We start from the raw sequence: 46,854 nt of genomic DNA on the forward strand, positions 1-46,854 counted from the left end.
GGGCGACCGGCGTCCGCCCCCTGGGCGGGGCCGTGCTGGCCGCCGCGGGGGCGGCGGCCGCCCACTCGTGGTGGCACCGCGGCGGCCCGGCGGCCACGGCCGCGCTCGGTGGGCTCTACGTCCTGGGCTTCGGGCTCTCGCACCCGCTGGCCAAGCGGATCGGCGCCTGGCCCTCGGTGCTGGCCGTCACCGCCGTCAACGCCGCCGCCAACGCCGTGCTGGTGGACCGTCCCGGCCGCTGAGCCGCGCCGACCCGCGACGCCGCCCGTCCCCTCCCCGGGGGACGGGCGGCGTCGTCGTCGGCCGGGCCGGGGCTCAGTCGCCCACGGCGTCGCGGCCGCGCCGGACGATCAGCGGGTCGGGCGGATAGACCACCGCCGGGTCCTTGTCCTCGTAGTCGAACTGGTCCAGGAAGAAGCGCATCGCGTTGAGCCGGGCCCGCTTCTTGTCGTTGGACTTCACCGTGATCCACGGGGCGTGGTCGGTGTCGGTGCGCAGGAACATCTCCTCCTTGGCCTCGGTGTAGTCCTCCCACCGGTCCAGGGAGGCCAGGTCCATCGGGGAGAGCTTCCAGCGGCGCACCGGGTCGATCTGGCGGATCGCGAAGCGGGTGCGCTGCTCGTGCTGGGTGACCGAGAACCAGAACTTGGTCAGGTGGATGCCCGACTCCACCAGCATCTTCTCGAACACCGGGGCCTGGACCATGAACCGGTGGTACTCGTCCTCGCTGCAGAAACCCATGACGCGCTCGACCACCGCCCGGTTGTACCAGGAGCGGTCGAAGAGCACCATCTCGCCGGCGGTGGGCAGGTGGGCGATGTAGCGCTGGAAGTACCACTGCCCGGCTTCACGATCCGAGGGCTTCGTCAACGCCACCACCCGCGCCGCCCGGGGGTTCAGGTGCTCGGTGAAGCGCTTGATCGTCCCGCCCTTGCCGGCCGCGTCGCGGCCCTCGAACACGACGACGTGCTTGAGGTCGTGGTCCTGGCCCCAGTACTGGAACTTCAGCAGCTCGATCTGCAGCCGGTACTTCTCCAGCTCGTACTCCTGGCGGCTCATGAGCTGGTCGTAGGGGTGATCCTCCCGCCAGGTCTGCACCGCCGAGCCCCCCGGGTCGATCAGCTCCGCGTCCTCGCCCTGGGGATCGCCCACGGTGTAGCCGCGCTCGGTCAACAGATCGATGAACTGTCGCAGCGCCAGCCGCGCCGGATCCCACTCATGCAGCATCACAGAACTCCCCTCGGTAGGTCACCTGTGCCCGAGAGTAGGGCAGAGGAGTGACCGAGCGGTGAACACCGACGACCTGCACCCTGCGGCGCGCCCTCCTGGCCGGCGACCGGGGCGAGCGGAAGGGCGCGGGAGAGGAACGAGGAAGAACACGCGCAGGTGGGCCGCCCGGCGCCGCCGCGCAGCGGGACCCTCCAAAAGGTCCACTTATTCTGGGAGGCGTGCTCTCACCTGAATTCCTGCTCCTGCTCAGCACGGCCTTGCTGGCGGTGGCGGTGCTGTGGCCGGTGGTGGTCAAGGCCGGTCGTCGCCGGGATCTGGCCACCTCCGGGAAACGCCGGGCCCAGCTCGCGCCGGTGCACTACGCCGGGCCGGCGGTCCTGATCACCGCGAGCGTGGCGCTGCAGTTGAGCGCCAACTTCCTCTGAGGCCCCCGAAATCTACCCTCCCGCACACGTCCCAGGGGGTCCTGAGCGCCGGAGCGGCAAGGGCGCCCGCCGGGGCACGGTGAACAGCCGGCGAACTCCTCGCCGACACGATCGCCGATCGGGGTGACCCGGGCTCTAATGAACCCATGAACTTTCCGGTGTCGGCTCCGACCGCTTCACGGCGACGGTGGACGGCCGCGTGCGGTCGGGCGCGCGCGGCACGCACCGGGTGCCTCCTCGCCGCGCCCACGGTGGCCCTTCCCGCTGCGGTGCCGCCGGTGCCGGGACGCCGGCGACCGTGACGGGCCCGGCAGACGCCGACGGTCCGCACCGCGCCAGCATTCCCGCACCCAGGGCGCTGGCGGTCGCGCCGCGGCTGCGGCCGGTGACCGCCCAGGACCGGGCGCTGATCGAGGACCTCGTGCTGGACGACCCGGCCTACACCCGTACCAGCTTCGACCAGCTGCCCTCGATCCGGGACGTGGACGCCATCCTGGACGGGGGCCCGGGCAACGCCGGTTCCGGCGCCCACCAGGTGCTGGGGGCCTTCAGCGAGGACGGAGTCCTGCTGGGCGTGGCGCAGGCGGTCCACCGGTGGCCCAGCACGGTGTCCTGCTACCTCGGCCTGCTCCAGGTCCGCCCGGCACACCGGGGGCGGGGACTCGGGGCCACGCTGCTGGCCGCCACCGAGGACACCGCCCGAGCTCGGGGATGCCGGCAGGTGCTGCTGTCGGTCATCGCCCGCAACCGCTCCGGGCGCGCGTTCTGGCACCACCACGGCTTCCTGCTCCTGCATCCTCAGGCAGCCCGCGCCGCCGCCCCGCTGTCACCACTGCTCATGCACAAGCCCCTGTGAGCGTCCCGCAGGCCCCACCCGGGACCGGTGGATGGCCGTCGTCGTCCGGGTGTGCTCTACTCGGGCCCATGACCGGAACGTCCCTGCCGACTGCTCCTGACGCCGCCGACTTCCGTGCCTTGGCCGCCGGCTCGCCGTGGCGGTTCACCACGGTGCATCTCACCCACCGGCGGCAGGGCAGCGGTGGGGCCACCGCCGAGGGCGGGCCGGTGGAGGCCTGGCTCGACCGGGCCCGGCACCGGGTGGTCGTGCGCACTGCCGAGGGGGTCGAGGTCGCCGAGGGGGCGCCCTACGGCGGGGTCGTGAGCGGGGCCGACGCCGGGCAGTCCCGGTCCGGGGCGGGGGTGGTGCTGCGCCCGGACGGGCTGGTCGCCCGCCGGCCGGAGGACTGGCACCTGGACCACGGCGACCCGATGTGGCGGGACTACCGGTGGACGGCGATGCTGGACCCGGTGGAGCTGTGCCACGGCGTGCAGCTCAGCGACGTCACCGCGACCGTGTTGCGGGGCCGGGCGACCTGGGCGGCCACCTGCCGTCCCCTGGTCGGCGACGGCGAGGACTGGGCCGGCGGCTACGTCCCACGGTGCGGGTGCTGCCCGTTGCTGGACAGCCCGGCCGCCCGGATCTACGAGTACGGGCCCGAGGACCCGACCCTGACCGACAGCCTGGCCACGGTGTACCGGGTGCACCTGGACGTGGCCACCGGGATCGTCGTGGACCTCACCCCGCTGGACGGCACCGAGGGCGTCAGTCTCACCAACGAGCTCCACGACGTCGACGACCTCCTCGTCCCGCCGCAGTGACCGAAGGGCGCTGCCGGCGTGCCCCGAGGCATCTGTCCTGAGCGGGAACGGCCCGAGGGTACAGCTGCAGGGCGGCGCCGTCAGGGACGTTCTCGGCACGAGGCAACTCCCGCGTGGCACGGCGGTTCGCGAGGGGTGCCAAGCCGAGGACGCGGTCGCGGCCGGGCGGTGGTGGAGGCGGAAGCACGGGAGACAGCAGCACGGGAGGCGGTCACGTGCTCGCGGTGCTGCCGGTCGCCGGCGCGCGCAGTCCTCCGGGTCGCTGCCGGGCCGGGCGTAGTCTGGCGGGATGGGAGTTCCTGAGCTCGTTGACCTGCCGGTGGGATTCGAGGCGTTCCACCGCCGCGGCTTCATCAACTACCAGCTGAACCGGGCCCATGCCCTGGGCTTCGCCGAGCGCCGGGAGCTGTTCGACGCCGCAGCACGCATCCGGTCGATGGACGACGGCGGCCCGGTGTTCGAGGCGTTGGCGTCCCGGGCCGCGGCGGAGGGACGGTACCGGCCTGCCACGGGATACGCGCGGCTGGCGGAGTTCTTCACGCCGCCGCGCTCGCAGCGCAAGCCGGAGCGCTACCGCCGGTACCTGGAACTCTTCGACACCGCGTTCGCCGATGCCGCCCTCGTCCGCCACGAGGTGCCCTACGCCGGTGCGGCGCTGCCGGCCTACTCGCTGCCGGCGGCCGGGCCCCCGACGGGCGGCACGGTGCTGCTGCACGGGGGATTCGACTCCGTGATCGAGGAGTTCTTCCCCGTCGCCCAGCGGATCGCTGCGGCCGGCTTCGCCGTGATCGCCTTCGAGGGCCCGGGACAGGGCGGCGCGCGGACGGTGCACGGGCTCACCTCGGACCACGACTGGGAGAAGCCGGTCGCGGCCGTGCTGGACCATTTCCAGCTCGACCGGGCCGCGCTGGTCGGCATCTCGATGGGTGGCTACTGGGCGCTGCGCGCGGCGGGGCGCGAACCCCGCATCGCGCAGGTGGTGGCCTGGCCGCCGATCTACGACTGGTTGCACCGGGTCCACCCGCTGCTGCGGGCCCCGGTCCGCTCGATGGTGCAGCACCGGGGCTTCATGGGGTGGAGCGTGCGGACCCGTGCCCGGCTGTCGCCGACCCTGCGTGTGGTGGTCGATCAGGTCCTGTACCTGCTCGACAGCGACGACCCGGCCGATGTCCCGGCGTGGTTCCTGGGCATGAACGCCGCCCACCTGGGCAGCGAGCGGGTGCGCCAGGACGTCCTGCTGATGTGCGGGGAGCACGACGCCTTCCAGCCCCCGGCGCTGACGCGAGCGCAGGCCCAGGCGCTCACGGCCGCCCACAGCGTCACCACGCGCCTGTTCACCCGGGCGGAGCGAGCCGATCAGCACTGCCAGATGGGCAACCTCGACCTCGCCTCTCGAGTGCTCACGAGCTGGTTGCGCAGCGTCGCGGCGAGCGCCGGAGGATCCGCGCCCCGGCCCGATCCGTCCTCGTAGGAGACCGGCACCCCACCGGAAGCGGCCGGCCGCTCCGTGGTCCGCCGGTCGTGGGCCGGCCTCACCTCTCGGCCCCGTGTCCCGTCACGGGCTCCGTGGGGTGCAGCCGGATCACCCCCGAGGCGCCGTCGATGGTGACCGTCTGGCCCTCGACCAGCCGGGTCGTGGCGTCGGGCACGCAGATGACGGCCGGGATCCCGTACTCGCGGGCCACGGTCGGGCCGTGGGCGATCGTGGAGCCGGTCTCCGTGATGAGCCCGCCGAGGGTCAGGAACAGCGGCGTCCAGCCGGGATCGGTGGTCGGGGCGACGAGGATGTCCCCGGGCCGCAGCCTCGCCTCGGACGGGTGCTGGACGATCCGCGCCGGGCCGGTCGCGACCCCGGTGGCCGCCGGCTGGCCGACCAGGACGTGGGGCCCGTGCTCGGCGGCGGTGTCGTCGGGCAGCGCCTGCGGGTTCGTGCCGTCGGACAGCAGCAGGCCGGGGACCTGCCTTCGCCGGACCTCACGGTCGTGCTCCCGACGCCGGCGCGTCACGAGGGCGCGGAAGTCCGTGCCGTGCGCGGCGTCGAGGGCCTCGTCCAGGGTCAGGAACATGATGTCCTCCGCCTGCTCCAGCAGACCGCGCTCGGTGAGCTCGGCTCCCGCGGTGAGCAGCTGCCCGCGCACCTGGGCCAGCGGGGTCAGCCACAGGAACTTGGGCAGCTCGCGCAGTCCGGCGAGCTCCCGGCTGCGGCGCAGCAGGGCGCCGGCGAGCCGGGCCCGCAGCGGCCGGGTCCGCCGCGCCCGGCCGACGAGGCCCGCCAGGGCGGCCTCCGCCTCGTCGGCGGCGCGCGCGAACCGGGCCGGCGGGGCCTGGCCCGGATCCGTCACCTGCAGGTACCCGGACAGGGCGGCGAAGACGGGGGTGGGGTCGTCGGCCCACCGGGGGGAGCCGACGTCGACCTCGGCGCTGCCGCGCAGCCCGTACTCCTCCAGGAACGCCGTCAGACCGAACTCGGGCAGCTCACCGCGCAGGAAGCGCGCGGCGAGCTCGTCCGGAGCGGTGCCCAGCAGCAGATCGCGGTGCGCACGGGCCGACCCGGCCACGGACCACAGCTGCAGGTCCATCTGGGTGGTGACGTTGTGGGGCATGCCGCGCAGGGTCGCGTTCAGCTCGCCCGGCCGCAGGATCCCGTGCAGCAGCCGCCCGGCCACTCCCTGCGCGAGGAGCGCGGCCCACAGCGGGGGCAGGGAGCGCAGCATGGGCCCGGTCATCGTCGCGTCCTGCAGGTCTGCCGCGGACCGGATCCGGCTCGCCGTGTCCGCCGGTGCGGCCCAGCGCTGCCGACGGACCTGCTCGAGTTCGCGGAAGGCGCGCTCGCGGGCGGCGGCGGGCCGGGCCAGGGCCCGGAGGGCGCCGAGGAGCGAGGCGGGCACGACGGCCAGCACCAGCCGCGCCGTCGCCTCCGGGGAGAACACGCGCTGACCGCGACGAGGAGGGCGCGGCCCGTAGCGGGGGTCCTCCAGGACGCGCCGCAGACCCCGCGCCACGGCCGGACCGTAGACCTGCGCCATCGAGGGGACGCCGGAGCGCAGGCGCGGACTGCGGACCACGCCGGTGAGGTCCAGGAAGAGCCGGCCGCCGATGTCGACGAGGACCGTGTCGACCACGGCGTCGTCGACGCCGAAGAGATGCAGCCAGCGGCGGGTCGTGGCCCGCAGCACCGACACGCCCATGGGGGTGACCGGGCGCCGCAGGCCCTGCATGTGGCCGACCTCCAGGTAGACGCGCGGGTCGTCCTGCACCGCATCGTCCTGCACCGGGTCGGTCCCGGGCGGGAGCGGGAAGAGGGTCGTGATCGCGCGGGACTGCAGCAGCCACAGGGTGCCCTCGGCGTCGTAGGCGAACTCGATGTCCTGCGGGCCGCCGAGGGCGCGCTGCACCCGTCGGGCGGTTGCCCTGAGTTCGTGCAGCTGGTCGGGGGAGAGGCACCCGTGATCCCGGCGCCCGGGGAGCGGGCCGCGCCCCGGCAGGACGTAGTGGTCGGTGTCCATGGTGCCGTCCACGACTCCGGTGCCCAGGCCCGGGACGGCGTCGACGACGGTCTCCGTGCGAGTGCCGGTCAGCGGGTTGGCGGTGAACATCACCCCGGCGGCCGTCGGGACGATCATGCGCTGCACGACGACGGCCATCGCCTCGTCGCCGGTCTCCTGCCCCTGCCCGGCCCGGTAGGCGACGGCGCGCTCGCTGTCCAGGGAGGCCCAGCACTGCCGGATCGACGCGAGCAGCGCGTTCCGGCCCCGGACGTCCAGGACGGTGTCCTGCTGGCCGGCGAAGCTGGCACCCGGCGAGTCCTCGGCCGTGGCGCTGGAGCGGACGGCGACGGGACCACCGCCGAGGCGCTCGTAGGCCGCCAGGACCGCCCGCTCGGGGACGGCGCCCGAGCGGTAGGCCCCGGTGGTCAGGCAGAATCCGGCCGGCACGCGCTCACCCGCGGCGATGAGGGCGGCCAGCCCGGCGGCCTTGCCCCCGACGAGCTCGGTCGTTCCCGGGGTGATGTCGGCGAGGTAGAGCACGTCCATGGGCTGCCTCCCGGGTGTCCAGGGGCTGACGGACAGGCCGCCGCGGCAGGGCCGAGGGGTGTCCGCCGCCCTCGTTCACAGCCGATGATCCAGCCCGGCCGCCGCCAGGTCAACGGCCCCGTGGCCGAGGGCGGTGCCGCTCGGCGTGGCGGCGGCGGTGCCGGTGCACCGGGGCGGCTCGCGTCAGGGCGTCCTCCGGTCGAAGGTCAGGTGGGTGACCCCGCTGGGTGCGGAGACGGCCTCGATCTCGTAGTGCTCCTCCAGGGCCTCCAGCCCGTCCCACACCCGCACGCCGCGGCCGAGCACGATCGGCACCTGGACCAGGTGCATGTGGTCGACCAGGCCCGCGGCGAGGAAGTCGCGCACCACGGTGGGGCCGCCTCCGATGCGGACGTCCCGTCCGCCGGCTGCCTCACGGGCGGCCCGGAGCGCCTCCTCCGGTGCGGCGTCGAGGAAGTGGAAGGTGGTGCCGCCGTCCATCTCGATCGAGGGTCGCGGGCGGTGGGTCAGCACGAGGACCGGCGTGTGGAACGGAGGGTTCGGCCCCCACCACCCTGTCCAGTCCGCGTCGTCCTGCCAGCCCGGCGGGCCGAACTTGCCCGCGCCCATGATCTCTACCCCGATGCCCGGCTCGTGCTGCTGGGCGAACGCGTCGTCGATGCCGGCGGTGCCGCCCTGGTGCCCCAGGATGGGGGCGCCGAAGCGGGTGGCGATCAACCACTCGTGCAGCCGCCGGCCGGCGTGACCCATGGGTGCCTCGGGGGTCTGACCCGCGCCGGTCGCGAAACCGTCCAGCGAGAGGGAGAAGTTGTGGATGCGGGTCCGTGTCATCTGCTCGCTCCGTCTGCTCGGCGGCGGGTGCACCGGGGTCGGTGGTTCACCGGTTCGTGTTCACGAGGACGTCCGCGGTGTCCGCCCCGAAGCAGGTCCAGGTGGCCGGCAGGGGCCCGTTCTCGTTGACGTTCCAATTGTTGGTGATGGTCAGGCACTCGAGCACGAGATTCTCGGCGGTGACGTTCTTGTTGCGCTCACGGTCGGCCTCGGCGTCGATCCGGGCCTGCTCGAGGCGGGACTGGGCGCGGTCCACGTTCGCCTCGGCCTCCACCACCCGGTTCAGCGCGTCCTGGGCGGTCTGGTCCAGCGCCGCCGGCGGCAGCGCCACGGAGTCCAGCTGCACCCCGTACGGGGACAGCCGCTCGGTCAGGGCCGCCTCCACTGCCTCGCGCACCTCCTCGACCTTGCCCTCCGCGCGGGCCTCCGCAGGGGTGTAGGAGGCCAGGACGGTGGCGACCGCCTCCCGGGCCGCGGGCTGGACGAGCATCCCGTCCACGTTCTCGAACCGGCGGTACCGGGACCACAGCTCCTGGGCCTGCTCGCCGGTGATGGTCCACTGCACGGTCATGTGCTGCGTGCCGGAGCCACCGCCGGCGAAGGCGATCGGGGCGTCCATCTCCGAGCGCTGCAGCTGGGTGGAGAAGGTCTCGACCTCCGCCCAGGGCGCCTTGACCTGCCACCCGGCCTGCAGGGTGCGGGAGTACCGGCCCAGGCTGGTCTCGATCCCCACCTCCCGGGCCCCGACCCGGGCCAGGGTGGTCCCCGCGGTGACGAGCAGCAGGAGCACCAGCGCGCTGACGGCCGTGACGCCGGCCGCCTTGCGCGTGGCGCTGGGGCGGACGTGCTCCCCGGCGGCGTCCTTCGGCCCCGTTTTCCTCGGCACCATCGCCCAGGCGACGACCGAGAGAACGAGCACGAGGGCCAGGACGGCGGCCGTGACGATGTAGAACATGTTCCCCTGTCCCCGTTTCTCCGGACTTCCGGTGTCCCGCCCGCGAGCGCGGTGATTCACTTCTGTAAACGTACCCACATCGTGGGGCCGCGGGCAGCCGATCACCGGAGGACCCGGCGCCACACTTCGGGGGACCGCCGGTTCCCGCGGCGGTCCGGGCATCCGGTCCGCAGAGGCGTCGTCGACAAACGCCGGGCCATCGCGGCGCGTCGACCCCACAGCCTGCCGTGCGGGGTCAGCGTCCGGGGGAGTCGGTGATCCTGGTCCGGGTCCGGCACCTCCGCCGGGCCCCGGGGCTCGGGGCAGGCCGGCCGCCGCTCACCGCGTCGTCCCGGTCGTCCCGCACGGGCGGTGCACGCCAGAGAGGGGCGACGGCGGGTCAGGTGTCCGGGGGGCATCGGACGCGTGAACGGCTGTTGAACGGGTAACGTATCGGTACTACGTTGTGATGGGCCCGAGAACGGGTCCGAGGTCAAGGATGTTCGGTGCCCATGCGCGCATCTGGAACGCGAGGTGTTGCGATGTCTGCCCGGATTTCTCCCGTGATCCGACGGGGCGGCGTCGTCGCGGGACGCCTTCTGGTCTACGTCCTGATCTGGACGGGGCTGGCGCTGCTCATCGCCGCCGCTGGGATCCGGTACTTCTGGGGCGAGATCACCGTGGGCCAGATGCTCCTGAACCTGGTCTCCGTGGAGCTCGACGGCGGGGGCGGCCCCATCGTCTGGATGGGCATCCTGGGGGTCGGTGTCCTGCCCCTGCTTCTCACCGCCGGGATCGCCCTGGGGCAGTACGCCCGGCGCCGCAGGCGCCGCCGCCAGGGCGGGCCCGTGCGGCCCCACCGCCCGCGGTGGCTCGTGCGCGTGCTCCCCACCGTCCTGGTCGCAGGCGTGGTCGTCGGCGGCAGCACCGCCTTCGCCACCACGGTGGGCGTGGGGGACTACCTCAGGGCGGGGAACTCCGCGTACGACCTCGGCGACTACTACGTGGAGCCGACGGTCACCGGCGACGAGCACAAGCGCAACCTGGTGCTGATCTACCTCGAGTCCGGGGAGGCCACCCTGGCGAACGACGAGCTCTTCGAGAAGAACGCGTTCGCCCCGCTGCAGGAGGTCACCCGGGCCTCGGACGGATGGCAGAGCGTGGAGGACCTCCGGCAGTACGAGGGCGGAGGCTGGACGATGGCCGGTCTCACGGCGACGCAGTGCGGCGTGCCGCTCAAGGGCCTCGGCTCCGCCGCGGACAGCGGCGCCCTCAACGAGCTCGGCGGCGACGTCGGCACCTACCTGGGCGGGACCACCTGCCTGGGCGACGTCCTCCGCGAGCACGGCTACACCAGTGTCTTCCTGGGCGGGGCCAACGCCTCCTTCGCCGCCAAGGACGCCTTCCTGGGCACCCACGGCTACTCCGAGGTGAAGGACCTCTCCGACTGGCGCGCCGCCGGGGAGCCGGAGAAGAACTTCCGCGGTGACTGGGGTCTGAGCGACGGACGCCTCATGGCGCACGCCAAGGACGAAGTCGACGCGCTGCACGCCGAGGCGCAGCGGACCGGCCGGCCGTTCAACCTCTCCGTCCTCACGCTGGACACGCACGAGCCGGTGCACATCTTCGACTACTGCACCGTGGACACGGAGAACGTGGTCACCTCCGCGTTCTTCTGCTCCATGACCCAGGTGGCCGGTTTCGTGGCCCACCTGGAGCAGAAGGGCTACCTCGAGGACACCGCCGTGGTGATCATGGGCGACCACCTCAAGCACATGAGCGCCGGTGACGCCTTCCACGAGCAGCTGGACCACCACGACAACCGCACCATCTTCAACCGCGTCTGGGTGCCCGGCGAGGACCTGGACGGCCGGCTGCGCCCCCGCGTGGACCAGCTGAGCATGTACCCCACGATCCTGGAGGCCGCCGGCCTGGAGCTGAGCGACCGCGCGGCCGGGCTGGGCGTGTCCGCATTCACCACGGAGCTCCCGCAGGGCTCGGCGCAGGCCATGGAGCCGCAGCTGTACACCGAGCTGCTGGGATCACGGTCCTCGCAGTTCTACGCGGAGGCCTGGTCCGGCGGGGACGTCGCCCGGTAGCCCGGTCCGTGTCCGGTGCGCCGGGGGCGGTCGACGACATAGGTGATCTGCACCATGCCGTTGTCGAACCGGCGCTCCCGCACGAGCCGCAGGTCCAGGGACAGCCCGTCCGGGAAGACCGGAGTGCCGCCTCCGAGGGTGACCGGGCACAGCAGGAGCTCGACCACGTCGACCACACCCAGCAGCAGGGCGCTCCCGGCCAGGGTCGGGCCCTCGATCGTGAGGTCCCCGGGCGCCTCGGACCTCGCGCGCTCGACCGCCTCGGCGGTGAACTCGCGCTCCAGCCGGGTGCGCTCGGTCCAGGTCCGTTCGAGGGAGGAGGAGAAGACCACCTTGTCGGCCCGCTTCCACGTGTCGGCGAAGCGCGCCGACTCGGGGGACCACGTCGGGGCGGTGGGATCGGTCTCCCACACGGCCATCGTCTCGTACATGCGGCGCCCGTAGAGGTAGGTGCTCACCGAGGCCAGGTCGTCGGTCAGCGCCGCGACGACGGCTTCGTCGGGCACCGCCCAGGAGAAGTCGCCCTCGGTGTCGGAGTTGTAGCCGTCCAGCGAGGAGGCCACGGAGTAGATCACCGTCCCCATGGCTGCACTCAACTCGACCGTGGCGCTCCGGCGCAAGAGGACGGTGTGCGTCCGAGGTCCTAAGCGGGCGGTGATCCCGGGCCCGCGGTTCGCACGGGACGGCGCGCGAGGAGCCCGGGGATCGGTGCGGCCGGGGCTCAGCCCGTCTCCGTCGTCGGCCACGGTCCGGTGCCGGTGTGGCGCAGCGCGGGGCGCTGGGCCCGGGGGAGGCCCTCGACGACGAGCTCGTAGGCGTTCAGCACCAGTTCGGCCACGAGGTCACGGGTGATCCCGGGACCGGCCGCGAGGGAGATCCAGTGCTGCTTGTTCATGTGGTAGCCGGGCGTGATGGTGGGGAACTCCTGGCGCAGTGCCGCCGCGTGCGGGGGCTCGCACTTGAGCGTCACGATCGGTGCGCCGGGCGCGTCGGTGGCCATCAGGAAGATCTTGCCCACCACTTTGAAGACGTCGTGCTCGGGGCCGAAGGGATGCGTGCGGGACACCGCCGGCAACCCGGCGGCGACCTGCATGGCGAGCTGCTGGAGCTGCCTTCCGTCCACGGTCCGTCTCCTTCCGAGGCCACCGGCTCCCGGTGACCGCCTGCGCCACCGGATCCCGTGACCAGTATCCTCCGGCCCGGAGCGGTGTCCTCGGGGGCGCCGTCGAGCGCGGGGGAGGCGATCGGGCGGACCGGGGAGGGGAGCGCGAACGGGCCGGAGCGTCGTCAGACCAGCAGCTGGTGACGGGCGAGCTCGCGGTAGAGCTCCGAGGCGCCCAGCAGCTCCTCGTGGGTGCCGGTGGCGGTCAGCCGGCCGCGGTCGAGCACGATGATCTGCTCGGCCCCCACGACGGTCGACAGGCGGTGGGCCACGATGAGGACCGTGCGCCCGGCCGCGGCGGAGCGGATGGCGGCGTGGAGGGCCTGCTCGTTGCGGGAGTCCAGGCTGGCGGTGGGCTCGTCGAGCAGCAGCAGCGGCGTGTCCGCCAGCAGGGACCGGGCGATGGCCAGGCGCTGGCGCTCACCGCCGGACAGCCCGGCGCCGTCGTCGCCGACGGGTGCGTCCAGGCCCTCGGGGTGCTCCTGGAGGCGCGCCAGGAGATTGACCGCGTCCAGCACCTCCCGGCAGGAGGCCTCGTCGGCCTCGGGCGCGGCGAGCAGCAGGTTCTCCCGCACGGTCCCGGCCAGCACGGGGGCGTCCTGCTCGACGTAGCCGATCCGGGCCCGCAGATCGGCCCGGGACATGGCGCGCAGATCGGTCCCGTCGAGACGGATGGAGCCGTGGTCGGGATCGTGGAAGCGCTCGATGAGGGCGAGCAGCGTGGACTTCCCGCCCCCCGACGGTCCGACGATCGCGGTGGTCGACCCGGCCGGGACCGTGAAGCTGAGCTGGTCGAGCACCGGCCGGCCCGGCCGGTAGGCGAACGTGACCCGGTCGAAGGACACCTCGACCGGGCGCCCTCGCTGTCCCGTGCGTGGCGCGGCAGCGCCGGCCTCGGGGGTGCCGCCCGACCCTTCGCCGGCCCTGTCATGCGCGTCCTCGCGCGGCAGCTCCAGGATCTCCTGGATGCGGCCCAGGGCACCCAGGGCGGCGCGGACGGTGGTGACGGCGGAGAAGAACTGCCCCAGCGGCATGACCATCATGAAGAGGAAGAGGATGAAGGTCACCAGATCGGCGACGGCGAGCGCGCCGGAGGCCACCCGGTAGCCGCCCACGCCCAGGACGGCGAGGAAGGAGCCCTGGACGGCGAGCCCGCTGATCGGCCAGAGCACCGCGCCGACCCCGGCGACGCGCACCCCGTAGTCGTAGGCCGCGACCGCCTCGGTCTCGAGCCGGGCCACCTCCCGGTCGGTGGCCCCGCTGGCGCGGATGGTGCGCACCGCCGACAGGGCGCGTTCCACGCCGGCGGCCAGGCGGCCCACGGCTTCCTGGGCCGCGCGGGTGAGGACCTGGATCCGTGCCGAGGCGATCACCACGGCCAGCACGGCGACCAGGACGACGCTGAGGGTGATGCCGAGCAGCAGCGGGTCCAGCAGGGCCATCCCGATCAGCGCACCGGCGAACACCAGCGACCCGCCCAGGGCGTCCACGAGGCCACCGGTCAGCGCGGCCCGCACCATGGTGGTGTCCGAGCCCACCCGGGAGACCAGGTCGCCGGTCCGGCGGGCGTCGTGCTCGCGCACCGGCAGGCGCAGGAGCTGGCCCACCAGGCGCCGCCGGGCGGTGAGCACCACGCCCTCGGCGGTGCGTTCGAGCAGGTACTGCTGCGCCGCGCCCACCAGGCCGGCGCCGAGCACCAGCAGGACGAGCACCAGCACCACCGGCGCCGCCGACCGGTCGGTGCTGATGGATCTGATGACCTGGTTGACGGCCACCGGCTGCGCGAGGCTCAGCCCCGCCCCCAGGACCGACAGCACGAGCACCACGCCCAGGACGCCACGGTGCTCCGTGAGGTAGCCGAGCAGGTCCCGCAGGCGGCCGTGCGGGACCGGTGCGTCGGCGGCGGTCGGGTCAGTCACGCTCGAACCTCGAGCCGCCGTACTTGCGGTGCACCGCCTGGCGGCTCACCCCCAGAGCGGCGGCGATCTGCGCCCACGACGCGCCCCGTGCGCGGGCCCGGCGCACCGCCACCGCCTCCTGCTGCGAGAGCTGGCGGTGCAGCGCCGCCGTGGCCCGCAGCGCCCGCAGCGGGTCGTCGTCCTCGGCCTGGGCCACCAGCGCGCTCATCGGCACCTCGTCCATCGTCGTCGCACCTCCTGGGTGTCAACCTACGATGACAGCACACCCGTGTCAACGTCCGTTGACACGGGACTCCCGGCGCCGGGCACGGTGCGCGCACCCCGGCCGAGGTCTTCTCCGGAGGTCCACGGTGGCCCGGGAAGGCGGCCGGGCTGCCGCTCCGTCTCGGGGCGCCGGGCTCAGGACCGGTCCCGGCGGGCGGCGCGGCGGCGGGCCAGGGCCCGCAGCACGGCGATCGCGGCCCGTGCCGGACGGGTGTCGAGGCGGGTCTGTGCGTGGTCGATCGCGGCGTTCCAGATCCCGTCGTTGTACGTGGGGTAGGGATGGGTGACCGCGGCCAGGTCCGTGGTGGACAGACCGCGGTGCACGGCCAGGGTGAGCTCGCCGATGGACTCCCCGGCCCGGGGTCCCACGACGGTGCCGCCGAGGACCCGGCCTCTGCGGTCCAGGACCAGGCGGGTGAATCCGGTGGTGCTGCCCTCGGTGATGGCCCGGTCCTGGGTGGCGTGCTCGACGGTGTGGGCCGTGCTGCCCGGGCGGGTGGCCGTGGTGACTCCCACGGCGGCCAGCTCCGGATCGGTGAACGTGACCCGGGGGACGATCTCGCCGGCGCGGCGGGTCAGCCCCAGCACCGCGTTCGAGGCGGCCACGGAGGCCTGGACACCGGCGAGGTGGGTGTACTTCGCCCCGTGGGTGACGTCCCCGGCGGCCCAGATGCCGGGGACGCTGGTGCGCAGCGCCCCGTCGACGACGACGCCCCCGGACGGGTCGCAGGCGACCCCGGCCTCGACCAGGCCCAGGTCCCCGGTGCGCGGGGTGCGTCCGGTGGCGACGAGCACGACGTCGGCGGGGACCGGTGGGCGCCCGCTCAGGTGGACGGTGCTGGTGCCGGCGTGGGTCTCCACGCCGGTGACGGTCGCGTGCTCGACGACGGCGGCCCCGTCCTGGGTCATCGCCGCCTGCACGAGCGCGGCGGCCTGCCGGTCCTCCCGGGGCAGCAGCCGGGAGCGGGCCAGGACGGTGACCGTGGAGCCCAGACGGGCGTAGGCCTGGCCGAGCTCGCAGCCGACCGGCCCGCCGCCGATGACGACCAGCCGGCCAGGGAGCTCCTCGAGATCCCACACGGTCTCGGAGCTCACGGTGCGCGCGCTCTCCAGGCCCGGGATCGACGGTCTGGCCGGGGTCGCTCCGGTGGCGATCAGCGCCGCCCGGAACCGGTAGGTGCGCCCGCCGAGCACGGCGGTCCGGGGACCGGTGAACCGGGCGGGGCCGTGCACCACCTCGACCCCGGCCGCGCGCAGGGTCTCCGGGGCGTCGTGCGGTTCGATCGTGCGGACGGCGGACCGGACGCGGGCGCGCACCGCGGCGTAGTCGGCGGCGCCCTCCGCGTCCCGCTGGGCGCGGGCGGCGGCCAGCAGGGTCTTGGACGGCACGCAACCGGTCCACAGGCAGTCCCCGCCGGTACGAGCCGACTCGGCCAGCACCACCGTGGCGCCCAGGCGGGCCGCGGTGAGGGACCCGACGATCCCGGCGGTCCCACCACCGATCACGAGCAGATCGATCGGGCCGGTGGTCGGGAGCATGTGCGTCCTCCAGGTGTCTCGGGCGGGGGCGGGCCGGTACAGTGATGGCCCCGGAACGGGCCGCAGCGGTCCCGGTCGTCGCCCGGAGGAAGGGGTGCAGGTCGTGTCCAGGCGCTACGAGCTGATCGCTCCCGTCTACGACGTGGTCTCCGGAGAGTATCCGGTCTACCGCACCGGCAGAACCCTCGGGATCGACCTGCTGGGTCCTCGGCCCGGGGACCAGGTGCTGGACGTGGGCTGCGGCACCGGGCTGAACTTCCCGGCCCTGCAGCAGCGGATCGGGCCGGGCGGGGTGATCGTGGGGGTCGACCGCAGCCCGGCCATGCTCGCCGCGGCCGCCCGCCGGGCGCGCCGGCACGGATGGACGAACGTGGTGCTCGTGGCCGCCGACGCGGTGGAGACCGGCGCCGACCGGCTCGCGGAGCGCATCTCGGCCGCGGGCGGGCGCGCCGAAACCGATGCCGCGCTCGCGTCCTATGCCCTGTCGCTGATGCCGGAGTGGGACCGTGCCTGGGCCGCGACCCTCGCCCTGGTCCGGCCCGGTGGACGGGTGGCGGTGGTGGACATGCGGGAGCCGACCGCCGCGGCGTGGCGACCTCTGGCCCGGTGGGCGTGCCGGTTGGGCGGGGCCGACATCACCGCGCACCCCTGGTCGGCCGTGGAGAGGGACGGCCTGCAGGTGGTCGCCGCCCAGGCATGGGCCGGGCATCTGCAGGCGCGGGCCGCGACGGTGCCCGCCCGCGGCGGGTCCTGAGCGGTGCGGTCGAGCACCGGCACGGCCGGGTTACGGGCGTGGTCGACAGGACATCGGTCCGCGCTCACACCGCACGCCACCCGTCCAGCGTCCGGCGGCGGCTGAGCACCAGGTCACGTGCCTCCCCGTGAACGCTGTTCGGTCCGACCTGTCGTCCGGGGCGCGACGATCAGCCCGATGTGGGAGCACCCCTGCGGGAAACTGCCGAGCAGGGGGCCGCCGCGCAGGCCGATCTCCTCGGCTCTTCCGGATCCCGGCGCCGGACTCGTTCCGGATGGCCGCGGCCCGGTCGGCGGTGGCGGCGAATCACCCGACCGCCCCCGGGGAGGAGTCACCGGTCTGTTCGCTGCCAGCAGCCCGGCCCGTTGCTCGGGTACCGCACCCGGCCCGGCCACCCCGGCAGGGCCTCTTCCGCCGGAGGTGCTCCGGATCCGGGCGCCGGCGACCGCTCCACCCCGATGGCGGCCGGAGGCTCGGACGGGCAGCGTGCACGCCGGCACGGCCGATCCGGGCGCCCCTGACTGTTCCCACGCCGGAGCTGTCTCGATAGGGTGAGCGCGGGTCGATGCTGAGGAATCGTCCCGCGTGGCGATCGGGCGCCGGCACCGGAACCCGATCCTGTTCATCCGACTCTGGGAGGAAGCATGACTGATTCACAGCAGGATCCGAACCAGCAGGAAGGCCCGGCCGACGGCGGCGCGGCCGGCGCCCCGGGCGTCCACGACGGCGGTGCCGACGGAGGCGCCGAAGGTCCCGCCGACGGCGGCGCGGCGGGCACCCCGGGCGTCCACGACGGCGGTGCCGACGGGGGAGCTGACGGGGGCGCGGAAGGCCCGGCCGACGGCGGTGCGGCGGGCACCCCGGGCGTCCACGACGGCGGTGCCGACGGCGGTGCTGACGGAGGAGCCGAAGCACGAGGCGTGTGAGCATGAGCGGCATCCGCGACCACTCGCAGGACCCCGGCGCCCCGGACGGCGCCGGGGTCCTGGAGACACGGCTGATCGACATCGGGCGGGAGATGTTCGCCCGCGAGGTCTGGGGGCGCACAGCCCTGCTCACCCGCAGCGCCGGAGACTTCTCCGATCTGTTCTCCGCCGCAGCCGTCGACGAACTCATCGCGCGCCGCGGGCTGCGCACGCCCTTCCTGCGCGTCGCCAAGGACGGTTCCACGTTCCCCGACTCCTCGTTCACCTCGCCCGCCGGTGTCGGCGCCACCGTGCCCGACCAGCTCGACGACACCGCGCTCTGGCGCAGCTTCGCCGACGGGGCCACGCTCGTCCTGCAGGCCCTGCACCGCACGTGGGAGCCGGTCGCCGAGTTCAGCACCAGGCTGGGCACCGAGCTCGGGCACCCGGTGCAGGCCAACGCCTACGTCACCCCGCCGCAGAACCGCGGGTTCGACGCTCACTACGACGTCCACGACGTCTTCGTGCTGCAGATCGCCGGCACCAAGCGCTGGATCATCCACGAGCCCGTCCACCCCGACCCCCTGCGGGACCAGCCCTGGACCGCCCACCGGGCCGCAGTCGCCGAGGCCGCGCAGGGCACGGCCCGGATCGACACCGTGCTCGAGCCCGGCGACGCCCTCTATCTGCCGCGGGGCTGGCTGCACGCGGCCCAGGCGCAGCACGAGGTCTCCGTCCACCTTACGCTCGGGATCCACAGCTGGACCCGCCACGCCCTGGCCGAGCAACTGGCCCAGGCGGCCCTGGCCCTGCTGGCCGACGAGCCCGAGATGCGCGCCACGCTGCCGCTGGGTGTCGACGGCCCCGGTGAGGAGCTCGAGGCCGTCCGTGAGCGGCTGGCCGCGGCCGTCGCCGCGGCGGACTCCACGGCCCTGTTCCACCGCGCCCGGAGGAGCCAGGGGCGTCCGGCCCCGCTGGGCCCGCTGGCCCAGCTGGCGGCCGTCGAGGACCTGCGCCCCGACTCCCCGGTGCGGCTCCGGGAGGCCCTGGCGGCCCGGATGGAGGGGTCCCGCCTGACCACGCGGGTGGGGTGGCTCGACTTCCCGGAGGCCGATCTGCCCGCCGTCGCTCGTCTGCTCGACGGGGAGGTGCACACCGCGGACGACCTCGGCGCCGAGCTCGTCGCGCGGCTGCTGCGCGCGGGCGTCCTCGTCCCCGCCGACCGGTGACGTCGCCGCAGTGACCGCCACGGAACGGTTCTCCTGCGCCGAGGCGGCCCGGGACCGAGGGGACCCGATGGCGGGCACGGCGCCGCGCGGCTTCGTGTGGGTCCTCGTCGAGCACCGGGGCGGGTGGCCGGCCGACGGCTTCGACGGACTCGACCTGGAGCCGGGGACCAAGGCGCTCGTGTTCGCCGCCGCGCAGGCGGTGCGGGCCCGGGTGCTGCTGGTCAGGCGGCACGGCCGCCGCAGCGTCGAGGGGCCCCGTCGCTGGGCCGTGCTGCACCACGGGCCCGACGGCGCGGGTCGTCAGCAGTGGGGCACGTGGGACCGGGACGAGGACCTGGCGGAGATCGCCACGGCCCTGGGCACCCCCGGGGAGCTGGGACACCCGCCGGTCGTGCTGGTCTGCGCCCACGGTCAGCACGACCCGTGCTGTGCCGTGCACGGGCGGCCCGTGGCGCGGATCCTGAGCGAGCACTGGCCGGAGCTGGTGTGGGAGTGCGCGCACGTCGGCGGGGACAGGTTCGCCGGCAACGTCGTGATCGCGCCCGACGGCGTCTACTACGGCGGCCTCGACGCCGAGTCCTCCGTCCACGTGGTCGGTGAGCACCTGGCCGGGCGGGTGCACCCGGAGCACCTGCGCGGCTACACGGATCTCACGCCGCCCCAGCAGGCCGCTGTCGCGGCCGCCCTCGGACGCTTCGGTCCGGCGGGCCGCACGGACTACACGGTGGCCGAGACGTCCCGTCACGGAGACCACTGGCGGATCAGCCTCGTCGGCCGCCCGCCGCACCCGGGCCGGGTCGACGTCGAGCTGCAGGCCCACCGTGCTCCGCCGTGCCGGCTGACGTGTCGCGGGCCGGCGACCAGCTCGGCCGTCGTCTACGAGCTCACCGCGATCCGCGGCGCCTGAGAGAGGGGCGCACCGGGAACGTCATGCGCAGCGGATCACTGGTCGACCTCGCTGACCTGGCGGTCGTTCAGGGGCTGCACCGGACGGTTGTTCCCGGCGTGCGCGGAGCGCAGCGCAGCGATCTGGGCGGCGCCCAGCTCGATGGGGCTCTGCAGCAGGAGCCAGCGCACGTCCTCGCTGCACGGGGGCGTGGTGAGGCTGCCGCCGTACACGTAGTGGTCCAGGGACTCGGGGAGCAAGGAGGTGAGCGTCAGCCCTGTCACGGCCGGTGAGTCCTCGCCCGCCGTGGCGGGGATCGCGTCGGAGACGGACGACCACGCGGCGTTGTGCCGTCCCTCGGCGGCCAGCACGCCGACGACGGCGAGGTCGCCGTTGTCGGACCGGTGCACGAAGTGGAACTCCGCGGCGTAGGCGGCGCCGTCGACCGTGTGCTCCGAGGGTGCGTGGTAGTGCATGTGCTGAAAGGCGTACTCGGTCCCGCCGACCGTGATGCTCTGCGGCGAGAGCGCGTGGAGCTCGACCGTGTGCCCGGTGTCGCGGGCCTGGAAGTCGGCGGGCGTGTAGCCCAGTTCGATCGGCGCGGAGGACAGGGCCGGGTCGCTCGGGACGTCGATGGGTGACTGAGCCGTTCCGCTGCTGCAGGCCGTGAACTCGTCGGCGAGCTCCCCCCAGTGCTGCGGTCCGGTGGCCCCCTCGTAGGACCACTGCGCGGGGGTCTGCTCCGGCGCGCTCGGCGCGGCGGTGACCGTGGCGGTGGCGGTGGGCGTGGCCGGAGCGTCGGGAGCGGCAGCGTCGGCGCAGCCGGTGAGGGTCGCCAGCAGCACGACGCTCGAGCCGACGACGGACATCTTGGTGGGCCATGAGGTGCTGCGCATCCCAGCCTTTCGGGTCGGTGGCGGGCGGAGCGTCCGCTCGGCCCGGAGAGCGGTGCGGCGCGGCCCGTGGTGTCTGGCGGCCGGTGGCCGGTCCCGCACGCCGTGGGGACGCGGCGGTCCGGCACCACCGCATGCAAATGCATGTTGCGTCGCGTCCACACTACCCTGCGCGCGGGAGGAGTCCGGCGCGGGCCGGTCCGCAACGACCCCTGCGGTGACGGGCGGAGACCAGGTGCGCCCCGCCCGGGCTCCTGTCCGTTCGGCGCCGGCGGCGGCACCACGGCGGGTCAGCGGCGGATGGCCCCCCACAGCGCCCGGACCTTCTCGTCGACCTCGACCACCAGTGCCTCCAGGCCCTCCGGATTGCCGGAGACGGTGCGGTCCGCTCCCCAGTCCTGGTGCTCCGTGCCCGGGTAGACGGGCACCGCGTCGGCCGTGCCGAAGGTGATGACGTGGTCGGCCGCACGCACCACGTCGTCGGTCAGCGGTTTCGGATAGGCCTGGCCGAGCTCGAGCCCGCGCGCGGCCAGGATCCGCAGGGCCTGCGGGTCCACGGCCGCACCCGGCGCGATGCCGGCCGAGCGCACCACCGCGGCGTCCCCGGCGTAGTGGGCCAGCAGGGCCGCGGCGATCTGCGCCCGGCCGGTGTCATGACGGCCGACGAAGAGCACCTGCGGGGACCCCTGGCGGCCCTGGGAATGGGCGAGGGCGGCCAGCCGGTCCGCGGCGAAGTGCCCGGCCAGCGCCGCCAGGTGCGTGCGCACCCGGGCGGTGCGGGACAGGGCGGTGTAGGACTCGAAGACCACCCGCTCCACCACCCTCGGGGAGAGCACCCCGGCGTACCGGGCCGCCAGCCGCTCCGCCGTGCGTTCCAGCACGCGGACGTCCAAGGGCTGCACCTCGTCGGCCCGGTCGTTCACCGGTGCTCCGGACGCTCGGTGCGGCAGGGGTGCAGGACGACCTCGTCGCGGCTGAGCATCCTCCGGATCCCGGTGCCGGCGTCCCGGATCCAGACCACTCCCAGGTGCGGAGCCGCCTCGTCCACGATCCCGAGGTGGTGCACCACCGCGTCCCGGTGCACCTCGACCCGCTCACCGGGACGCAGCTGTCCCCGGTCCGCTGCGGGTCAGTCGTCCTGCGGCATGCTGGTGTTCCGGCCCATGCCAGTTCCCCCCCGGCTGTGAAGCTAGTGCTGACGGTCACATCCTGCGCCGCCCGCACGGCGCGCAGATGACCATCGGGTGAACACCAGGGGTCGTTCCGGCCGTCCGCGCGTCCTGAGCGGGTGGCTGGATCCGGTCCCGCCCCGGCGGTCGCCTACCGGGTGTCGTCCGCCCCGCAGGCCACGCTGACGTCGTGGCTGACGGGCGCACCGTGCTCGACCGTCCGCGAGACCGTGCAGTACTTGTCGTGGGAGAGGGCCACCAGGCGCCCGACCATGCCGGCGGCCTTGCGCCCGGCGGCGTCGTCCGGGAACGCGAGGTGGAAGGACAGGTGCAGGTCCTCCAGGCGGTTCCCGCCCAGCTCATCCACGATCTGCCGCCCCGAGGCCTCGACCCGGAACTCCGAGGGCTCCGCGCTGCGGGCGGTGGCCGTGTCCACCGCCACGGCCGAGCACCCGGCGAGGGCGGCCAGGAGCAGTTCCACGGGGGACAGCAGATCCTCGCCCTGGCCGAAGGCGACCTGCGCGCCCTCGGCGTTGCGGGCTGTGTAGCGGCCGGTGGAGGTCCGGAGCAGCTCGACGGTGCGGGGAGTGGGGTCCTGGGATGCGCTCATGGACCCATGATGCCGATCCCGGACGGAATCCTCTGGGCCGGTCGCCTGCTGCCGGGGCGCGCCGCCGCGGGCAGTGCGAAGCTGTGCCGGACGGAAGCAGGTGAGACCCGCGCCTGACCAGGAGGGAACGCGACATCTTGTGTGCGGACCGCGACGGAGTCCCGGAGCTCAGCAGGCGATACCGGTGGAGTGCTGGACGAGGTCGACGCGGAAGGACTGCTCGACCGGGTCGTGGACGACTCCGGGCAGGGGCGCGAGGTAGCACCCGCGCAGATTGCCGATCATCTGGGCGGTGCTGCGGTCGTCGAGCAGCGGCCCGCTCATGGGCAGGGCCCTGCCGCTGCCGTCGGTGATGTCGGCCAGGTAGAGGCCGTCCTCGACGTCGTCGCAGAGCAGCACCAGCTCCCGGGCCTGCGGGTACCGGGTCCGGACCCGGATCGTCAGCTCCTGCAGGGCGGCGCAGGTGAGCTCGAAGCGGGCCAGCTGGAAGTTGCGTCGGGCGGTCTCGAACCGCGGGGTCGAGGTGGTCGGGCCCTGCAGGTCCGGGGGAGAGGTGGGGGCGTTCCTCATGATTCCGAGGCTATCGCCGGGCTCCGACAAGGCCTCGCGGCCTGCCGCGACGACGACGGCGCGGCGGCAGCGACCGCCGGCGGGCGCGGGCCCAGGTGGTCACGGGAGCGTGCGTCCTCACGGCGTCACCCCGGGCGGGTGATCATCGGTGGAACCGAAGGGGTTCATGATGGGGTGGGATGCGCCCCCGAGGACACCCCCGGTGGTCAGGAGGTGGCCGTGCCGGCAGCAACACTGGCGAGCCTGCCGATCGCGGTGGGCCTGCTCGCCGCGTCCATGCCCGTCGCCGTGCTCGTGCTGATGCTCGTCACCGGCGGGCGGCGGGGCGCGGTCACCGGGTTCCTGCTCGGATGGGTCGCCGGGATCGGGGCGGTCGCCGCCCTCACCCTCGCGGTCATCGACACGAGCCTGCCCCGTGACGACCCCGCGCCGTGGGCCGGGGTCCTGCGCGTCGTGCTCGGCGCAGCCCTGCTCCTGCTGGGCCTCAAGCAGTGGCGCAGTCGCACCCGGGCGGACGCGGAGCCGGGGCGGTGGATGACGGCCGTCGACACCATGACCCCCGCACGCGCCCTGCTCGTGGCCTTCCTGCTGGTCGCGGTGAACCCGAAGAACGCCGTGCTGGTCGTCTCGGGGGCGGCCGCGATCGGGACCGCCACGTCCGTGGTGGTCCACCAGGTGGCCGCACTGGCGCTGTTCACGCTGGTGGCCAGTCTGGGGGTGGCCGCACCGCTGCTGCTCCGCGTGGCGCTGGGAGACCGTGCCGACCCGGTGCTGGCGGCCGCGAAGGCGTGGATGACCGCCAACAGCGCCCTGGTGATGACCGTCGTGCTGGTGGTCATCGGGGCCGTCCTGCTCGGCAACGGCCTCAGCGGGCTGCGCTCCGGCTGACCGGCTCGCCCGGGGGAGCGTCCGTGCCGCCGCACGGACCGAGGGGCTGCGGGCGGCGTGCGCTCGCCGGCCCGTGCCCCGCTGCGCCGGAGCAGCCGTGGGCCGGTCGTCAAGGGGTGACGATGGCGAACCCCGGATCAGGGGTGTCGAGAGCCGCCAGCAGCCGCTCGACCGCGCCGGCGTCGCCGTCGACCACGACACCCGCAGCGGTGAGCGCGGCCGGGTCCGCGGCGGCGAGGCGCGGCAGGACCGCGGCGGGCAGGCGCAGGACGGCATCGGCGCGGGCGCCCGGCGGGGAGACCGTGTGGGTGAGCACACCGTTGCGCAGCTCCAGCCGGTAGCGGGCGCCGGTGTCGGTGAGCTCGAGCGCCAGGACGAGGTGCTCGTGCCAGCAGCGGGGGCCGTCGACCCGCACGGCGAGCGCGTCGAAGAGCTGCTCGGGGGTGAGCTGGGCCAGCACGTCGGCGCCGGCGGCGCTCGCCGGGGTGCCGCCGGTGCCGTGGCGCAACTCGTGCGCGCCGGAGAGATAGGCGCAGCGCCAGGTGCCGTTCTCCGCGCCGTAGCCGAGCTGCTCGTACGTGTCGGCGAGCAGCTCCCGGGCGGCCTCGTGGTCGGGGCGGGCGAAGACCACGTGGTTCAGCACCTCCGCCGCCCACCGGAGGTCACCGGCGGCGAAGGAGGTCCGGGCCTTCTCGACGACGGCGTCCGCCCCGCCCATGAACTTCACGTAGCGGCCGGCGGCCTCGACCGGTGGGTGCGGCCACAGATGCGCTGGATTGCCGTCGTACCAGCCCATGTAGCGCTGATAGACGGCCTTCACGTTGTGGCTGACGGACCCGTAGTAGCCGCGGGCGTGCCAGGCGTTCGCCAGGGCCGGGGGCAGGACCATGACCTCGGCGATCTCCGGGCCGGTCAGGCCCTGGTTGAGCATCCGCAGGGTCTGGTCGTGCAGATAGGCGTAGAGGTCGCGCTGCAGGGCGAGGAAGGAGACCGCCCGCTCCCGGCCCCAGGTCGGCCAGTGGTGGGAGGCGAATACGACCTCGAGGTCGTCGCCGAACAGTCCGATCGCCTCGGTAAGGTAGCCGGCCCAGCCGTGCGCGTCGCGGACCTGTGCGCCGCGGATGGTGAGGATGTTGTGCAGCACGTGCGTGGCGTTCTCCGCGGTGCACAGCGCGTGCAGGTCCGGCAGGTAGAGGTGCATCTCCGCCGGTGCCTCGCTGTCCGGGGCCATCTGGAACGCCATGCGCACGCCGTCGAGGACCTCTTCCTGGCCGGTCGTCGTGATCTCCCGGGTCGGCGGGAGGAGCCCGACGCCGCCCGTCGACGTGGTCTGCCCGAGGCCCGCGCCGACCTGTCCCCGGGGCCCGCGCGGCAGTGCGGCACCGTACATGTACGCGGCCCGGCGGGCCATGGCGGCACCGGCGTAGACGTTCTCGCTCACGGCGTGCCGGGTGAACCCCTGCGGCCCCAGCACCGGCACGGCGCCGGAGTCGACGTCGTCCGGGGGCACCACGCCGCGGACGCCGCCGAAGTGGTCGACGTGGCTGTGCGTGTAGACCACCCCCGTGACCGGCCGGTCCCCGCGGTGGGCCCGGTACAGGCCCAGGGCGGCCGCAGCCGTCTCCGCGGAGATCAGCGGGTCGAGCACGACCACCCCGCGCGTGCCCTCGATGAAGCTGACGTTGGACAGGTCCAGCCCGCGGACCTGGTAGAGCCCGGGGACCACCTCGAACAGCCCCTGCATCGCGTTCAGCCGCGACTGCCGCCACAGGCTCGGGTTAACCGTGGGCGGGGCGTCGCCGCCCAGGAACGCGTACGAGTCGTTGTCCCACACCACCCGGCCCTCGGCGTCGCGGACCACCCCCGGCGCCACCGCCCCCAGGAAGCCCCGGGCGGCGTCGGCGACGTCCTGGTCGTCGTGCCACGGCAGCGACGCCATCAGCTCCTGGTGCGCCGCGACGATCGATGCGCCGGCCGGCTTCTGCGTCGGGTCCACAGCTGGTCCTTCCCCCGTTGTGCCGGTGTCCGCCGTCGACCGGGGCGGCTCCGGCGGCTCTCCGGGTCCAGGATCGCCCGCCGGGCCCGTTGTCCGCCTCACCCGGAACGGATGAACCGGTGGTGCGGCCTCCGCCGGCCCCGGGGTCGGCGCCGGTTCCGCGGCGCCGTCACGCCGTGGCGGGGCCGCCCGGCTACGGCCCGCCCGCATGCCGGTCGAGCGCCCGGCGCCGTCCCAGTTCGTGGGCGGACACCGCCACCAGGGTCAGCACCAGCAGCGGCAGCACGAACGACACCAGCACGGCGGTGAAGCCCACCAGGGCATCGTGCTCGGCGGCCTCCAGCACCACGTACCCGGTGTAGAGCAGGTACAGGAGCAGGAACAGGCCGCCCTCCCACCGGGCCACGGCGAATCCGGTGAACGCGATGGGCAGCAGCGCCACCGCGGCCGCGAGCATCACCGGGATGTCCAGGGCCACCGCCGCCGCCGGCACGGGCAGTCCGCCGGCGAACAGCATCGCCGGCACCCCGAGCACCAGCCCGAGGTTCAGCAGGCAGCTGCCCACCACGTTGCCCACGGCGAGGTCCCGCTGCCCGCGGCGCACCGCGATGACCGAGGTGGCCAGCTCGGGCAGGGACGTCCCCACCGCGACGACCGTGAGCCCGATCACGAGACCGCTGACCCCCAGGGCCCCGGCGATGCTGACCGCTCCGTCGACGAGGACCGTGGCTCCGACCACCAGCAGCCCGACCCCCACCGCGACGAGGGCCAGCGAGAGCACGACGGAGGCCCCCGGCGTCGGCCCGGGCCCGGATCCGGCGGGCGACCGACCCGTCGGCGGGCCGTGCGGGGTGGCCGGAGACCTGGCATCGCGGCGACCGATCAGCACGGTCAGCACACCGTGGACGACCACCGCCGCGAACAGGAGTGCGCCGTCCACGCGGTCGACCCGGCCGTCCAGGGCGACGAGCAGCAGCGTCGTGGACACCAGCACCAGCAGGGGCAGATCGAAGCGCAGCAGCTGGTGGCTGACCGCCGCCGGTGCCAGCAGCGCGGTCAGCCCGAGCACGAGGAGCACGTTGGCGATGTTGCTGCCCACCACGTTGCCCAGCGCCAGTCCCGGTTCCCCGCCCAGGACGGAGCTGACGGTGACCGTCAGCTCCGGGGCCGAGGTGGCGAACGAGACCACGGTCAGCCCGATGACCAGGCCCGAGAGCCCCACGCGCGCGGCCAGCGCGGAGGCTCCGCGCACCAGCAGCTCCCCGCCCGAGACCAGCAGCGCCATCCCCACCACGATGCGACCCACGTCCAGGACCGTCATGGGCGCCAGTCTAGATCCGGGGCAGATGGAGGCCCCGGTCGTCACCGGACAATGACTGCGGTCTCCGGGACGAGCCGAACCGGCGGCAGAGGCCTGACCCGGCGAGGTCGACGACCGGCCGGCCGGTCACGGCACGAGCTTCCCGAGCCCGGGCGAGGACGTCCTCCCGGGCGCCCCTGACCGCCCCGCGGCGCAGCGCTCAGCCGCGGACCCCCGGGGTGGACCAGGCGATCGTCCCCGCGACCGTGCCGGTGTGCTCGACGAGCTCAAGCTCGCGCACCGGCAACAGAGCGCCGGGGGCGTGACCGTCGGACTCGCAGCGCACCAGCACCACCATGCCCAGGGACGCCGGTTCGTAGACGGCGCACAGCACGATCTCACCGGCCCGCAAGTTCAGTCCCGGCCGGTCGGTGCGCACCCGGTAGCGCGAGAGGGGCGTGACCGGGGCGGTGGGCCGGACCTGCGGGTCCGTGCCGACGCCGATGCCGGGCAGCGCGGGCCGGGCCGTGCGGCGGTGCTCGGGGCGGGCGGCCCGGCGGGAGCCGGTGGGAACAGGGGTCGGTGCGGGGGCGCTCATGGTCCTCCGGGGGTGCTGTGCGTCACGATCTGCGGCGCATCCCGATCGTGGCATTCCCCCCTGGCCGGTGCCTCGGGCGCGGCTGGGTGTTCACCGGCACCCCGGCCGCCCTACCCTGGACCCACGCCGGAGAGGAGAGCGGCCATGCGGATTCTCGTAGGACACGCCAGCGCGCACGGATTGACGGCGGAGATCGCCCGGCGGATCGCCGAGGTGCTGCGCGGCCAGGGGGCATCGGTCGACGTCGAACGGATGGGGCGGATCACGGACCCCGGTGGCTACGACGCCGTGGTGCTCGGCAGCGCCGTCCACCACCAGGCCTGGCTGCCCGAAGCCACCGGATTCGTCCGCCGCCACCGGGGCGACCTGCTCGCCCGGCCCGTCTGGCTGTTCAGCGTGGGGATGTCGGCCGGGCTGCCGCGGTTGCTCCGCAGGCCCGCGCACCGGGCCCAGGACCGGCGCCTGGCGGCGGCCCTGCGCGACGTCGTGCGTCCGCGCGGGCACCTGCTCCTTTCGGGAGTGACCGGGCCCGACCTGCTGCCGGGCGCGGCCGGGCTGCTCTTCCGGGGGATCGGCGGCCACTTCGGCGACCACCGGGACTGGGCAGAGATCGAGGCCTGGGCCCGGCGGATCGCCCGGGAACTGAGCGATGACCCCGCGATCACCTCCGCGGGATCCTGAGCCCGCCGCTGCCATCGCGCCCACGACGCACGCGTGCTCCGGCGCTCGCCGGGCCGAAGGGCTCCGTGGCGGCCCGGCCGCAGGGCGGGGCCGCCACGGGCGACGCGCGCCGCTGGACGGGCGCTGCGCTGCGGCAGGCCCACGCCCCCCGACGTGACCTGCCTCGTCGGGCCGCTCCGCGTGGACTCCGTCCACGCTGCGCGAGCGGCTCGCCGACACGGCCGAGCCTACGCGGGCGTCCGACGCCGCGGCAGCCCCCACTTGTGGGCACAGGCGCCCGCACCCGGTGACCCGGTGTGCGCGGCGCAGGGTCGCCGTGTGACCCGGTGAACACCAGGTGAAAGGTTCCACAGCCTGCTTCCTGTTCGCGGCGCGGGCTCCTATCCTGAGAGGGACAGCGTCGTCGAGCACCCCGCCCGGCGCCGGGACCTGTTGTGTGTCCCGGTGCGTTCGACGATCTGGAGGTCCACCTGATGAGTGTTGCCGATCCGGAGTTCGTGCCCTCCGGCACCGAGTCCGTGCGGATCTCCCCGGGCATCGGCGTCGGGGTGTCGGTCGAGCCCACGCCGGCGGTCGACGTGTCCGGTCTGTCCCGGTGCCGGGTGCTCGCCGACCGGCCGGGTCTGGGCCTGCGCGCGGGGGAGATCGTGCTCTGCGCCCCCTACGCGCCGGCCGAGCTGGGCATGGTGGTGCTGGTGCGCTGCGAGGCCGACGGGCACAGCCCCGGCGCCCTGATCTCGGCCGGTGAGGTGGAGGTCCTCGAGCCCGCCCTCGAGCTCGTGGCCCCCCGCACATGGCACCGCCCCGGTCACCGCGCCTGACCGGTCCGGGGCGCTCGGGCCCCACGGCGTCCGCGGCTCCGCACGGCGGGGCGCGACATCCCATCCAGTGCGGGCACAGGAGCGGTCCTTGGCGTGGTGCCACGCGCTCGGCCAGCGCGGGATCGTGCGCAGCGACCTCCGTTCCCGTTTCGGGACCTCCAGCGGCACCGCGCAGGGGGCGCCCATGGCCCTGGAGCTGACCGTCGCCGACCTCGCCAACGGCGGGGCGCCGTCCGCGGGCGTCGCCGTCCCCGGCGGCCCGGCCCGCGGCTGTCCCGATACCGCACGGGCATGCCGGCAACCCGTGCCGGTTCCGTAGGGTGGACCCGGACGGGCGACGCCGTGCCCGTCAGGAGCCGGGAAAGAGGAACCATGACCCCAGAGCTGCCCCCTGCCGTCGACGTGCTGGTGGTCGGCGGCGGACCTGCCGGCCTGTCGGCGGCCACCTGGCTGGGCCGCTACCGCCGCTCCACCCTGGTCGTCGACGCCGGTCAGCAGCGCAACCTGCCCGCCGACCACGCCCACGGCCTGCTGGGCCGGGACCCGGCCACCCCGCAGCAGCTGCTGGCCGAGGCGCGGGCCGGCCTGGCGCAGTACCCCGAGGTGGTCCTCCACCACGGAACGGTCAGTTCCGTGCGGAAGGACGAGAGCGGACGGTTCTGCGCCGTCGTGGACGGTACGGAGGTCTCCGCGCTGCGGGTCGTGCTGGCCACCGGGGTCCGTGACCGGGTCCCGGAGCTCGCCGGCATCCAGGACCACTACGGCACGGACGTGCACCACTGCCCGGCGTGCGACGGGCCCGCCGCGCAGGACCAGGTGGTGATCGTGCTCGGCTCCGGCGACCAGGTCCCCGCCTACGCCGCGGAGCTGCTCGACTGGGCCGACACCGTCCGGATCGTCACCGACTCCGCCGACCCGTGCTTCGCGGAGGACCAGCGGGCGGCACTGGCCGACCACGGTGCCCAGGTGGTGGACGGGGTGGCCGAGGCGCTGGTCGGGGAGCCCGGGGCCCTGGTGGGGGTGCAGCTGGCCGGCGGCGAGCTGGTGGAGGGGGACAAGGTGTTCTTCTCCTACGCCCACCACCCGACCCACGAGCTCGCGCTCGAGCTGGGCTGCGAGCTCGACCACGAGGGCGGGGTCGTCGTCAACGGGTTCCAGCTCACCAGCGTCGAAGGGGTCTACGCCGCGGGGGACATCACCGCGGGACTGCAGCTGGTGCCGATCGCCCTGGGCAAGGGAACGGCCGCGGGCGTGGCCTGCGCAACCTCCCTTCGGGGCCACCCCACGCACGGGGCGAGCCCGGCCCCGCCGACGCGCCGGTTCCGCTCCGGGTGACCGCCCGGCCCCGGCGGAGCTCGGCGCGGCTCAGGCCGCGGTCGCCGGACGGGGGCTCAGCAGCTGCGACTTCTCGGCGGCGAACTCCTCCGGGGTGAGGACGCCGCGGTCGCGCAGGTCCGCGAGCATCGTCAGCTGCTGGGCGCTGGTGGGCGGCGCCGGCTCGGCGCGGGACCGTTGGGTCGCGACGCGCGCCTCCTCGGTGCTGCCGGCCGAGCGCGTCATCAGGTAGATCAGCGTGCCCAGCAGGGGCAGCAGGAGGACGAGGATCGTCCACAGCACCTTGGCCCCGCCGGAGACGTCGTCGCGCCGGAAGATGTCCGCCAGCGCCACGCCCCAGAGCACCGCCAGCGGTGTCCAGATCAGCAGCAGCCACAGGAAGTCCCAGAAGCTCATCGAACCCTCCACGTCGTCCGGCGGCCCACGGCCGCCGCGGGTCCGTTCCAGGCTCCGCGGACGGGGCCGGGCGTGCATCACCCCGTGCGGGTGACCCGGGCCCGCCTCCGCCGCCGCACACTGGAGGTGTCCTGACCGGACCGACCGGGGAGTGCGCCATGATCACGTCCGTTCTCATCCGCTGGGTCGTCCTGGCCGGTGCCGTGGAGCTGGCGGCCTGGATCCTGCCCGGGGTGACCCTGACCGGCGGCGTGCTCGCGCACCTGCTGGTGGCCCTGCTGCTCGGGCTGGTCAACGCCCTCGTCCCCCTGATCACCGCGCGGCTGCCGCAGCCGGGCTCGGTGCTGCTCCTCGGGCTGCTCACCCTGGCGGTGAACGCCGTGCTCGTGTGGGTAGTGGCCGCCGTGACGCCGTGGCTGGCCATCAGCGGGCTGCTCGCCGCGGCGGGCGCCGTGGTGCTGGTCTCCGTGTTCGCCGCCGTGCTCTCCCTGCTCGTGGACCGGTTCATGGCGTCGCGGGACGACCGTTCCGGTCAGGGAGCCCGCGCGACGACGTGAGCGCGGGGCGGCCGCGCCGCCGAGCACGGGACGGTCGGGGCTGCCCGCCGCACCGGTCACCGCGCGGCGACCCGGCGGGTCGCGCGGTGGCCGGTCCGGGCGGTCACGGCCGGGCCTGCGGGTCCAGCTCGACCACCAGGAGGGGCAGCGGCAGCCGGGCGGCGGTGAAGGACACGACCCGGGCGTGCGGGATGCCCTTCTCGCGCACGAACCGGCAGGCCACCAGGCCGTGGTCCCGGTTCTGCCCGACCATCAGGAGCCAGTGCGTGCCCGCGGCGTCGACCGCGTGGGCCTGCCGGTCGAGGTCCTTCCCCGCCGGGTCGCGCGGCGTGCTGCGCTGGGCGAAGCGGGCGGCGTAGGCGGCCATGTCCTCCTCGGTGCGCAGCATCCCGGCGGAGATCCTGCACAGGTCCTGGTGCTGCAGCGCCGGGGCGATGTCCTCCTCGCGCACCTCGAGGATCCGGTCCTCGGTCCCGCCGTCGGCGGCGGGGCGGCCGGTGTAGGTGCGACGGCCGATGCGGCGCACCCGCTCGTCGTTCTTGTGCAGCTCCTGGTAGCCGGCGATCAGAGCCCTGATCTCCTCGTCCAGGTCTCGTCCTCCGGGCTCGTCCCGGCCTCGGGCGGAGGATGACTGCGACACGGATGCCTCCTGGGACTGGGCTCGTGGGCGCTCAGCGCGACGGCGGTGCTCCGGCGGTCGCAGGCGCCGCGGTCACTGGTTGTCGGCCGGGGACCCGGTCCGTGCCTGGACGTCCTCGGCCGGGACGGGTCCGCCCTTGGCCGGATCGGTGTCCAGGCGCCGGTTGTCGGCGGTGGTCGAGTCGGTCAGCGTGTCGTCGTCCACGACCTGCAGGTCCTCCTGCTGCTGCTCGGCGAAGGCCTCGCCGCGGTCCTCGGGCTGCTGGGCGGTCATCGTGACGTTCCTCTCCTCGACGGTGGTGCTCCCGATCCTAGGCGTCTCCTCCGGGTTCCGGGGCGCGCACCCGGGATCGTCCGCCGCCAGCAGACGGAGCAGCCGCTCCAGCTCGGCACGGTCCTCCGCGGCGAGCCGGGAGAAGTACTCGTCGGACTCCCGGCGCCGCGCCTCGCGGACCCGGCCGCGCAGGGCGGCGCCGCGCGGCGTCACGCAGACGAGGGTGGCGCGCCGGTCGGAGCGGTCCGCGAACCGCTCCACCAGCCCCTTCTCCTGGAGCAGGTCCACGACCTCGGTGGCCGAGCGCGGGGCGATGCGCAGCGCCTCGGCCAGGTCCTTCACGCGCCGCCCCGCGGCCCCGCCGCCGCACGTCCCGGCGTCTGCGGCGTCTGCGGCGTCTCCGGAGGCGCGGGAGCCGGAGGGCCCGGCGAGCGCGTCGAGCGCCCGGAACTGGTGCGGGGTGAGGCCGAACGGAGCCAGCTGGGACGCCCACCGGCGGCGCAGCCGGCGGAAGGCGCCGAGCAGGAGCTCGTCCAGGGAGTCCGGGTCGTGGTGGGGCATGGCCCCATCCTAGCGGCCTTGCCGGTTACCTCATAGAGAGGTAACCTCCACAATATTGGCGGAGGAGGATCCCATGACCATCACCCATGCTCCCACGCGCGGGCGTGCCGCCGGTGACGGCTCCGGTCACACCGCCGCCCGCGGTCCCGGGGGCGGCTCCGGTGCGGCCGGTCCGCACGGTGCAGCGCCCCTCGGCGGCGGTGGCGCGGGTCGTGCCGCCCGGCCCGATCCCGCCGATCGGGCGCAGCTGGCCCGCCGTCCCGTGAGCCGGCGACGCATCGCGGCCCTGTTCACCCCGCACCGGGGCACGATCGGCGTGGTCGTGGTCCTCATCACCGCGGCCTCGGTGATCAATCTGGCCCAGCCGTTCCTGGTCCGCGGCGTCATCGACGAGGCCCTGCCCCGGGGGGACACGCGCCTGCTCCTGCTGCTGACCGCCGCGATGGTCGGGGTGGCCGCCCTGACCGCCGTGCTCGGCGTGGTGCAGACCTGGCTGGCCACCGCCATGGGCCAGCAGGTGATGCACGCCCTGCGCGTGGACCTGTTCACCCACCTCCAGGCGCAGTCGCTCGGCTTCTTCACCCGGACCCGGGGCGGGGAGGTGCAGTCCCGGCTCACGCACGACATCTCCGGCATGCAGTCGGTGGTCACCACCTCGGCCACCGGGGTGGCCTCGAACCTCACGACCACCGTGGCCACGGCCGCGGCGATGGTCGCGCTGTCCCCGGCGATGAGCCTGATCTCACTGGTGGTCCTGCCGCCGGCCGTCTGGCTGGCCCGGCGCGTGGCGCTGATCCGCCGCGAGGTGACCGACGAACGCCAGCGCGAGCTCGCCCTGCTGCACACCCAGGTCGAGGAGGGCCTGTCCGTCTCCGGGGTCCGGCTCGCCAAGACCCTCGGCACCACCGGCCGGGACGCGGCCCGCTTCGCCGCCCGCTCCGACCGGCTCGTGCACCTGGAGCTGCGCAGTCAGCTGGCCGGCCGCTGGCGGATGGCCACCATGCAGATCGTCTTCGCGGCGATCCCGGCCGTCGTCTACCTCGCCGCCGGGTTCCCGGCCACCGGTGCGGGCATGAGCATCGGCACCCTGGTGGCGTTCACCGCCCTGCAGGGGGCGGTCTTCCGGCCCCTGATGGGGCTGCTGAACATCGGCGTGCAGTGGGTGGCCGCCCTGGCCTTCTTCAGCCGGATCTTCGAGTACCTCGATCTCGTGCCGCAGATCTCGACCCCGGGCGCCCCTGTCCCGCTGGACCCGAGCACGGTGCGGGGAGAGGTCCGGCTCGAGGGCGTCCGCTTCGCCTACGACGACGGGGTCGAGGTGCTGCACGACGTCGACCTGGTGCTGGCCGCGGGCACCACCACCGCCGTGGTCGGGGCCACCGGTTCGGGCAAGAGCACGCTGGGCTCCCTGCTGCCGCGGCTCAACGACGTCACGCACGGGCGCGTGAGCATCGACGGCACCGACGTGCGGGACGTGGATCCGGCGGAGCTCGCGCGCGTCGTCGGGGTCGTGTCCCAGGAGACCTATCTGCTCCACGCCACGGTGCGCGAGAACCTGCTGCTGGCCGAGCCGGACGCCTCCGACGCCGACCTGTGGCGGGCCCTCGGCGCCGCGCGCATCGCCGACACCGTGGCCGGGCTGCCGGACGGGCTGGACACCCTGGTGGGCGCCCGGGGCCACCGCTTCTCCGGCGGGGAGCAGCAGCGCCTGGCGATCGCCCGCACCGTGCTGCGCGATCCGCCGGTGCTCGTCCTCGACGAGGCCACCAGCGCGCTGGACAACACCACCGAGGCGCAGGTGCAGGCCGCCCTGGACCGCTTGGCGGCCGGCCGGACCACCCTGACCATCGCCCATCGTCTCTCCACCGTGGAGCACGCCGACCAGGTGGTCGTGCTCGACGCCGGCCGCGTGGTCGAGCGCGGCACGCCCGCGCAGCTTCGGGCCGCGGGCGGGCCGTACGCGCGCCTCGCGGCACGGGCCGGCCGGAGCGAGGGTCTCGAGGAGCGGCCCGCACCGCCGGTCCTGCGGTCCTGACGCCGGCGGCGAGACCGTCCGCTGCGCCGGCCGCCGGGGCACCCGGCCCGGCGGATCAGCCGGTCACGGGCACGGGCGCTCGGCGAGCTGGTGCGCCAGGGCCGCGGCGGAGCTCTCCGAGGAGCTGATCCGCCAGTCGACCTCCTTGTCGTAGTGGAACCACACCAGGCCGGTCACGTCCGGCTGGTCGGCCAGGTAGTACACCAGGTGCGCGTTCCACTCCGCCTTGGAGCCCCCCCGCCTCCGCGGAGGCGGTCTCGGCGACGATGATCTCCTTGCCCGGGGCCAGCCGGCGCATCTCCGCCAGGCCCCAGCCGAAGAGCTCCCAGGGCTGCTGCCAGCTCGACCAGCTCTGCGAGGTGCCCCAGTTGTAGCCGTCCAGGGCGACGGTGTCGACGTAGTCGGCGCCGGGGTAGAGGCCGTCCAGCGGGGTGGAGCCCCAGTAGGGGACGTTCGGGTTCCACACCCACTCCACGTTGTCGGCGCCGGCGGCCGTGAAGATGTCGTGGACGTGGCGGTAGGCCGCCACGTAGTCGCCGGCCCCGTTGCCGTTGACGCCCTCCGCCCACGGGTACCAGTTGCCGTTCATCTCGTGGCCGAAGCGCAGCATCACGGGCCCGCCCCAGTCCGCCAGGCGCGTGGCCCAGTCGGTGATGTAGGCGTCGTGGTCGCCGGCGGCGATCCGGTCCAGGGCGTAGGCGGGCTGGTCGAGCCCCCCGCCCCAGACCCACGGCTCCCAGGTCAGCAGCGTCGTGGCCCCGGCGGAGCGGGCCTGCTCCAGCTCCCAGTAGGGGACGGGCTGCCGGAAGTCCTTGTAGCCCAGCACGATCGAGGGCTTCTCCCCGGTGAGCGAGGCGACCTCGGCCAGTTCGCCGCCGGCGGCCGGGCCGCCGGGGGTGCCCACGCCGAAACGCAGGGGGCAGGTCCGGACCTGTGGTCCGGAGGCCGGGGCGAGGGCGGCGGTCGTCATGGACGGCGCCACGGTCGTCGTGGTGGCGGCCAGGTCCGCCGAGGGCGACACGGGGGACTCCGCGGACGCCTCGGGGACGGGATCGGAGGTCGGCTCGGTGAGACGGTCGGTCTTCTTCGACTGGCCGGCGACCGTGGTCGTCCGGTCCTTGGCCGCCTCGGCGGCCGGGGTGAGGACCAGCGAGACGACGGAGGCCACGGCGGCGGCGGACAGCAGGACACGACGGGGCATGGGGGGCTCCTGGATTCGCGGCACGCTGGGGGAGGCACGCCGGCAACGGTGTTTGCAAAAGCATATACCGGAGCGGCGGCGGCCGCGTCACAAAGGACATCGAGGCGGGGGCGTCCGGTCCCGCAGCGCCGTGCGGGGACCGCTGCCGGCCCGGCGCCCCGTCACGGCGTGAGGTCCCGGCCCTCGTCCCGGGTGTGCTTGTCGACGACGGCCCAGAACAGGTCCTCGGGGACGGCCTCGAGGTCCGGGTGGATGGCGGCCAGCTCGTCGATGATGGCGGCGACGTCGTAGTGGTCGTGGACGCCCCCGCGGCGGGCGAGCCGGTTGGCCGCGATCCGGCCCTCGACGTAGGCCGCGTGGTCGCTGTCGGTGAACGCGCTCAGCCCGGCGTCGGCCCACAGCTGCTCGAACTCCGGGTGGCCCTCGGTCACCACGCGCGCGGGGGCGGCCTCCAGATCGGCGGTGTCCAGGGTCGCGGGGCTCCACGCGAGGCCGGTGGCCTTCGAGAAACGGGTGCCGTCGTCGACGGTGACGGTGCGCTCGGACTCGTCGACGACGGTGCGCCGCTCGGTGCGCAGCCCGGCCCCGCCGCGGATCACCACGGCGCGGGCGCCGACGCCGCCCGCGCCGCCGGAGGTGTGGTGGTCGGGCACGAGATCCTCCTCAGGACAAGTGGGACGGGACGAGTGGGACGGGACGAGTGGGACGGGATGAGTGGGACGGGGTGGGAACGACTGGTGTCCGGGAACGGTGGCGGCGTTCCGTCCGGGGCCGGCTCGGACCCGGTGGGTGATGGGCCGACGGTAGCAGTCCCCGCCGACCGCGGGACGCCGCCCCCGCAGCGGGGCCGGTGCGCGGTCGTGGCCCGGGTGGGTGATGATGGAGCGGGGCCGGCCCCACCTCGCGACCGCGGGTGCGCCCGCTCCCGCCGACCGCCCCCTGCCGAAAGTCGTGACCATGCACCGTGCCGAGCCGCCCGCCGACCGAGGCCCCCGGGGAGCCGCGCCGCGGGCCTGGCTGCTGATGGTCTGCATCGGCCTGCTGGCCCTGACCCTGCGCAGCCCCATCGTGGCCCTGGGACCGGTGCTCGGGGAGCTGCGCGAAGACCTGAGCCTCTCCGCCGCCCAGGCCGGGCTGCTCACCAGCATCCCCGTGCTCTGCTTCGCGGTGGCCTCCCCGCTGGCCTCGCTGACGATCCGCCGCGCCGGGGTGGAGTTCGCCATCACCCTCACGCTGCTGGGCGTGCTGGCCGGCACGGTGGTGCGCTCGGCCGGGGACACCGCGGCGACGATGCTGGGCACGGTGCTGATCGGCGTGGCCATCACGGTGGGCAACATCGCCGTTCCCCTGATCATCCGCCGGGACTTCCCCGTGCACCGGCAGGCGGCGGCCACCGGGATCTACACGGCGGCCCTGAACATCGGCTCGACCCTCGCGGCGCTGCTCACCGCCCCGGTCGCCGCGGCGACCGGTTGGCGGATCGGCCTGGCGTCGTCGGTCCTCGCCGTGGTCCTCGCCCTGGTCGTCTGGCTGCCGGCCGTGGGGCGGCGGCGGGCCCTGGTGCCGGAGCCGCAGCCGGCCGCGGCGCCGCGGCCGGCGGGACGCGCGAGCGGACGGTGGGCCACCGCCGGCCTCGCGGCGGGGTTCTCCGGCCAGGCGTTCGCCTTCTACGGCGTCACGGCCTGGCTGCCGACGCTGCTCGTGGAGGACGTGGGGATGTCCCCGGTCGAGGCCGGGGCGGCGTCCTCCTTCTTCCACGTCTTCGCGATCGCCGGAGCGCTCGGGGTCCCGCTGGCGGCCCGCCGCGCCGACACCGCGGCCGTGGCCGCCGCGGTGGGAGCGGGCTGGCTCTTCCTGCCGCTGGGCCTGCTGCTGGCCCCGGAGCAGTGGTGGGCCTGGACGGCCGTCGGCGGCGTGGCCCAGGGCGGCGGGATCACGGTGATCTTCGTCGCCATCATGCGCCTGGCCCACGACGGCCCCTCGGCCGGGCGCATCTCGGCGGTGGTGCAGGGCGTCGGCTACGGCTTCGGCGCCCTGGCCCCGGCGGTCCTCGGGTTCGTGCACGAGCGCACCCAGACCTGGTCCACCTCGCTGCTGGTCGTGCTGGCGGCCACCCTCACGTACCTGGTGTGCACCACGCTGGCCGTGCGCAGCGTCGCCCGGCGACCCCGCTGAGACCACTCCGCTACACCCGGCGCCGATGCGCACGATCCCGCTGAGCACCGCTCCGGCAGACGCGGCCCCGCCGGGTGCCGGTGCGTCCGGTGGGGCACCACCCGGCACGGTGCCGGCCCGTCCTGTGCCCGTCGGGCGCCGTCCCGGCGGTCCGGCCCGGCGGTCCCGGCCCGACGGCGGGGGAGAAAAGCCCCCGGACACGCGCTCGGCGCCGCCGGACGGATCCGGCGGCGCCGAGACGGTGCCGTGCGTGCCGGGGCTCAGCCCACGCCCAGCACCGCGCGGAAGAAGTCGAGGAACATGCCCAGGATCGCGGTGAAGTTGGGGTTGAAGAAGGCGTCGAACGAGCCGTCGAGGGTGATCATGACAGGTCTTTCCGGAGGGGGGTGCAACGGTCCGGGCGGCTGGGGGAGTCGACCGCCCGCGCCCAACCTAGCGGAACCGTTCGCAGTTGCGAATGGTCTTTCGGTCAGTTCTGGGGCGGTGCCCCCGGGCGGGTCGGGGACGGGGCCGCGGCGGAGCGCAGGGCCTGCTCGTGGGCCCGCGCCTCCTCCCCGCCGATGGCCTCCCCGCGGGCCACCATGCCGGCGGTGTCCGACAGGGGGATCTGCTTGAGGAGCACCGCCAGGAGGAAGGCCACGAGCATGAACGGGATGAGGTACCAGAACACCGGGGCGAGGGACTCCGCGTACGCGGCGACGACGCCCTCGCGGACGGGCTCGGGCAGCCGCGCCAGCGTCTGCGGGTCCAGGGTCGCCGTGGCCTGCCCGGCCTGCTCGGCGGAGGCGCCGGCGCCGGTGAAAACCGCTGTGAGCCTCTCGGAGAGGTTGGTGGTGAAGATCGCCCCGAAGATCGCCACGCCGAGGGCCGCGCCGACCTCGCGGAAGTAGTTGTTGGTGCTCGTGGCGGTGCCGACCAGCGACGGGTCCACGGCGTTCTGCACCACGAGGACGACGACCTGCATGATGAGGCCCAGCCCGGCGCCGAACACGAACAGGTACACGCAGATCAGCCAGATCGGCGTGGCCGCGGTCAGGGTGGTCATGGCGAGCATGGCGGACGCGGTGACGAGCGTGCCCGTCGGCGGATAGGCCCTGTACCGGCCCGTGCGGGAGATCCTCAGCCCGGACCAGATCGAGGTGCCCATCAGTCCGACCATCATGGGGACCATGAGCAGCCCGGACTCCGCCGCCGAGGTGCCCGAGGACATCTGCAGGAACGTCGGGACGAAGGCGATGGCGGCGAACATGCCCAGGCCCAGGGTGAAGCCGATGGCGGTGGCGTTGACGAACACCGGGTTGCGGAACAGCCCCAGGGGGATGATCGGGTCCTCGGCCCGGGTCTCGTTCCACACGAACAGCCCCGCGGCCACGAGCAGCCCCCCGGCCCAGGCCCACGTGCCGGGCGCGCTCCAGCCGTGCTCGGCGTCCCCGCCGAACTCGGTGAAGAAGATCAGGCAGGTCGTCGCGGCGGACAGCAGCAGGACGCCGGCGACGTCGATCCTGCGGGTCGCGCGCTTGTGCGGCAGCGTGAGGGTGAACCAGGCGATCGCGAAGGCCGTGATGCCGATCGGGATGTTGATGTAGAAGGCCCACTGCCAGGTCAGGTGGTCCACGAAGTAGCCCCCGAGCAGCGGCCCCGCCACGGCGGAGAGCCCGAAGATGCCCCCCAGCGGACCCATGTACTTGCCGCGCTCGGAGGCCGGCACGATGTCGGCGATGATCGCCTGGGAGAGGATCATGAGCCCGCCGCCGCCCAGGCCCTGGAGCGCGCGGAAGGTGACGAACTGCCAGAACCCGGTGGCCACGGCGCAGCCGACGGAGGCGAGGGTGAACAGGGCGATGGCGACCAGGAACAGGTTGCGCCGGCCCAGGACGTCGCCGAACTTGCCGTAGACGGGCATGACGATGGTGGTGGCCAGCAGGTAGGCCGTGGTGATCCAGGCCTGGTGCTCCACGCCGCCCAGATCGCCGACGATGGTCGGCATGGCGGTGGAGACGATCGTCTGGTCGAGGCTGGCGAGCATCATCCCGGCGATGAGGGCGGAGAAGATGATCCAGATGCGTCGCTGGGTCAGCACCAGCAGCGGCGCGTCCTGCGCGACCGCGGGCGGGGTGGTGGTCATGGGCTTCCTTCGATGTCCGAGGACGGGTCTGCGGGGGGTGCGGCTCCGGGGGAGGCGGCCGGGGGGATGCCCGCGGGCCCCTCCGCCGACGCCGGCGGGACGGCGGCGGGAGCACAGAACAGGATCCCCGCCAGGCGGACGTTGCGCGCCAGCCGGTCGGCGAACTCCGCCGACGGCGGGGACTCCTCCGGGTCCGGACCGGCGGGACGCCCCTCGAGGAGCTCGTGCACGGTGTGCCCGGCCAGATGCGAGATGGCGGCCGCGGCGACGCCGGGGAACGGGTCGCCGGCCGCGCAGCCCTGCCGGCGGGCGATCAGTGCCGCGAGCTGGGCCACGTGGCGGTCCATCGACTCCGCGAGCCGCTGCAGGAGCACCGGCTCCCGCCGCAGGACCTCCAGCATCAGGGCCCGGTCGTGCGGTCCCTCCAGCAGCGCGAAGGACCGGACGACGAGCTGCTGGAGCGCCTCCAGGAGACCCGGTCCCCGTGGATCGCGGCCACCGGCCACGAACTGCTCCCCGAAGGCCTCGAGCGGGTCCCGCGCCGGGGTGCCCAGCACGGCGTCGTCCTTGGAGGCGAAGTAGTTGAAGAACGTCCGGCGGGAGATCCCGGCCTCGGCGCACAGCTGCTCCACGGTGAAGCCGCCCAGGCCGTGGACGGCCGTGAGCCGGCGGGCGCCGGTGATCAGCGCTCGCCGGGTGCGGCGCATCCGCTGCTCCCGTGCGCCGTCGCTCATCGGGCTCGCCCCGGATCCGTCAAAGATTGCACTCTCCCAAGCATAGTGCAATTCAGGATGGTCGATGTCCTGGTGCGGGAGAACCGCCCCTCCGTAGGCTGGGAGAAGCCCGCACCCGCACCGGAGGAGGCCCGCCATGGCCGAACACGACGACGCCGGACTGCAGCTGATCGGCCTGCACGGACGCAAGCAGGCGGGCAAGGACAGCTGCGGGGACCGCCTGGTGAGCGCCCACGGCTACTCCCGGGTGGCCTTCGCCGATCCGCTGCGGCTGTTCCTGGTCCGCCTCGACCCGCTCGTGGGCGTGCGGGCCGGCCGGCCGCTGCGGCTCTCCACGGTCCTCGCCGAGGCCGGCGGGGACTGGGGCCGGCTCAAGGACGAGACGCACGACCCCGTCCACCGGGAGGTCCGCACCCTGCTGCAGAAGATCGGCAACGAGGCCGGCAAGGCCGTCTTCGGAGAGACGGTCTGGGCCGACCGCGGCCTGGAGACCGCCCGGCGGCTGGGCGGGCGGGTCGTGTTCACCGACGTGCGCTTCGACGTCGAGGCCGCCGCCATCACCCGGGCGGGCGGCCGCGTGGTGCACGTGGTGCGCCCGGGCCCCACCGGTCCGGAGGACCCGCACCCCTCCGAGGCGGGCATCGGCCCGCACTGGATCAGCGCCACCCTCGTCAACGACGGGACGCTCCAGCAGCTGTGGGCGAAGGTCGACGCCCTGGTGCTCAGCGGGCCGAGGGACCCGCGCTGAGACCGACCAGCTCGGCGCTGCGCTCCCAGAGGGCGTCGGCGAGCGCGTCGTCCTGCGCTCGCGGGTTCGTGCGGGCCGGCTTCTTCTTCTCGTAGTAGCCCCCGGAGCGCCAGTCCCGCCCGGGCGTGCCCTCGGCCAGCCACACCAGGGTCTCCGCGCCGCGTTCGGGACTGATCATCAGCCGGCGGCCCAGGCGGGTGCCGTAGAGAAAGCGCAGGGGAGTGCTGGTCGAGGAGGCGAAGTTGGTCGCCACGCCCCCGGGGTGGAACGCCGCGGCGGCCAGCCCCTGCTCGCCGTGGCGGCGGGCGAGAGCACGAGCGAAGAGGATGTTGGCGAGCTTGGTGTCCCCGTAGGCCCGCTGCGGCGACCACCGCCGGTCGTCGCCGAGGTCCTCGGGGCGGAACCGGCCCAGCCGGGCGGCCACGCTCGAGGTGTTCACCACCGCCGCCCCGCTCTCCAGCAGCCCGTCCAGCAGCAGCTGGGTGAGCAGGAACGGCGCCAGGTGGTTGACCTGCCACGTCATCTCGTGCCCGTCCTCGGTGAGCTCACGGCGGTCGAAGATCCCGCCCGCGTTGTTGACCAGCACGTCGATCCGCGGCACCGCCTCCCGCAGCTCCCCGGCGAGGCGGCGCACGTCGGCCAGCCGCGCGAAGTCGGCGCTGAAGTGCCGGGCTCCGAGCGGACGGGCCACCGCGGCGGTCTTCTCGGCCGAGCGGCCGACGACCACCACCTCGTGCCCGTCGGCGGAGAGCCGGCGTGCGGCGGCGGCGCCGATGCCGTCGCTGGCACCGGTGATCACGATCGTGCGCGGGTCGTCCTGCTGCTCCACGGGTCCTCCTCGGACGAACGGTGCGAAATAAACGGTGCGAAGGAAAAGCTTCGGAAGAGACGGCGTGGGCCCAGGATAGCCGCGCGGCGGGGACGGACCCGCTGCGCGGGCGGAATAAGCGGCCGGGCGGAGCCGTTGCGGCACGCATGACGGAAAACACCACCACCGTGCCCGCGACCATCGACCTCCAGGACCTCGGGACGGTGCACCGTCTCGGCTTCGGCGCCATGCGCATCGTCGGCGAGGGCGTGTGGGGAGAGCCCGCCGACCGTGACAACGCCGTGCGCGTGCTGCGCCGGGCCGTGGAGCTGGGCGTCGACTTCATCGACACCGCCGACGCCTACGGCCCCGACGTCAGCGAACGGCTCATCGCCGAGGCCCTCCACCCGTATCCCGCCGGCCTGCGGATCGCCACCAAGGTCGGCTTCGCCCGCACCGGACCCGGGCAGTGGATCCCGCTGGGCCGCCCGGAGTACCTGCGCCAGCAGGCGGAGCTGAGCCTGCGCAAGCTCCGCGTCGACGCCCTCGACCTGCTCCAGCTGCACCGGATCGACCCCCAGGTCCCGGCCGAGGAGCAGTTCGGCACCCTGCGCGAGCTCCAGCAGGAGGGCAAGGTCCGGGCGCTGGGACTGTCCCAGGTGACGGTCGAGCAGCTCGCGGCCGCCCAGGACCACTTCGCCGTCGCCACGGTGCAGAACCGCTACAACCTCACCGACCGCTCCTCCCAGGACGTCCTGGACCACGCCGCCGAGCACGGCATCGGCTTCATCCCCTGGGCCCCGATCTCGGCCGGGGAGCTGGCCTCCCCGGGCGGGCCGGTCGCAGCGGCCGCCGAGCGGCTCGGCGTCACCACGTCCCAGATCGCGCTGGCCTGGCTGCTGCGCCGCTCCCCGGTGATGATGCCCATCCCGGGCACCGCCTCCCTCGAGCACCTCGAGGAGAACATGGGCGTCGCCGGGATCCAGCTCGACGACGCGACCTACGAGGAGCTCACCGCCGCCGGCTGACCCGCCACGGCCCACGGCAACCGCACCGACACCGCACCGCAACCGCAACGGAGGAGCAACCCACCATGGCTCGTGTTCTGATGATCGTCTCGGCCGCCGACGCCCTGACCATGCGCGACGGCACCGTGCACCCCACCGGCTTCTGGGCCGAGGAGCTCGTCGTCTCGCACCGGGTGCTGCGGGAGGCCGGGCACACCGTCGAGATCGCCACGCCCGGCGGGCGCCGGCCCACCGTCGACCAGGTCAGCCTCGCCCCGGAGATGGCCGGGGGCCAGGAGCAGGCCGACGGGTTCCGCGCCTATCTGGAGCAGATCGACGCGGAGCTGTCGGCGCCCCTCGTCCTGTCCGAGGTCGACCCGGCCGACTACGACGCGCTCGTGCTGCCCGGTGGGCACGGGCCCATGGCCGACCTCGTGCAGGATCCGTCCCTCGGCCGGATCCTGTCCGCGGCCGACCGGGCCGGGCGGCTCATCGCCCCGTTCTGCCACGGTCCCGCCGGCCTGCTCAGCGCCCAGGACGACGGAACCTTCCTGTTCGCCGGGCGGCGCCTCACGGCCTTCACCAACGAGGAGGAGCTGGGCGGGGGCACCGGCGAGAACACCCCCTGGTTCCTGGAGACCGTGCTGCGCGAGAAGGGCGCCGTCGTGGAGACCGGGCCCGCGTGGTCCAGCCACGTGATCCGCGACGCCAACCTGGTCACGGGACAGAATCCGCAGTCCAGCCGCGCCGTGGCCGAGGTGGTGCTGGAGGCGCTCGGGGAGTGAGATTCCGAGGGGGCCGGGGCGGCCCCCTCGGCGGCCTGTCCGCTTTCCGCACGGCCTGTTGTCCTGCCGGACACCGGAGCGGAACAATCCGAACCGGTTCAGCAGCGAGCCCATCGACATCTCCGCGCCCCCGGAGGACGTGCCCATGGTCTCCCTGCCCCGCCCCGCCGTGCCGCTGGTGGACGCCCATTACGTCCTGCCGCTGAAGTGGTCCGACGACGAGGACCTGCCCGGTCTCGCCGCCTACCTCGCCGAGGTCGTCCGGTGGCTGCCCGTCACCGTCGTCGACGGGTCCGCGGAGGAGCTCTTCCAGGCCCACCGGCGCGCGCTGCCCGGCGCCGTGCGGCTCCTGCGCCCGGAGCCGTGGCCGGGGGCCAACGGCAAGGTCGCCGGCGTGATGACCGGTGTGCGCCGCGCGGCCGAGGAGCGCATCGTGCTGGCCGACGACGACGTGCGCTACACCCGCGACGCTCTGGCCGCCGTGGTCGGCCTGCTGGCGGAGGCGGAGCTCGTCCGGCCGCAGAACTACTTCCTCGACCTCCCGTGGCACGCCCGCTGGGACACCGCCCGTACCCTGCTCAACCGTGCCCTGGGCGGCGACTACCCGGGGACGCTGGGCGTGCGGCGCTCGGCCCTGCTCGGCGCCGGGGGCTACGACGGCGACGTGCTGTTCGAGAACTTGGAGCTCATCCGCACCGTCACGGCCGCCGGCGGACGGCAGATCCGGGCCCTGGACGTGCTCGTGGGCCGGGTCCCGCCCTGTGCCGCGCACTTCGCCGGTCAGCGGGTGCGGCAGGCCTACGACGACTTCGCGCAGCCGGGACGGCTGGCCGTGGAGCTGACGTGGCTGCCCGTGCTGTTCTGGTCCGCCCGCCGCCCAGTGCGCGTGGCGGGGCTGTGCCTGCTGGTCTGCGCGGTGGCCGAGGCCGGCCGGCGGCGCGCCGGGGGCCGGCGGGTCTACCCGGCGAGCACCGTGCTGTGGGCCCCGGTGTGGGTGCTCGAGCGCTCGGTGTGCGTGTGGGCGGCCCTGGGCGCCCGGTGGCGCGGCGGCGTGCCGTACGCCGGCGCACGGCTGCGCACCGCGGGGCACTCCCGGGCCGCCCTGCGCCGGCGGCTGCGGGAGCGGCAGACCTCGGGCGCGGGCACGCACGGCGAACGCCGGGAGCCGGGCGGCCGACACCGTCCGCCGGAGGGGACCGCCCCCGGCGGCGGGGAGCAGGGCGGTATGCTCAGCACACTGATCGAGTGAGGAGACCCATGTTCACCCCGCACGTGGCCGACGGCATCCATCGCATCACCCATGCCCATGTCAACTGCTATCTCGTCGAGGACGACGACGGCGTCACCCTCGTGGACGCCGGGCTGCCCAGCATGTGGCCCATGCTCCTGGCGGCCCTGGAGGACCGGGGGCGGCGTCCCGACCAGGTGCGCGCGCTCGTGCTGACGCACGCGCACTTCGACCACGTCGGCTTCGCCCGCCGCGCGCAGGAGGAGTGGGGGGTGCCGGTGCTCGGGCACCCCGCCGACGCGCGGCTGGCGGCCCACCCGTACCGGTACCGCCCGGAGCGCAACCGGTTCCTCTACCCCTTCGGCCACCCGCGGTCGCTGCCGCTGCTGGGCCGGATGGCCGCGGCCGGGGCGCTGGCCGTCAAGGGCGTGCGGGACCTCAGCCCCCTGGAGACCGGGACGGCGCTCCCGGTGCCGGGCCGTCCCGTGGTGGTGCACACCCCCGGCCACACGGACGGGCACTGCATCCTCGACCTGCCCGACCGCGGCGCCGTGCTCAGTGGGGACGCGCTCGTGACCCTGGATCCCTACACGGGCCGGCGGGGCCCGCAGATCGTCGCGGCGGCCGCCACCGCGGACACGACCGTGGCCCTGGACTCCCTCGACGCCGTGGCCGCCACCGGGGCCGGCACGGTGCTGCCCGGCCACGGGGACCGCTGGACGCAGGGCGCGGAGGCCGCGGCCCGGCACGCCCGCGCCGTGGGCGCCCACTGACCGGTCCCGGAGGCCTCCGGAGCCCGCGCCGAGCGCACGCGGACACGGGCGGGGGCCCGGGACGGCTCCTTCGTCCC

At 74.5% G+C, this 46,854-nt stretch carries 48 protein-coding genes; 22 read left to right on the forward strand and 26 right to left on the reverse strand.

From position 1 onward, the window contains the following. Positions 1–242 (forward strand): hypothetical protein (locus tag ABL57_RS16265; protein WP_047804530.1); only part of this gene is annotated, 242 nt, incomplete at its 5' end. Between the two features lie 73 nt (positions 243–315). Here the strand turns inward: ABL57_RS16265 and ppk2 are convergent. Beyond that, the gene (gene ppk2 / locus ABL57_RS16270; protein WP_047804531.1) at positions 316–1,227 is read right to left on the reverse strand and encodes a polyphosphate kinase 2; all 912 of its coding nucleotides are present in this window, start codon (positions 1,225–1,227) and stop codon (positions 316–318) included. Between the two features lie 221 nt (positions 1,228–1,448). On the opposite strand from ppk2, the gene ABL57_RS16275 reads away from it, so the two are divergent. From ABL57_RS16275 to ABL57_RS16290, 4 genes are all read left to right on the forward strand, one after another. Then, complete coding sequence (locus tag ABL57_RS16275) at positions 1,449–1,655, forward strand: hypothetical protein (protein WP_047804532.1); 207 nt, start codon at positions 1,449–1,451, stop codon at positions 1,653–1,655. Positions 1,656–1,953: 298 nt separating this feature from the next. Then, on the forward strand, positions 1,954–2,511 hold the full coding sequence (locus ABL57_RS20890; RefSeq protein ID WP_053005059.1) for a GNAT family N-acetyltransferase: 558 nt from the start codon (positions 1,954–1,956) through the stop codon (positions 2,509–2,511). Positions 2,512–2,579: 68 nt separating this feature from the next. Continuing rightward, on the forward strand, positions 2,580–3,314 hold the full coding sequence (locus tag ABL57_RS16285; protein ID WP_152683429.1) for a hypothetical protein: 735 nt from the start codon (positions 2,580–2,582) through the stop codon (positions 3,312–3,314). A gap of 289 nt (positions 3,315–3,603) precedes the next feature. Then, positions 3,604–4,785: a S9 family peptidase gene (locus ABL57_RS16290; RefSeq protein WP_152683430.1), complete on the forward strand. Its 1,182-nt coding sequence runs from the start codon at positions 3,604–3,606 to the stop codon at positions 4,783–4,785. Between the two features lie 61 nt (positions 4,786–4,846). Here ABL57_RS16290 and ABL57_RS16295 read toward each other — a convergent pair whose 3' ends face one another. The 3 genes from ABL57_RS16295 to ABL57_RS16305 all read right to left on the reverse strand — a co-directional run bounded on the left by ABL57_RS16295 (position 4,847) and on the right by ABL57_RS16305 (position 9,134). Next, the gene (locus ABL57_RS16295; RefSeq protein WP_047804535.1) at positions 4,847–7,348 is read right to left on the reverse strand and encodes a PEP/pyruvate-binding domain-containing protein; all 2,502 of its coding nucleotides are present in this window, start codon (positions 7,346–7,348) and stop codon (positions 4,847–4,849) included. 183 nt (positions 7,349–7,531) lie between these two features. Then, a complete protein-coding gene (locus ABL57_RS16300; protein WP_047804536.1) occupies positions 7,532–8,179 on the reverse strand; it encodes a dihydrofolate reductase family protein in 648 nt (215 codons plus the stop codon). A gap of 46 nt (positions 8,180–8,225) precedes the next feature. Next, positions 8,226–9,134 carry an SPFH domain-containing protein gene (locus tag ABL57_RS16305; protein ID WP_047804537.1) on the reverse strand — a complete coding sequence of 303 codons (909 nt, stop codon included), beginning with the start codon at positions 9,132–9,134 and terminating at the stop codon, positions 8,226–8,228. Positions 9,135–9,676: 542 nt separating this feature from the next. Between ABL57_RS16305 and ABL57_RS16310 the strand changes: the two genes are divergently transcribed. Next, complete coding sequence (locus tag ABL57_RS16310) at positions 9,677–11,212, forward strand: LTA synthase family protein (protein WP_152683431.1); 1,536 nt, start codon at positions 9,677–9,679, stop codon at positions 11,210–11,212. Here ABL57_RS16310 and ABL57_RS16315 read toward each other — a convergent pair. From ABL57_RS16315 to ABL57_RS16335, 5 genes are all read right to left on the reverse strand, one after another. Next, positions 11,173–11,796 (reverse strand): dihydrofolate reductase family protein, encoded by a 624-nt coding sequence (locus tag ABL57_RS16315; RefSeq protein WP_047804539.1) that lies wholly within the window; start codon positions 11,794–11,796, stop codon positions 11,173–11,175. The genes ABL57_RS16310 and ABL57_RS16315 overlap by 40 nt on opposite strands. A gap of 137 nt (positions 11,797–11,933) precedes the next feature. Then, a complete protein-coding gene (locus ABL57_RS16320) occupies positions 11,934–12,335 on the reverse strand; it encodes an MmcQ/YjbR family DNA-binding protein (RefSeq protein ID WP_238986096.1) in 402 nt (133 codons plus the stop codon). 164 nt (positions 12,336–12,499) lie between these two features. Beyond that, positions 12,500–14,293 carry an ABC transporter ATP-binding protein gene (locus ABL57_RS16325; RefSeq protein ID WP_047804540.1) on the reverse strand — a complete coding sequence of 598 codons (1,794 nt, stop codon included), beginning with the start codon at positions 14,291–14,293 and terminating at the stop codon, positions 12,500–12,502. Beyond that, positions 14,286–14,516, reverse strand: a complete 231-nt coding sequence (locus ABL57_RS16330; protein WP_047804541.1) for a hypothetical protein — start codon at positions 14,514–14,516, stop codon at positions 14,286–14,288. Before ABL57_RS16330 ends, ABL57_RS16325 begins: the two co-directional genes overlap by 8 nt. 176 nt (positions 14,517–14,692) lie before the next feature. Then, positions 14,693–16,096, reverse strand: a complete 1,404-nt coding sequence (locus ABL57_RS16335) for an NAD(P)/FAD-dependent oxidoreductase (RefSeq protein ID WP_047804542.1) — start codon at positions 16,094–16,096, stop codon at positions 14,693–14,695. 103 nt (positions 16,097–16,199) lie between these two features. Between ABL57_RS16335 and ABL57_RS16340 the strand changes: the two genes are divergently transcribed. Further along, positions 16,200–16,850 carry a class I SAM-dependent methyltransferase gene (locus tag ABL57_RS16340; RefSeq protein WP_047804567.1) on the forward strand — a complete coding sequence of 217 codons (651 nt, stop codon included), beginning with the start codon at positions 16,200–16,202 and terminating at the stop codon, positions 16,848–16,850. A 653-nt stretch (positions 16,851–17,503) separates the two neighbouring features. Here the strand turns inward: ABL57_RS16340 and ABL57_RS22755 are convergent. Next, positions 17,504–17,722, reverse strand: a complete 219-nt coding sequence (locus ABL57_RS22755; RefSeq protein WP_053005061.1) for a hypothetical protein — start codon at positions 17,720–17,722, stop codon at positions 17,504–17,506. A gap of 56 nt (positions 17,723–17,778) precedes the next feature. Between ABL57_RS22755 and ABL57_RS16350 the strand changes: the two genes are divergently transcribed. Together ABL57_RS16350 and ABL57_RS16355 are read left to right on the forward strand one after the other, a co-directional pair. Beyond that, complete coding sequence (locus ABL57_RS16350) at positions 17,779–18,984, forward strand: cupin domain-containing protein (protein WP_047804543.1); 1,206 nt, start codon at positions 17,779–17,781, stop codon at positions 18,982–18,984. Positions 18,985–18,994: 10 nt separating this feature from the next. Further along, a complete protein-coding gene (locus ABL57_RS16355) occupies positions 18,995–19,891 on the forward strand; it encodes a sucrase ferredoxin (protein ID WP_371212489.1) in 897 nt (298 codons plus the stop codon). Between the two features lie 35 nt (positions 19,892–19,926). Here the strand turns inward: ABL57_RS16355 and ABL57_RS16360 are convergent, their stop codons facing one another. From ABL57_RS16360 to ABL57_RS16380, 5 genes are all read right to left on the reverse strand, one after another. Next, positions 19,927–20,766: a carbonic anhydrase gene (locus ABL57_RS16360; protein ID WP_053005063.1), complete on the reverse strand. Its 840-nt coding sequence runs from the start codon at positions 20,764–20,766 to the stop codon at positions 19,927–19,929. Positions 20,767–21,053: 287 nt separating this feature from the next. Beyond that, positions 21,054–21,686, reverse strand: a complete 633-nt coding sequence (locus tag ABL57_RS23430) for a low molecular weight phosphatase family protein (protein WP_047804544.1) — start codon at positions 21,684–21,686, stop codon at positions 21,054–21,056. After that, entirely contained in the window at positions 21,683–21,847 is a 165-nt protein-coding gene (locus ABL57_RS22430; RefSeq protein ID WP_160310808.1) for a hypothetical protein, read from the reverse strand. Before ABL57_RS22430 ends, ABL57_RS23430 begins: the two co-directional genes overlap by 4 nt. Before the next feature lie 236 nt (positions 21,848–22,083). Then, positions 22,084–22,542, reverse strand: a complete 459-nt coding sequence (locus ABL57_RS16375) for an OsmC family protein (protein ID WP_047804546.1) — start codon at positions 22,540–22,542, stop codon at positions 22,084–22,086. Positions 22,543–22,710: 168 nt separating this feature from the next. Then, entirely contained in the window at positions 22,711–23,112 is a 402-nt protein-coding gene (locus ABL57_RS16380) for a hypothetical protein (protein ID WP_047804547.1), read from the reverse strand. A 219-nt stretch (positions 23,113–23,331) separates the two neighbouring features. Between ABL57_RS16380 and ABL57_RS16385 the strand changes: the two genes are divergently transcribed. Further along, the gene (locus ABL57_RS16385; RefSeq protein WP_047804548.1) at positions 23,332–24,000 is read left to right on the forward strand and encodes a GAP family protein; all 669 of its coding nucleotides are present in this window, start codon (positions 23,332–23,334) and stop codon (positions 23,998–24,000) included. A gap of 109 nt (positions 24,001–24,109) precedes the next feature. Here ABL57_RS16385 and ABL57_RS16390 read toward each other — a convergent pair whose 3' ends face one another. The 3 genes from ABL57_RS16390 to ABL57_RS16400 all read right to left on the reverse strand — a co-directional run bounded on the left by ABL57_RS16390 (position 24,110) and on the right by ABL57_RS16400 (position 27,894). Then, on the reverse strand, positions 24,110–25,996 hold the full coding sequence (locus ABL57_RS16390) for an alkyl/aryl-sulfatase (RefSeq protein ID WP_238986097.1): 1,887 nt from the start codon (positions 25,994–25,996) through the stop codon (positions 24,110–24,112). 193 nt (positions 25,997–26,189) lie between these two features. Further along, positions 26,190–27,317 carry a calcium/sodium antiporter gene (locus ABL57_RS16395; RefSeq protein ID WP_047804549.1) on the reverse strand — a complete coding sequence of 376 codons (1,128 nt, stop codon included), beginning with the start codon at positions 27,315–27,317 and terminating at the stop codon, positions 26,190–26,192. 199 nt (positions 27,318–27,516) lie between these two features. Next, positions 27,517–27,894: a hypothetical protein gene (locus ABL57_RS16400; protein WP_047804550.1), complete on the reverse strand. Its 378-nt coding sequence runs from the start codon at positions 27,892–27,894 to the stop codon at positions 27,517–27,519. A 144-nt stretch (positions 27,895–28,038) separates the two neighbouring features. On the opposite strand from ABL57_RS16400, the gene ABL57_RS16405 reads away from it, so the two are divergent. The 4 genes from ABL57_RS16405 (at position 28,039) to ABL57_RS16420 (ending at position 30,731) form a co-directional block, all read left to right on the forward strand. After that, positions 28,039–28,575: a flavodoxin domain-containing protein gene (locus ABL57_RS16405; protein ID WP_047804551.1), complete on the forward strand. Its 537-nt coding sequence runs from the start codon at positions 28,039–28,041 to the stop codon at positions 28,573–28,575. A 473-nt stretch (positions 28,576–29,048) separates the two neighbouring features. Continuing rightward, positions 29,049–29,396 (forward strand): hypothetical protein, encoded by a 348-nt coding sequence (locus ABL57_RS16410; protein ID WP_139318527.1) that lies wholly within the window; start codon positions 29,049–29,051, stop codon positions 29,394–29,396. Positions 29,397–29,484: 88 nt separating this feature from the next. Further along, the gene (locus tag ABL57_RS23180; RefSeq protein WP_047804553.1) at positions 29,485–29,715 is read left to right on the forward strand and encodes a hypothetical protein; all 231 of its coding nucleotides are present in this window, start codon (positions 29,485–29,487) and stop codon (positions 29,713–29,715) included. Positions 29,716–29,768: 53 nt separating this feature from the next. Next, complete coding sequence (locus ABL57_RS16420) at positions 29,769–30,731, forward strand: NAD(P)/FAD-dependent oxidoreductase (protein ID WP_047804554.1); 963 nt, start codon at positions 29,769–29,771, stop codon at positions 30,729–30,731. 30 nt (positions 30,732–30,761) lie between these two features. Here the strand turns inward: ABL57_RS16420 and ABL57_RS16425 are convergent, their stop codons facing one another. Continuing rightward, complete coding sequence (locus tag ABL57_RS16425) at positions 30,762–31,127, reverse strand: SHOCT domain-containing protein (RefSeq protein ID WP_047804555.1); 366 nt, start codon at positions 31,125–31,127, stop codon at positions 30,762–30,764. 158 nt (positions 31,128–31,285) lie between these two features. Here ABL57_RS16425 and ABL57_RS16430 point away from each other — a divergent pair, with 158 nt between their 5' ends. After that, positions 31,286–31,684 carry a phage holin family protein gene (locus tag ABL57_RS16430; RefSeq protein ID WP_047804556.1) on the forward strand — a complete coding sequence of 133 codons (399 nt, stop codon included), beginning with the start codon at positions 31,286–31,288 and terminating at the stop codon, positions 31,682–31,684. A gap of 103 nt (positions 31,685–31,787) precedes the next feature. Here ABL57_RS16430 and ABL57_RS16435 read toward each other — a convergent pair whose 3' ends face one another. Continuing rightward, the gene (locus tag ABL57_RS16435) at positions 31,788–32,324 is read right to left on the reverse strand and encodes a hypothetical protein (protein ID WP_047804557.1); all 537 of its coding nucleotides are present in this window, start codon (positions 32,322–32,324) and stop codon (positions 31,788–31,790) included. Positions 32,325–32,396: 72 nt separating this feature from the next. Continuing rightward, positions 32,397–33,158 (reverse strand): MarR family winged helix-turn-helix transcriptional regulator, encoded by a 762-nt coding sequence (locus ABL57_RS21430; protein WP_082157510.1) that lies wholly within the window; start codon positions 33,156–33,158, stop codon positions 32,397–32,399. A 73-nt stretch (positions 33,159–33,231) separates the two neighbouring features. On the opposite strand from ABL57_RS21430, the gene ABL57_RS16445 reads away from it, so the two are divergent. Then, entirely contained in the window at positions 33,232–35,193 is a 1,962-nt protein-coding gene (locus ABL57_RS16445; protein WP_082157511.1) for an ABC transporter ATP-binding protein, read from the forward strand. A gap of 55 nt (positions 35,194–35,248) precedes the next feature. Here ABL57_RS16445 and ABL57_RS16450 read toward each other — a convergent pair whose 3' ends face one another. Further along, a complete protein-coding gene (locus ABL57_RS16450; RefSeq protein WP_053005066.1) occupies positions 35,249–36,394 on the reverse strand; it encodes a glycosyl hydrolase in 1,146 nt (381 codons plus the stop codon). Positions 36,395–36,555: 161 nt separating this feature from the next. Further along, complete coding sequence (locus ABL57_RS16455) at positions 36,556–37,047, reverse strand: hypothetical protein (RefSeq protein WP_047804558.1); 492 nt, start codon at positions 37,045–37,047, stop codon at positions 36,556–36,558. 304 nt (positions 37,048–37,351) lie between these two features. Between ABL57_RS16455 and ABL57_RS16460 the strand changes: the two genes are divergently transcribed. Beyond that, complete coding sequence (locus tag ABL57_RS16460; protein WP_047804574.1) at positions 37,352–38,569, forward strand: CynX/NimT family MFS transporter; 1,218 nt, start codon at positions 37,352–37,354, stop codon at positions 38,567–38,569. Positions 38,570–39,038: 469 nt separating this feature from the next. Here the strand turns inward: ABL57_RS16460 and ABL57_RS16465 are convergent, their stop codons facing one another. Together ABL57_RS16465 and ABL57_RS22760 are read right to left on the reverse strand one after the other, a co-directional pair. Then, positions 39,039–40,694: an MDR family MFS transporter gene (locus ABL57_RS16465; protein WP_047804559.1), complete on the reverse strand. Its 1,656-nt coding sequence runs from the start codon at positions 40,692–40,694 to the stop codon at positions 39,039–39,041. Next, positions 40,691–41,428, reverse strand: a complete 738-nt coding sequence (locus ABL57_RS22760; protein WP_053005068.1) for a TetR/AcrR family transcriptional regulator — start codon at positions 41,426–41,428, stop codon at positions 40,691–40,693. Before ABL57_RS22760 ends, ABL57_RS16465 begins: the two co-directional genes overlap by 4 nt. A gap of 136 nt (positions 41,429–41,564) precedes the next feature. Here ABL57_RS22760 and ABL57_RS16475 point away from each other — a divergent pair, with 136 nt between their 5' ends. After that, the gene (locus ABL57_RS16475) at positions 41,565–42,176 is read left to right on the forward strand and encodes a hypothetical protein (protein ID WP_047804560.1); all 612 of its coding nucleotides are present in this window, start codon (positions 41,565–41,567) and stop codon (positions 42,174–42,176) included. Here ABL57_RS16475 and ABL57_RS16480 read toward each other — a convergent pair. Further along, positions 42,151–43,005 carry an SDR family NAD(P)-dependent oxidoreductase gene (locus ABL57_RS16480; protein ID WP_047804561.1) on the reverse strand — a complete coding sequence of 285 codons (855 nt, stop codon included), beginning with the start codon at positions 43,003–43,005 and terminating at the stop codon, positions 42,151–42,153. The genes ABL57_RS16475 and ABL57_RS16480 overlap by 26 nt on opposite strands. Positions 43,006–43,151: 146 nt before the next feature. Here ABL57_RS16480 and ABL57_RS16485 point away from each other — a divergent pair, with 146 nt between their 5' ends. From ABL57_RS16485 to ABL57_RS16500, 4 genes are all read left to right on the forward strand, one after another. Continuing rightward, positions 43,152–44,012: an aldo/keto reductase gene (locus ABL57_RS16485; RefSeq protein WP_047804562.1), complete on the forward strand. Its 861-nt coding sequence runs from the start codon at positions 43,152–43,154 to the stop codon at positions 44,010–44,012. Between the two features lie 65 nt (positions 44,013–44,077). After that, positions 44,078–44,776, forward strand: a complete 699-nt coding sequence (locus tag ABL57_RS16490) for a type 1 glutamine amidotransferase domain-containing protein (protein ID WP_047804563.1) — start codon at positions 44,078–44,080, stop codon at positions 44,774–44,776. A gap of 145 nt (positions 44,777–44,921) precedes the next feature. Continuing rightward, positions 44,922–46,025, forward strand: a complete 1,104-nt coding sequence (locus tag ABL57_RS16495; protein WP_152683432.1) for a glycosyltransferase family 2 protein — start codon at positions 44,922–44,924, stop codon at positions 46,023–46,025. A gap of 8 nt (positions 46,026–46,033) precedes the next feature. Then, positions 46,034–46,777, forward strand: a complete 744-nt coding sequence (locus tag ABL57_RS16500; protein WP_047804564.1) for an MBL fold metallo-hydrolase — start codon at positions 46,034–46,036, stop codon at positions 46,775–46,777. Positions 46,778–46,854 lie beyond the last annotated feature (77 nt).

The sequence above is a fragment of the Kocuria sp. SM24M-10 genome (assembly GCF_001027955.1).
Classification (GTDB): Bacteria; Actinomycetota; Actinomycetes; order Actinomycetales; family Micrococcaceae; genus Kocuria; species Kocuria oceani.

What these genes read in the sequence shown, in the direction of transcription:
- ABL57_RS16290 (WP_152683430.1), top strand. Translation starts at nt 3,604, where the DNA reads ATGGGAGTTCCTGAGCTCGTTGACCTGCCGGTGGGATTCGAGGCGTTC.
- ABL57_RS16500 (WP_047804564.1), top strand. Translation starts at nt 46,034, where the DNA reads ATGTTCACCCCGCACGTGGCCGACGGCATCCATCGCATCACCCATGCC.
- ABL57_RS16315 (WP_047804539.1), bottom strand. Translation starts at nt 11,796, where the DNA reads ATGGGGACGGTGATCTACTCCGTGGCCTCCTCGCTGGACGGCTACAAC.
- ABL57_RS16465 (WP_047804559.1), bottom strand. Translation starts at nt 40,694, where the DNA reads ATGACCACCACCCCGCCCGCGGTCGCGCAGGACGCGCCGCTGCTGGTG.
- ABL57_RS16405 (WP_047804551.1), top strand. Translation starts at nt 28,039, where the DNA reads ATGCGGATTCTCGTAGGACACGCCAGCGCGCACGGATTGACGGCGGAG.
- ABL57_RS16445 (WP_082157511.1), top strand. Translation starts at nt 33,232, where the DNA reads ATGACCATCACCCATGCTCCCACGCGCGGGCGTGCCGCCGGTGACGGC.
- ABL57_RS16460 (WP_047804574.1), top strand. Translation starts at nt 37,352, where the DNA reads ATGCACCGTGCCGAGCCGCCCGCCGACCGAGGCCCCCGGGGAGCCGCG.
- ABL57_RS16380 (WP_047804547.1), bottom strand. Translation starts at nt 23,112, where the DNA reads ATGAGGAACGCCCCCACCTCTCCCCCGGACCTGCAGGGCCCGACCACC.
- ABL57_RS16490 (WP_047804563.1), top strand. Translation starts at nt 44,078, where the DNA reads ATGGCTCGTGTTCTGATGATCGTCTCGGCCGCCGACGCCCTGACCATG.
- ABL57_RS16305 (WP_047804537.1), bottom strand. Translation starts at nt 9,134, where the DNA reads ATGTTCTACATCGTCACGGCCGCCGTCCTGGCCCTCGTGCTCGTTCTC.
- ABL57_RS16295 (WP_047804535.1), bottom strand. Translation starts at nt 7,348, where the DNA reads ATGGACGTGCTCTACCTCGCCGACATCACCCCGGGAACGACCGAGCTC.
- ABL57_RS16420 (WP_047804554.1), top strand. Translation starts at nt 29,769, where the DNA reads ATGACCCCAGAGCTGCCCCCTGCCGTCGACGTGCTGGTGGTCGGCGGC.
- ABL57_RS16400 (WP_047804550.1), bottom strand. Translation starts at nt 27,894, where the DNA reads ATGAGCGCCCCCGCACCGACCCCTGTTCCCACCGGCTCCCGCCGGGCC.
- ABL57_RS16495 (WP_152683432.1), top strand. Translation starts at nt 44,922, where the DNA reads ATGGTCTCCCTGCCCCGCCCCGCCGTGCCGCTGGTGGACGCCCATTAC.
- ppk2 (WP_047804531.1), bottom strand. Translation starts at nt 1,227, where the DNA reads ATGCTGCATGAGTGGGATCCGGCGCGGCTGGCGCTGCGACAGTTCATC.
- ABL57_RS16285 (WP_152683429.1), top strand. Translation starts at nt 2,580, where the DNA reads ATGACCGGAACGTCCCTGCCGACTGCTCCTGACGCCGCCGACTTCCGT.
- ABL57_RS16475 (WP_047804560.1), top strand. Translation starts at nt 41,565, where the DNA reads ATGGCCGAACACGACGACGCCGGACTGCAGCTGATCGGCCTGCACGGA.
- ABL57_RS16425 (WP_047804555.1), bottom strand. Translation starts at nt 31,127, where the DNA reads ATGAGCTTCTGGGACTTCCTGTGGCTGCTGCTGATCTGGACACCGCTG.
- ABL57_RS21430 (WP_082157510.1), bottom strand. Translation starts at nt 33,158, where the DNA reads ATGCCCCACCACGACCCGGACTCCCTGGACGAGCTCCTGCTCGGCGCC.
- ABL57_RS16300 (WP_047804536.1), bottom strand. Translation starts at nt 8,179, where the DNA reads ATGACACGGACCCGCATCCACAACTTCTCCCTCTCGCTGGACGGTTTC.
- ABL57_RS22760 (WP_053005068.1), bottom strand. Translation starts at nt 41,428, where the DNA reads ATGAGCGACGGCGCACGGGAGCAGCGGATGCGCCGCACCCGGCGAGCG.
- ABL57_RS16485 (WP_047804562.1), top strand. Translation starts at nt 43,152, where the DNA reads ATGACGGAAAACACCACCACCGTGCCCGCGACCATCGACCTCCAGGAC.
- ABL57_RS16330 (WP_047804541.1), bottom strand. Translation starts at nt 14,516, where the DNA reads ATGGACGAGGTGCCGATGAGCGCGCTGGTGGCCCAGGCCGAGGACGAC.
- ABL57_RS16375 (WP_047804546.1), bottom strand. Translation starts at nt 22,542, where the DNA reads ATGAGCGCATCCCAGGACCCCACTCCCCGCACCGTCGAGCTGCTCCGG.
- ABL57_RS16335 (WP_047804542.1), bottom strand. Translation starts at nt 16,096, where the DNA reads ATGCTCCCGACCACCGGCCCGATCGATCTGCTCGTGATCGGTGGTGGG.
- ABL57_RS16430 (WP_047804556.1), top strand. Translation starts at nt 31,286, where the DNA reads ATGATCACGTCCGTTCTCATCCGCTGGGTCGTCCTGGCCGGTGCCGTG.
- ABL57_RS16350 (WP_047804543.1), top strand. Translation starts at nt 17,779, where the DNA reads ATGAGCGGCATCCGCGACCACTCGCAGGACCCCGGCGCCCCGGACGGC.
- ABL57_RS16395 (WP_047804549.1), bottom strand. Translation starts at nt 27,317, where the DNA reads ATGACGGTCCTGGACGTGGGTCGCATCGTGGTGGGGATGGCGCTGCTG.
- ABL57_RS16410 (WP_139318527.1), top strand. Translation starts at nt 29,049, where the DNA reads ATGAGTGTTGCCGATCCGGAGTTCGTGCCCTCCGGCACCGAGTCCGTG.
- ABL57_RS16450 (WP_053005066.1), bottom strand. Translation starts at nt 36,394, where the DNA reads ATGCCCCGTCGTGTCCTGCTGTCCGCCGCCGCCGTGGCCTCCGTCGTC.
- ABL57_RS16360 (WP_053005063.1), bottom strand. Translation starts at nt 20,766, where the DNA reads ATGCGCAGCACCTCATGGCCCACCAAGATGTCCGTCGTCGGCTCGAGC.